Origin of the sequence: Cohnella rhizoplanae (assembly GCF_948329515.1) — a bacterium.
Taxonomy (GTDB): domain Bacteria; phylum Bacillota; class Bacilli; order Paenibacillales; family Paenibacillaceae; genus Cohnella; species Cohnella rhizoplanae.
On sequence record NZ_CAOJCN010000018.1, the window covers coordinates 57,672 to 115,342 of the forward strand.

Sequence of the window (57,671 nt, forward strand, 5' to 3'; positions counted from 1 at the left end):
ACGGCCCGCACTCCATCATTTTCGACGAAGCGGAGAACCGCCTCCACGCGCAGAAGGCCGTCATGGCCGCGATCATGTAAGCTGCCGAATGCCGCAGACCGCGGTTCAGGCGATCCCGGCGCGCTTGCCGCGCCAACATTCATTTTCCAATAGAGGAGCGTTCATCCCTACCATGGCAAAAGAAAAAATCGTGCTCGCCTACTCCGGCGGCCTGGATACCTCCGTCATCCTCACGTGGCTGAAGGAGACGTACGACGCAGAGATCATCGCCTTCACGGCCGACATCGGCCAGAAGGAAGAGCTGGACGGCCTGGAGGAAAAAGCCATCAAGACCGGCGCCTCCAAGGTGTACATCGACGACCTGCAGGACGAGTTCGCCAAGGACTTCATCTACCCGATGTTCCAGGCCGGCGCGCTCTACGAAGGGCAATATCTGCTCGGCACCTCGATCGCGCGCCCGCTCATCGCCAAGCGCATGGTCGAGATCGCCCGCGCCGAAGGCGCCACCGCCATCGCGCACGGCGCGACCGGCAAGGGCAACGACCAGGTCCGCTTCGAGCTGACCGCGGCCGCGCTCGCGCCTGACATCAAGGTCATCGCGCCTTGGCGCGACGAAGTATTCCGCGAAGCGTTCCCGGGCCGCGCCGAGATGATCGCCTACGCCGAGAAGCATGGCATCAACGTGCAGGCATCCGCCGCCAAGCCTTACTCGATGGACCGCAACCTGCTGCACATCAGCTTCGAGAGCGGCATGCTCGAGGACCCGTGGTTCGACTCCAGCGCGGACGACGTGCAGGACATGTACGTGCTGAGCGTTTCGCCGGAGAAGGCGCCCGATCAAGCTGAGTACGTCGAGCTCGACTTCGAAGCGGGCATCGTTGTCGCCGTTAACGGCGAGAAGCTGTCTCCGCTCCAAGTGATGAACAAGCTGAACGAGCTGGGCGGCAAGCACGGCATCGGCCGCGTCGACATGGTCGAGAACCGCTTCGTCGGCATGAAGTCCCGCGGCGTGTACGAGACCCCGGGCGGCAGCATCCTGTTCACCGCGCACCGCAAGATGGAGTCGCTGACGATGGACCGCGACGTCATGCACCTGCGCGACTCGCTCATCTCGAAGTACAGCACGCTCGTGTACAACGGCTTCTGGTTCGCGCCGGAGCGGCTCGCGATTCAGGCGCTCGTGAACGAGAGCCAGAAGAACGTCACCGGTACCGTGCGCCTCAAGCTGTACAAAGGCAACATCCTGGCTGCCGGCCTCAAGAGCCCGGTCAGCCTGTACAACCCGCACATCGCCACGATGGAGGCCGACCCGACCCAGGCGTACGACCAAGGCGACGCGACCGGCTTCATCCGCCTGAACGCGCTGCGTCTGAAGGTATCGTCCGGCGTGAACGGCGCTTCCGGCGTCTAAATCGCGGATCTGGCGCGCAGATAAGGATGCCGCATATCGCTATTTGCGCGGGAACCCGGTACGTGGAGCGAATAAGGATATCGCACATCGCTATTGGCGCGGGAACCCGGTATGGCGAACGAATAAGGATGCGGCATATCGTTATCTCCGCCTAAACTCGGCATGACAAGCGAATAAGGATGCCGCGCATCCTTATTCGCCCGATCAACGAGATCAGTTCTATGTGTTGCAGAGAGGGGCTAACTAGCGTCATGAGCAAGCTGTGGGGCGGCCGGTTTACGAAGAAGACCGACCAGCTGGTAGAGGAATATACGGCGTCGATCACGTTCGACAAGGAGCTGGCCGAGGAGGATATCCAGGGCAGCCTCGCGCACGTGACGATGCTGGGACGCTGCGGCATCCTGCCGCAGGAAGACGTCGAGACGATCAAGGCGGGCCTGCTGAAGGTGCAGCAGCGCATCCGCAGCGGGGAGCAGCAGTTCCTGATCGCGGACGAAGACATTCATATGAATATCGAGAAGGCGCTGATCGAAGAGATCGGTCCTGTCGGCGGGAAGCTGCACACCGGCCGCAGCCGCAACGACCAGGTCGCGACCGACATGCACCTATACCTGCGCAAGCGCGTCGTGGAATTCGTCGGCCTGCTGTCCAAGCTGCAGGAGGCGCTCATCGGCCAGGCCAAGGCCAACCTCGACACGATCGTGCCTGGCTACACCCATCTCCAGCGCGCGCAGCCGATTCTGTTCGCCCATCATCTGATGGCGTACGTGTCCATGTTCGGCCGCGACATCGAGCGCCTCCAGGACAGCTACAAGCGCATCGACGCGCTGCCGCTCGGCGCTGGCGCCCTCGCGGGCACGACGTTCGCGATCGACCGCCTGTACACGGCGGAGCTGCTGAACTTCGGCCGCGTGTACGAGAACAGCCTCGACGCCGTCAGCGACCGCGACTTCATCGTCGAGTTCCTGGCCGGCGCATCGCTGATCATGACGCATCTGTCGCGCCTCAGCGAGGAGCTCATCCTCTGGTCGAGCACGGAGTTCCAGTTCGTGGAGCTGGACGACGCGTTCTGCACCGGGTCGAGCATTATGCCGCAGAAGAAAAACCCCGACGTGCCCGAACTCGTCCGTGGCAAGACGGGCCGCGTGTACGGCAACCTGGTCGGCCTGCTGACCGTGCTGAAGTCGCTGCCGCTGGCGTACAACAAGGACATGCAAGAAGACAAGGAAGGCATGTTCGACACCGTGAAGACGCTGCAGGGCGCGCTTCAGCTGTTCGCGCCGATGATCGCGACGATGAAGGTTCGCAAGGACAAGATGCGCCGCGCCGTAGACCAAGACTTCTCCAATGCGACGGATATCGCCGACTTCCTCGTGAACAAAGGTCTGCCGTTCCGCCAGGCGCACGAGGTCATCGGCAAGACGGTGCTCTATTGCATCCAGCAGGGCAAGTTCCTGCTCGACCTGACGCTCGACGAGTTCAAGCAATTCTCCGAGCTGTTCGACGATCGGATCTACGAGACGCTGAAGCCGGAGACCGTCGTCGCCGCGCGCAACGTCTACGGCGGCACCGCCGGCAACCAGGTGAGCGAAGCGATCGGGCGGGCGGAAGCCGCGCTCGCGCAGACGCAGGCTTGGACGGAGGAATACGACGCGAAGAGCCGCTAGACGGATGAGCGCCCCCATTGCGGATGAGCGCCGCCATCGCGGACGAGAACCGAGCCATTCTTTCGACCGATATGCAACATCGTTCCCCGTCTCGAAGGCGCCGCATGCGGCGCACGGTTGGCGGGGATTTTTTATGCCCGTATAAGCGCCTTCGGCGAACCGCCTTACGTCGGTCATTCTTGCGCGGACTCGTGAATCCGGCCTCAGAACTTGATCGTAAAAGGGTGCGGCGCCTATACTTCGAGATAAGGATTCAAATGTCGGATATGCCGGCGAAGGAGGAGAATGGAGCGATGGAGGACCAGCTGCAGCGCAAGTCGCTAGGGGACTTTCTCAAATCCCGCAGGGCAAGCTTGTCGCCGCAAGCGTTCGGGTTCCGCGACGGGTTCAGCCGGCGGCGCACGCCTGGCCTGCGCCGGGAAGAGGTCGCCCAGCTTGCAGGCGTCAGCCTGACCTGGTATACATGGCTCGAGCAGGGCAGAGAGATGTCGGCTTCGCCCGAGGTGCTCGAGAGCATCGGCAACGCCCTTCAGCTCACGCCGGCCGAGCGGCAATATCTGCATCGGCTGAACGGTCGCCAGGCTCCGCAGACCGCGCTTGCCGCACCGGATTCGTCTCCGCTGACCGAGGCGTTTCTCGAGATGGTTCGGACGATGCCGTACCCGTTTTTCGTGATCGATCCGCGCAACAGGCTCGTCGCGTGGAATGCGCTCGCTTGCGAGCTGGTGATGGATTTCGCTGCGATTCCCGATGATGAGCGGGTCATGCTGAAGCTGATCTTCCTGCACCCTACGTTCCGCGAACGCGTCGTGAACTGGGAGCAGTCGACGAAGCTCGCGCTCGCCTATTATCGCAAGCATTACGATCTGATCGCGGACCAGGGCTGGTATGCGGAGCTTGTCTCCGAGCTGCAGGCGCGGAGCGAGCCGTTCGCGGACTGGTGGGCCAAGCACGAGGTGGGAGAAAAGAACGGCATGCGCGTCGATATCGCTCATCCGGCGCTCGGCCTGCTCCGGTTCGAAGTCGTCACTTTCAGCCAGATCAACGACCTGGAGGCGTACATGTGCTGCATGTACGTCCCGCTCCCCGGCTCGGGTACCGCGGAAAAGCTGGCTGAGCTCGGACTGTAGCCGCTTCTAAGCTGCGGCCTTGCCGTCCTCCTTCCCAAGCTTGAACGAGGCGCTGCAAGGTTTCCTCTATCCAAAGCGCAATGGCGCCTCCCTTCTATCGGCACCTGCCCAAGGCCCCCGCCTTGGGCTTTTTTGCGCGCTTCCTAACGGCGGCGCCCGTCCTATCCTATTAGCGAACATAATAGCTTAACTAAAATCTGGTTGGCCGCCGTAAGCGCGCGTAAGGTAGAGACCAAGGCAAACGCCGTACGAAAGATCAAACGATAATGAAGGAGCGAATGAACCATGCAAGCATTCGTCGTAGAGCAAGCGGGAGACGATCGAATCATGAAACTGCAGGAAGGACCGAACCCGGAGGCGCTGCCGGGACAACTGACGATCGACGTCGTCTATGCCGGCGTCGGCATGATCGACTCGCTGCTCAGCAGAGGGTATCTCGGCCTGCCGACGCCGTTCGTGCCGGGGCTCGAGGTGTCCGGCTACGTCCGGTCGGTGGGCGCAGGCGTCGAGGGCTTCAGGATCGGCCAGCCTGTCGTCGCGATGACGCTGACCGAGCTCGGCGGCTACGCCTCGGTCGTCTCCGCGCGGCCCGAGCTGACGGTGCCGCTGGAAGGAGCGCTAGAGGGTCTAGGCATGGATCGGGCGGCCGCCCTCGCCGTGAACGCAGCCACGGCTTATCTGGCGGTCAAGCGCGTTGCGCAAGTGCAGCCGGGTCAAGACGTGCTTGTGCATGGCGCGCTTGGCGGACTGGGCAGTCTCGTCGGACAGGTCGCGAGAAGGCAAGGCGCGGGGCTTGTTCTCGGCACGGTAGGCAGCGCGGCGAAGCGGGATGCGGCGGGAGCGACCGTATACGATAAGCTGCTGCTGCGAGGCGAGTTCAAGGAGGAGACGCTTCGATTGACCGGCGGCAAAGGCGTGCATCATGTGTTCGACCCCGTCGGAGGCGAGACCAGAACGCGCAGCTTCGAGACCCTTCAGCCGCTTGCGCGTCTCGTCCTGCTCGGCAATGCCAGCGACGAGGCGGACACGGAGCTGCGGCTGAACGAGGCTTGGCTCGGCAATCGGGCCGCGCTGGGCCTGAACATCGGCGCGTACGCGGCATTTGCGCCCGATGCGGTGGGAGAGGCCTTGTCCCGGGCCTTGGCGATGGCCGCTCGGGGGGAAGTTGACGCCGATATCTACGGCGTATATCCGATGGCGGAGGCCGACCGGGCATTCAGGCTGCTGGAGCAAGGGGGCACGACAGGCAAGCTGCTGCTTCGCGTCTGATGGCAAGCGGGCAGATCGCCAAGTGGCGTACAAGGTTCAGCGTTTGAAGCTCACGCTTCATGCTCGCGTTATACGAATGCGATTCAAGCTACACGTTATACCCCCAGCTTCCCCCGCATAAACGCGATAAACGCCGCAGCCTGTCGAACCGGGACATCTTCCTTCCGATAAACGAGGCAGATGCGGCGAACGCTGACCTTGCCTGGCAGATCGCGGAGCGCGAGCTCGCCGGAGATCTCCTCCCGGCGCACGCTGCGGCGCGGCAGGATGCCGATGCCCATGCCGTGCTTGACAGCCTCCTTGATCGTCTCGATGGCGCCGAGTTCCATGCGGATCTGCCAGCGCAGGCCGTTGTCGGCGGCCCAGCGCTCGGACAAGCTGCGCGACGTGGAGCCGGGCTCGTGGACGAGGAACGGCTGCCCCTGCAGGTCTTCGATGCCGATCTCGCCGGCGGCCAGCGGGTGGAAGGGAGCCAGCGCCAACGTCAGCGGGTCCTCGCTCAGTGGGATGACGTCGAGGTCGGCGTAGGGCTCCTCCGCCAGCGAGACGACCGCGACGTCGATCTCATAGCTCTGCAGCAGGGCGATCGCGTCCCCGGCCTGCTTGACGGTCAGCGTAGGCAGCGCCAGCGGATACTGCATCTGGAACTCCGCGAGATACGCGGGCAGGAAGTAGGTGGCCGGCGTATAGCTGGCGCCGATCTTCAGCTTGCCGCGGCCTTGCTCCCTGTAGTCCGACATCAGCTGCTCGGCCTCGTCCAGCAATGCCGATATTTTCGAAGCGTAGGGGAGCAGCGCCTCTCCCGCATCCGTCAGCCGCATCCGCCCCCCTTGCTTGCGGAACAGCGACACGCCCGCCGACTGCTCCAGCTTCTGCATGTGAAACGACACGGTAGGCTGCTTCAGGCCGAGCGCGGAAGCGGTCTCCGTCAAGCTGCGGCCCTCCGCGGCCTGCATAAAAATTCGTAGCTGCTGGGGATTCATGCGACGGCCCTCTTTTGAGAACATAATGTGGAGCTAAAGCAATTCTAACTATAGATTCCAACTATAGATTGTATCTATGATTTAATCAATATACATAGAGTATATTTAACTTCGATTTGTTCCGCGCTTTACGCCGTGCTGACAAACCTCCCTTAAAGTGAAGCTATCACGAAAGAATACGAGGGGGATCTTCCAAAATGAATCTTGTCCAGCACCGCAAGCTCGCCGCACTGGCGCTGATCGGCCTGTCTCTGACCGCTGCGGGATGCGGCAACGCGAACAACAACGCGGGGGGCGAGGCTGCGGCCGCGACGGCTACTGACACGGCTTCGTCCTCGTCCTCGTCCGCCGCGCCGGCCTCGTCCGAGTCGACGGCTTCGCCTTCGGAGAGCGCAGCCGCATCGCCGGCCGCCGGCAACGGCGAGACGCTGACGGTGTACCTCAACGACTTCGACACGATCGTCAAGCCGATGTTCGAAGCGCAGACCGGCTACAAGCTGAATATCGTCAGCGGCAACGGCGCGGAGATCATGTCCCGCATCGAAGCCGAGAAGGGCAACCCGCACTGGGACGTCGTCTGGATGGACGCGATGCCGTCGATCGAGAGCTTGGGCGGCCAAGGGCAACTGCTCGAAGGTTGGGAGCCTGCCGCAGCGGCTGGACTGACGGACTTTGCCAAGGCGTTCGTGCCTGCCAACAAGGCCTACTATCCGACCGGCGCCCATGCCGCGGGCGTCATCGTCTACAACACGAAGTCGTTTAGCGCGGCCGACGCGCCAAAGAGCTGGGCGGATCTCGCGGACGCGAAGTACAAGGGCACAGTCGGCATGGCGGACCCTGCGGTAGCCGCGCCAGCTTACCCGTTCGTGTCCTGGTTCTTCCAGGACAAAGGCGTCGAGGGCGGCCAATCGTACTTCGACGGCGTGCTCAAGAACGGCGCGCATGTGTATCCTAAAAATCCGAATGTCGCCAAGGCGCTCACGGGCGGCGAGATCAAGGTCGCGGCGCTGCAGGAGAGCAATGCCTACACGCTGAAAAACGACGGCGAGCCGATCGAGATCGTCTGGCCGGAGGAAGGTGCGCCGGCGTCCGTACGCGTGGCGGCGATCCAGAAGGACAGCCAGCATCAGGACGCGGCCAAGGCATTCGTCGAGTTCCTGCTCGATCCCAAGACGCAGCAGGCGCTGATCGACCAGGGCGACGAGAGCTACTTCGAGCCGAGCGTCGCGGGCGTGACGGCCAAGGCGGACCGCGAACCGAACGCCAAGCTCGTCGTAGCTGGAGCTTCGTGGGCGGCGGAGCATGAAGCGGAGATCAAGCAGTGGTTCGCCGATCGTTCGGTGAAATAAAGATGCGGCTTTCGCTTTTCTCTTACGGAAGCAGGACGGGCTGGCTGGTGCTGGCCCTTCTTGTTTTGTTGATCATGCTGCCGCTCGCCGCAGTCATTCTTCAGGTCCTGCTGCCCGGCTTTTTCTTCGGCAGCCGCCGGCTCGGCGACCTCTCCCTACTGGGGGAGATGTTCCGCCGTCCGCTCTGGTACCTGTCGCTCAAAAACACGCTGGTGCTCGGCATCGGCACGACATTGCTCGGCACGGCGATCGGGGCGGCGCTGGCCACGGCGCGGTCCCGCTGGGCGTTTCCGGGGGCCAGGCTGCTCGACGGTGCGGTGTGGCTGCTGATCGTGACGCCGTCCTTCATTCTCGCGCAGGGATGGGTCATGTTCGCCTCGTCCGACGGTCTCGCGGCGAATTGGTTCGGCTGGCGGTGGGTCCATGATGCCGTGTTCACGCCCGCCGGGCTGATCGTCGTCATGTCCCTGAGTAAGTTCCCGTTCGCTTATCTGGCCGTGCACGCGGCGCTGGAATGGAAGATGGACCGCCTGGGCGAGGCGGGACGCCTGAACGGAGGCGGTCCCTGGACCGTCTGGCGGACGATCGAAGCGCCGCTGCTGCTGCCCGCCTATTGTTCGGGCGCGCTGCTCGTCTTCATGGACACGGTCGGAGACTTCGGCCTGCCGGCCTCCATCGCAGCCGTTTTCCGCTATCCGACGCTCCCTTACTCGATCTATTCGGCGCTGTACACTTCCCCGATCCGGTTCGATATGGCGGGCGTGCTGTCCTTCTATCTCGTCGTGATCATCGCGATGGCGATGAGCGTGCAGTTCTGGGCGCTGCGGCGGGCGCGCTTCGACTTCCTCGGCGGCCGGGCCACGCGCGCACGGGCAGAGCGGCCAGCCAAAGGAGGCTGGCTGCTGGCGGGCGTCAATCTGCTGCTGCTGGCCTTCGCGGCGGGCGTTCCCCTCGGCGCCAACCTGCTGACCTCCGTGACCCGTCCCGACAAGGCCGGAGGCACGGCGTTCACCCTGGAACACTTCAAGGCGCTGTTCGCCTCAGGCGGGCAGTTGACGGGGGCGCTGCTGCATTCGCTCGAGATCGCGGCGGTCGCGGCCGTCGTCGGCCTGATGGTCGGGCTGCTGGTGGCTTACGTGCTCACGTATTCCCGGTTTAAGCTGAAACGGGCCGTCGACGTCATCTCGCTGATCTCGCTGGCGGTCCCGGGCGTGGTGCTCGGCATCGGCTACATTTTCATCTGGAACCAGGCTTGGCTCGAGCGCATCGGCCTGCTGCTCTACGGCAAACCCGCAATTCTCGTGCTGGCGGGCGTAGCGGGCGCGATCCCCGTCATTACGAGAATCGTAACAGGGGCTATGGCGAAGGTGCCGCAGGGGCTGCTGTCCGCCGCTCAGATGCAGGGCGCGTCGTTTTTCCGCAGGCTGCGGACGATCCTGCTGCCGCTGCTGCGCGGCGCGCTGCTCTCCGCCGCGCTGGCGGCGTTCGGGGCGAGCGTCTTCGATCTGGCGATGACCTCGATCCTGTTCCCGCCGAACTTCATGACGCTGCCCGTCGTGATCAACAAGGCGTTCGAGGATCTGAACTTCGGCTACGCGGCCGCGGCGACCCTGACGGGCGGCGGCGCGGTCGTCGGGCTGATCCTGATCGCGGAGCGTCTGTTCAAACCGAAGGAAGCAAGGAGGCAAGGCCTTTGAATCCCATCCTAGAGATCCGCCAGCTCCACAAATCCTATGCGGGCCAGCCCGCGCTTCGGGGCGTCGACTTCAGCGTCAACCGCGGGCAGATCATCAGCGTGCTCGGCCCGTCCGGCTGCGGCAAGTCGACGCTGCTTCAGCTCATCGCCGGCCTGCAGCAGCCCGACGGCGGCGAGATCCGGCTGCGCGGCGAAGCTGTCTCCACGGCCACGAGACTCGTCCCGCCGGAGAAGCGCGGCATTAACATGGTGTTCCAAGACTATGCCCTGTGGCCGCATATGAGCGTGTACGACAATATTGCGTACGGTCTGAAAAGAAAGCGGTCGTCGTCCTCCGATATCCGCGCCAATGTGGAGGAGCTGCTGCGGCTGCTGCATCTGGAGCCGCTGGCCGGCCGCCTGCCCGCGCAGCTCTCGGGCGGCCAGCAGCAGCGCGTGGCGATCGCCCGCGCACTGGCGACGCAGCCGGACCTGCTGCTGCTCGACGAGCCGATGTCCAATCTCGACATGCGGCTGCGGATCGAGATGCGGACCGAGCTGTCCTACCTGCTGCGCAAGCTGGGGACGACGGTTTTCCACGTAACGCACGATCCGGAGGAGGCGTTCGCGATGGCGGACCGGCTCGTCATCATGCGCAACGGCGGCATCGACCAGATCGACAGCCCGGAGGCGTGCTACCGAGAGCCGGCGACCGCATCCGTCGCGTCGCTGCTCGGCGCGGGCAACCGGCTCGCGGGCCTTGTCGACGGAGAGCAGGCCGGCCCGGCCATCCGGACGGAAGGGGCCGTCGTCCGGGGGCGGACGGCCGCCTGCTGGAGCGGCCGTCAGTCCGCCGGTCCCGCGATCGCATTGTTCCGGCCGGATGCCGCCGCTTGGGAGACGGAGGGCGCGCATGCGGACGGCGCGCTTGCCGCTGCGGAGGTAGCCGCCTCCGCGGAGCCGGATGCCCCGGCAGCGCCGCTGAACGCCGCGGCCTTCAACCGGCTCTCCGCCCGCATCGCGCACAGCGCCTTCGAGGGGAACCGCTGGCGCGTGCTCGCCGAGCTCGCGGGCGGAGAGATGCTCTCCCTGTTCCACCACGAGCCTCTAAGAGCCGGCACGCGCGGCCAACTGCGCGTGCCGGTCGACGAGACCTACTTGTATCCGGCGGCTGCCGTCAGCGAAAGGTAGATTGACCCTCATGACCCGCATCCTTGTCATCTCGGATATTCACGGCCACGCGGCGGCGATGCAGTCCTTGCTGCGCATGGCCGATTATGCGCCGGGCGCGGACCGGCTGTATCTGCTGGGCGACTTCATCAACCGGGAGCGGGAGAGCTGGCCCGCGCTCGGGGAGGCGATGTCGCTCGTCCGGCAGGGCGCGCGTGCCGTGCTCGGCAATATGGAGCGGTGGCTGCTCGACGCCTCTGCCCGCGGCGAAGGCTTGCCGGCGGACGCGGAGGAGCTCCGCTTCCTGGACGATACGCCTTTGTACTGGCAGGAGGGCGGATATCTGTTCGCCCATGCAGGGGTTCGTCCGGGCCTTCCGCCGGCCCAGCAGAGCGCCGCGGATCTGACGGAGATCCGGGGCGAATTCTGGGGGGACAGCAGTCCGCTCCCGTATACGGTCGTGTTCGGCCATACGCCGACGTTCAAGCTCGGCGCCGCGGCGGGCGAGCTGTGGCTGGGGCCGGCCCGGATCGGCATCGATACGGGCGCCAAGCACGGCTGTCGCCTCACGCTCGTCGATCTGACCAACCGGCTGGCCTACTCCTGCCGGACGGAGCCGGGGCGCCCGCATGACGACTGCCGCACCGCGTCTTGGGCGACGACATAAGCTGAATAAAGACGCGATAAGCATGAAGCCGCCGGATCTCATCTCCGGCGGCTTTGCTCTTTCCGAATTTATTTGTCGCCGCCTGCAACGGCCCTACATCGGCTCCGCGGGCGACTGCCCCTGCGGCGACGGCGTCTGCGGGCCGCCCGCGCGCGGATCGGCCGGATGGACGGCGACGATCCCGTCCTGCGCGCGGTAGGCGGACCGGTTCAGCTTCCGGCGGTCGGCCAGCTTGCCGTCCACGTACTTGAGACGGTAGGTGTCGACGACCGCGCCGGCTTTTCCCGGCCGCACGAGCCGCGACATGCCGACCGGAATCCCGGCGTCCTTCACGTAGACGATCCGGGGCGCGGTCTCCCGTTCCCGGACCGTATGGAGCTCGTACCTCACATTGTCCGGCATCGTGCCGAACAGCTTGACGGTCAGCCGCTTGCCCCGCACCGCGGTCTTGATCAGCAGCCGTTTGCCCGTATCGTTGCGGAACCTGAAGTTAATATACCCTTCGGCAAAGGTAGCGTCCGTCCCCTGCGGCAGATAGTTCACGGGCAGCGAGTGATTCCGCCGCTCGACGATCGCGAGATTCGAGGCGCGCACGACGGCGTTGTACAGCGTGCTCGACACCTGGCAGATGCCGCCGCCGATGCCCGGCACGAGCTTGCCCTTCACGATCACGGGGGCTTCGCGGTAGCCGAATCTCCGCCTCGCCTCGGCGACGACCGCTCCGTAATCGAACGTATCGCCGGGCTCCAGCATCGTGTCGTCCAGCGCGTCGGCCGTCGCCGTCACGTTATGCACCCGTCCGGGCCCGCTGGAGGCGAAGGACGTGGAGAACTCCGCGATCTTGCGCACGATGCCTTCCGCCTGAAGCGATGCCGTCGTAATCTCGGCCTTCACCGGAACGACCGGGAGCGGGATGCTGAGTCGCAAAGGAATATCCTTGGCATCCGGCGAGGCGCCCGAATCCTCTGACAACCCGGCGGGCGCGCGCTTCTTGAGCTCGGCCAGCAGCGCGCCGACATCCAGCGCGGCGCCGGGAGATTCGGGCGAATACACCACGCGGTCGCGGGCATCGATCCGGCGGACGGCGTCGACCGGCTTTTTTTCCGCGCGCTCGCCCCATAGCGCCTCCGCCTTCTCCGCGAACGTCTCTTCGTCCCAGGCCGCGGCGAGCGGATAGCTCCGCTCGAGCGCGCGCCGCGCCGCGCGCCTGCCCAGCCAGCCCGCGTCCCGGTAGCGCGCGATCGCTTGGATCGCTTCGTCGGCGTCAAGCATGAGCCCTAGCTCGCGCCAGGCAGGCGCGCTCGCGCGAAGCTTCGCCGGATCGCCGCCATCCTCATCGCCGCCATCCGCGTCCCGCTCGGGGGCGCGCGGATCCGTACCGCCGGCATCCGCGAGCGGGTCCGTCAGCGCCACGCGTCCTGCCAGCGCCCGGTCGATCCGCGCGCGGATCGCGGCGATCGCTTCGTCCGCGCCCATGCCGCCGACGGCGAATCCCCCGACGACCGTGCCGCCCGGCAGCGCGCGGTCTTCTTTGCTCCTGTGATGAGCCGCAGCTTCCCTATTATCGGCACGATGGGTCCGGTGGACCGCTCTTCCGTCGCCGGGCGTCTGCGCATGGCCCGATTCCGCCATCCAGCCGGCGTTCAGGCCCAGCGTGAGCGCGATAGCCATCGCGAGGACGCGGACGACTCGTCTTCCCATAGCACGGATTCCTCCTTCCAGCGCATGCTCCGCCCTTAGGATTCCCTCCGGATTAAAAATTTCTCAAAATAACGGAAATCGACAAAAATCAGAGCCCGAAACGGCCGGAAAGACCGGTCCGCGTCGAGATAAAGCTCGACAAATAAAGGATTTACCGGCAAGATGTCGAAGTACCTTAAGTCTGCGGAACTTAAACTTTTATCGGGTCCACCCCCCGATTTCATACATGCAAGGATGTCCAAATCGAAACAGGATGTGATCGCGTGATCGAAATGCACGACATATGGAAGACCTACCCGGACGGCACGCCCGCCCTGCAAGGCATAAATATCGTGATCGACCGCAACGAATTCGTCTACGTCGTCGGTCCGTCCGGCGCCGGCAAATCGACGTTCATGAAGCTGATCTATCGCGAAGAAGTCCCCACCAAAGGCCAGCTCTCCGTGAACGGATTCAATATCGGCAAGCTCAAGCAGCGCAAGATCCCGTACGTACGCCGCAATATCGGAGTCGTATTCCAGGACTTCCGGCTTCTTCCCAAGTTAACCGTGTACGAGAACGTCGCCTTCGCGATGGAGGTCGTCGAGTCGCCGAGACGCCAGATCCGCCGCCGCACGATGGAGGTGCTCGAGCTCGTGGGTCTCAAGCACAAGGCCGGCAGCTTGCCCGCCCAGCTGTCCGGCGGCGAGCAGCAGCGCGTCGCGATCGCGCGCGCCATCGTCAACAGCCCCTCCGTCATCGTGGCGGACGAGCCTACCGGGAACCTCGATCCCGAGACCTCCTGGGGGATCATGAAGCTGCTCGAAGAGATCAATTTCCGCGGCACCACCATCGTCATGGCCACGCACAACAAAGAGATCGTGAACACGCTGCGCAAGCGGGTCATCGCGATCGAGCGGGGCACCATCGTGCGGGATCAGCAGAGAGGGGATTACGGCTATGAAGCTTAGCACCCTCGTGCGCCATGTCCGCGAAGGTGTCAAGAACGTCTTCCGCAACGGATGGATGTCATTCGCTTCGATCGGCTCGATCGTCGTGTCGCTGTTCGTGCTGGGGGTGTTCATGCTCCTCGCGCTGAACGTCAATCAATGGGCGGACCAGTTCGACAGCCAGGTTCAGGTCAACGTCTACCTGGAATCGGATATCGGCCAGTCCAAGATCGACGAGCTCAAGACGCGCATCGGCAATATCGCCGAGGTCAAGCAGGTCACCTTCGTGTCCAAGGAAGAGGGGCTCGAGAGGCTTCGGCAGGAGCTCGACGAGGACGTGAAGGGCGCGCTTGACGGCTACAAGGACGCCAATCCGCTGCCGGACGCGTTCGAGGTCGAACTGTTCGACGCGCAGCAGGTGTCGTACGTGGCCAAGCAGATCCTCGCATTTAACGAGACGGACGCCGCCAAGCCCATCCTCAGCGTGAAGTACGGACAGGGCTACGTGGAAAAGCTGTTCCGCATCACCAACGCCGTACGCAACATCGGCCTGGTCGTCGTGGCGGGGCTCGCGGTCATGGCGATGTTCCTGATCTCGACGACGATCAAGATGACGATTCTGGCGCGGCGCCGGGAGATCGGCATCATGAAGCTGGTCGGCGCTACCAACAATTTTATCCGATGGCCGTTCTTCATCGAAGGCGTCATCATCGGGCTGGCCGGCTCGGCGATCACGACGGGGCTGCTGCTGTACGGATATTCCAAGCTGATCGAATCGACGCATTACAATGTGGGCCTCATGATGATACAGGTCGTCGATATGAATCAGGTAGGCTGGCTGGTCGGCGGCACGCTGATCGTCCTCGGTACGCTGATCGGCGTATGGGGCAGCGTCGTCTCGGTCCGCAAGCATTTGAAGGTGTAGCTCTTGCCGTTCATGCTTAGATGATGGAGGAGAACATTCGTGAATAGAAGATTTATCGCGGTTCTGGTTATGCTGCTGGGCGTCGTATTTCTGATTCGTCCCTACGAGAGCCATGCCGAGACGCAGATGCAGAAGATCGAGCGGCAGCTCAAGGAGATTCAGGCCCAGATGAATGCCGCCGCGGAAAGCAAAAAAGAGGCCGAGCGGAGAAACGAGGATCTGGCGAACAAAAAGGCGTTGGCCAAGACGGACATGTTCACGCTGATTAAGCAGATCCAGCAGACTTCTCTGCAGCTGGACACGACGCAAGCGAAGGTCGAAGCCGCGGAAACCAAGCTGCTGAAGACCTCGGCGGAGCTCGAATCCGCCGAAGCTTCCAGACAGAACCGTGACGAGCAGCTGCGGGAGCGAATCCGTCTCATTTACATGAACGGCTCCGTCTCGTACTTGGACGTGCTGCTAAGCTCCAAGAGCTTCTCGGACTTCGTGGGCCGGTTCCAATCGCTGCAGTCCATCATGGAGCAGGACAAGGACGTCCTGTCCAAGACCGAGAGCTACAAAGCGCTCGTAGCGGATAAAAAGGCGCAGTATGAAGTCGATCTCGCTTCCGTCAAGCGGCTGTACAGCGACATGGCCGACAAAAAAGCCGAGCTCGAGGATCAGGAGAAAGACAAAGAAGTACTCGTGGCGAGCATCAACCAGAAGATCGAAGAGACCGAGGATATAAGCGAAGAAGCCGAAGCCGCGCTGATGGCGTTCGGCAAGGAGTACTCCAAGCTCCTGGAAAAGAAAAACCAATTAAAAACCTACTACACGGGCGGCAAGCTGGGCCTTCCGCTCAAGCGCGAATACCGCTTGTCCTCACCGTTCGGCTACCGGACCCACCCCGTCAGCGGCCAGAAAAACAAGCTGCATACAGGCTTGGACATGGCGGTCCCGCAGGGCACGCCGGTCTACGCGGCCGAGTCCGGCACCGTCATCGTCGCCCAGTCCTGGAGCGGTTACGGCAACTGCATCATTATCAACCATGGCGGCGGCCTCTGGACGCTTTACGGACACTTGAAGCCGGGCGGCATCCTGGTAGAGAAGGGCGAGACCGTCAAGCGCGGAGAAAAGATCGGCCTCGTCGGCATGACCGGCACGGCGACCGGCTATCACCTCCACTTCGAGGTCCGCAAAGACGGCACGCCGGTGAACCCTGCGCCATACCTGAAGTAAACACTCGCATATTGAACAAGCAGCCGCTCCTCGAGCGTGCGTCCTACCCGTGATCGGGCGGGGCGCCTCGGGAGCGGCTGCAGCTGTTTCGCGCGTTTTAACGATATCCCCTTCGATCAGGTTAAGCATCAGTGTGCGCCTTTTGAACGGTATCCCTTTCAATCAGGCATTGATTGATCCGTTTACATTAAGTGCTTGTAAGAATGATCCGTTTGCGTTAAGGGCCAGCAAATGCGGAACCGTATCAACGAGGGGTGCGTTCGATTGTCCTGCGTGAAGGGGATATCCTTAAAACAGGAAAAAGCGTACCCATCAGCACCGCTTGACCAGTATTTGTAATTTATATAAATAATGACCGGAAGGATTTGAACTTCGGGCCGTCGAATACGTTAGGTCGGCGTACATATCGGAATCCACATTTGAAAGGCGGGGATTCGGCTTGGATCTGACGATGGATTGGTTGCGGCTCACGGGAGAGGGCATCGTTGCGCTGCTCCTGTCGCCTTTTCTCTATATAGCGCTGGCGATGGTATGGTGGCATTCGCGCCAGAGCAACGTTCTGCAGCGCAGATTGTTTCATGTCAGGCTGCGGGGGACGCTGCCGATGACGGCGGCGCGCATCGCAGCCGGCTTCGTATCGGGCATCGCGCTATCCGCGCTGGGACTGGCTGCCGGCGCCCCGCTGACGTCGTCGACGCTGGTTTGCGTCTGGATCGCGACCTTCGTCCTTGCGTTGTTCAAACTGCGCTATGTGTGTCTTGCCTATGCGGCCGGCGCGCTCAGCGTCGTCCAGGTCGTACTGGCCTGGACCGGAGTGCCGAGCGGAGACGATACGATGGAAAGAGCGGGGCGCGCGCTGCAGGATATCGATGCGCCGTCCTTGCTGTTCCTGGCCGGCCTGCTGCATATTGCGGAAGCGCTTCTCGTACGGCTGCAAGGAGCCCGTTATGCCACGCCGCTATTTCTGGAGGGCAAGCGCGGCAAGCCGATCGGCGCCTATTCGCTGTCCGGCCTGTGGCCCGTGCCGCTGCTCTGGCTGGTGCCGGCAACCGGCGGCAGCGGCCTCGAGCTCCCCTGGACGCCGTTATTCGGTCTTGACGGAGGGGCCGGAGCGGCGGTGGCGGGATGGACGCTGGCGGCTTTTCCGGTGCTGATCGGCTTCACGGACCGGACGGAGACGCAATGGCCCGAGGCCAAGGCCCGGGAGATGAGCGGCGGCTTGCTGCTGTACGGCATCGTAATCGCGGGGCTTGCGGCGGGCGCTGCGTTTTGGGAGCCGCTTACGATCGTGGCCGGCTTGGCGGCGTTTCTTTTGCACGAAGGACTCCTGTTGTCGGGCAGACGCCGAGAGCGCGGCCGACACCCGGCATATGTGCAGGATGGGCGGGGCGTCGTGATTCTCGCTGTCATACCGGGAACGCCGGCCGACGAGATGGGCCTGATCGCAGGCGAGACCGTGAGCAAGGCGAACGGCGTGCGCGTGCGCAGCAAAGAGGAACTGCACGCAGCGCTGCAGCTGCAGCCGGCATTCACGAAGCTGGAAGTGCTCAATCGCGAAGGGAACGTCAAGTTCGCGCATAGGGCGCGATATGCCGGGGAGCACCATCAGCTGGGCTTGATCCTGGCGCCGGACGAAGACGCCGAGTACGTCGCCGCGCCTCGTTCTGCGTCTCTGCGTCAAGGGCTGCGGTTAGCGGGGGCCAGGATGCGGGGCCACGGCCGCCGCCGCGGCTCCGGCGGATACGAGGAGGCGGCCGCGCTTGAGAGCGGGCCGCCGCCAGTCGCGGCTCCGGAATTCGGGCACGGCTTATTGGCACTAACGGACGGCGGCGGGGCAGAACGTGAAGCGACGATTGGAAGCGAATCCGCAGGAGAGGGTATCCCGAGTGAACCGGCGGCACCAGCGCCTGTACCACCCGGTCTGCCGCCTCGCAGCGAGCGCCGTAAATAGAACAGCAGGCGCTCCTCCTTCACCGGGCGCCTTGTCAAAACGGACCCTGACCGGATCCGTTTGACAGAAAATCGGTTGTTCGCTAATATGGATGGGATTCGTCCTCTAGGGTTCCGGGGCGGCTGCGGCCGGCTGTCTGGTCCAAGGGAGGGCGCGCCGGCCGCTCGCGCGGCAGGCGTCACGGAGGGACAAAAGCCCGGGAGTATCAGAGCGTACGGCGGCTTGGCGACGATTTTTGTCGCGCGCCGTGCGCGCCGATGCTTCCGGGCTTTTTTGACATGTTGGACCAAGGGGGTATTACGTTATGGCAAAGTATTGGGTGCTGCTTGTTACGGCCGGCATTACGGAGGTCGGTTGGGTGTCCGGACTCAAGCATGCTTCGAGCTGGTGGGAATGGCTGTTGACCGCGATCGCGTTGGCCTTTTCTTTCTGGAGCTTGATGGAGGTGACCCGCGTTCTGCCGGTGGGGACGGCCTATGCGGCCTTTACCGGCATCGGCGCGGCGGGCACGGTCGTCGGAGAGGCGCTATTCTACGGCGGCGAGCTTAGCGCGGCCAAGCTGTCGCTGGTCGGATTGATGATCGTCGGCATCATCGGTCTCAAGGCAACGTCGGGCTCGAAGCCGGCTCAGCCTGCGGCGGGCAAAGAGAGGGGGGCATCCTGATGGCATGGATCTATCTGATCGGCGCGGGACTGTTCGAGGTCGCGGGGACGGTCGGGCTAAACCGCTGGAGCAGCCGCAGGGACGCAGGGGGCCTAGCTATTATCTGCGTCAGCTTTTTGTTCAGCTTTGGCTTGCTGACCGCGGCGATGCAGGACATCTCCATGGGAACCGCCTACGCGGTATGGACGGGGATCGGATCGGTCGGCGCTACCGTGCTCGGCATGGTGCTTTATGGAGAGTCGCGGCAGGCCTCGAGACTCTTTTTCCTTGCGTTAGTCATCGCCGCCGCAGTCGGCCTTAAAATGATCGGCGAATAAATAAACCCCGCATGGCGGGGTTGCAATTATCGTTCCTATTTATTCTAACGGCGGCGCCTGCTGGCTGCTGGCGTACCACAGTACGAGCGCTGCTACGACCGCGAGGCACGCGAGCACGAAAAACGTGATTTTCCATGCGCTGCGCGGCGCTTTGCCGGAGACGAGACCGGTCTGGCCGTTTACCATAAAGCGGTATGGCTTGGACTTGTACGTATAGTTGGCGTTCCAGGCGGGCAGCAGCAGATGCTTATAAGTCTGATCGGAGTAGCCGGTGTCAATTTTAAGCGAGCGGACCTCGTCGCCGCCGATCTCCGAGCGGATGTCGCCGCGCAGGGCGTCGTCGATCCGCGCCTTCGCTTCCTCCCAGCCGCGGCCGCGGCCGATGGAGTAGCGTTCTGCGATATAGCCGCTTAAATATTCCGGCTTATAGCCGAGCAAGCCGTTCAGCTCGAAGTCGCCCAGCCGCTCGAGCAGCTTGGCGTCGTACTGACCGGAGGCCGGGACCAGCACGTCGTTGAAAAAGCGGTCGTATTCGCCGCTGACCCAATGCCAGACCGTGTAGCGCTGCTGCTCGGTGTAGGTCTCGGTCTTGCCGTTCACGACGCGCGTCTTGGTCACCGTCCGGTAGTGATAATCTCCGCGCTCGGCCGAGTACGAGGAAGACGTGCCCGCGTCGTACGTCCAGTAAGGGATGTAGATGCCCGCGAGCCGCGCGCTCGTATTTTCCCGTTTAAAGGAGCTGGGCAGAAACCAGAGCTTCTTTTTCCATGCGCGGAAGGCGGCCGTCGCGTCATCCCTGTCGATCCGGAACGGAATGAGCGACTCCGGCTTGATGTTCGCGGTGTCGGGCTGCGGCAGCACCTTGGCCGAACCGCAGAACGGGCATAACGTAGCGGTCTGCCGGGCGGGAATCAGGCTCTCGCCGCCGCAGCTGCCGCATTTGACCGTCTGCTGCGACATGCCCCAGTCGGTGTCCTCATCCTCTTTGCCGTCATCCAGCTCATGCTCGCGGGGAATGGAGGCATCCGTCGCGATTTCCTGCAGCCTGCCGCAGTATTGGCATTTCATCCGCTGGCTGTCCGCGTCGAACAGCATCGGGCCCCCGCAGCTCTCGCAGGGGAACTGGATGACCTCCTGTGCGGATTGCGTGTCCATGGCCATCCCGGTCTACACCTTCGTTCCGCAGCTGGAGCAGAACTTCGCGCCCGGCGCGAGCGGCTGCCCGCATTCCGAGCAGAACTTTTTCGCCGATGCAGGAGCCGCGTCGCCGCCGCTTGGCGCAACGCCGCCAACCTGCGCGGCCCGTTCGCTAGCTGCTGCGCCGCTGCCGGCGCTAGGAGTCGCCGGCTCGCCGCCCGCGCCCTGCGCGGCGCTTCCTCCGGCGCCCGCGGATGCCTGCTGCTGCGGTTCGCCTGGCCGCATCATCTGGCTCATCGCCTGTCCCATCGCCATGCCGGCGCCCAGCCCGATGCCCGTGCCGGCCGAGCCGTCGGCCGGGTTGTTCGCGGCTTCGCGCAGCGCCTCGGCCGCCTGATACTTCATGTACTGGTCGAGATTGCCCGCGATGTTCATCGACGACCTGCGGTCGATCGTCTTCTCGACTTCCTCCGGTAGCGACAGATTCTCGATCGTAAGGGCGGTCAGCCAGAGCCCCATCGCCATGAAGTGAGCCTGCAGCTTGTCGGCGGCCGCCCGGCCTAATTCATCGTACGAAGCGGCCAGGTCGATGACCGGAATCTTCGATTCGCCGAGCAGATCGCTCACGCCGGAGACGATGACCGACTTGAGGTAGCCGGCCACGTTTTCCGCCGAGAAGTCCTGCTGCGTCCCGAAGATCTCCTTCAGGAACACCGCGGGATCGTTCACCTTAAGCGCATAGTTGCCGAAGCCCCTGAGGCGGACCATCCCGAACTCCGCGTCGCGCATGATGACCGGATTGGTCGTGCCCCACTTGAGCTGCGTGAAGTTGCGCGTGCTGACGAAGAAGACGTCGGCTTTGAACGGAGAGTTGAAGCCGTACTTCCAGGACTTCAGCGCCGTCAGGACCGGCATGTTCTGCGTGCTCAGCGTGTACGTGCCCGGGCCGAATACGTCCGCGATCTGTCCTTCGTTTACGAATATGGCCGATTGCGACTCGCGTACGACGAGCTTCGCGCCCATCTTGATCGCGTTGTCGTAGACGGGGAACCGGTATACCATCGAGCCTGTGTCGTCCAGCCACTCGATTACCTCGATGAATTGGCCTTTGATGAAATCAAAAAGTCCCATGTTCAGCCTCCGTTCGCTTTCGTTTGCAGGTTTGCATTCATTATAAGCTTTACCCCGCTTTTGTTCGATAAAATGTTGTTAAACGATCAGGGGCGTAACCGGTATGTCCGGCATCGGGTTTTGTCTTATAATGGTATCAAAAAGAGGCGCCGGCACGCGAGGCGTGCACAGGGGGCAGCTATGGCAAGGATCGTGGAAGCGGAATTCGAGACGACGGAGCGGGACATCGTCGCCTTGAACATGAGACATTTTTTGGGGAGCCCGGGATTCGTATTCTTTATGCTTGTATGCGGGGCGAATATGCTCTATATGCTGCTGACGCTGCTCGCGGAGGGAGCGGGGGCGGCCGATGGCTTCCACTTCGTCCAGTGGCTGCTGCTGGGCTTCGGCTTGTTCATTCCCGCATCGACCTACTTGCGGGCCGTTCAGGCGGTGAAGCGGCGATTTGCCGGGGAGAGACGGCATTATGCGTTTGACGAGACGGGCTTCAGCTACCGTACGCCGTCCGCGCAGGGGCGGGTCGACTGGCCGGACGTCCGGCGCTTCGCGATCGCGCGCCGCATGGTCGTCCTATACGTCGGCCGGAAGGGCGTCAGCCTGATCCCCGAGCGGAGTCTGGCGAGCCGGGAGGATCTGGCGCAGGTGAAGGACTGGGTCCGGCAAAAGGTCAACCCGGAAACCGCGCGCCGCGCCGCGAGAAACCGAATGCTGCTATACGCAGGCATCGCGGCCGCCGTCATCGTCGCCGTCGTGCTTGCGTTCGTTTAAGGCATCTTCAGCACTATGACAAAAGCCTCCGCAGCGAACGAACGCTGACAGAGGCTTCTTTTTATCGATCGGTTACTCGGTCTCCTCAGGATGTCGGACCACGAGAATCTCGACACGCCGGTTTTTCTGACGATTGGCTTCCGTATCGTTCGCGGCCACGGGACGCGTATCCGCATAGCCGGCGATCTCGAATAAGCTCTCCGGCAGCTTGCGGATGTCGACGAAGTAGCGGAGGACCGACAGCGCGCGGCCCGACGACAATCCCCAATTGTCCTGGAACGCGGACCCCGCCTGAATCGGCAAGTTATCGGTATGGCCCTGGATGGAGATCGTCGTGTCCAGCTTCGTGAACAGGCTGGAGAGCTTGTCCAGGGCCGGCCTGGCATCCGGCTTAAGGTCCGCCCTGCCCAGATCGAACAGGAACCGGTCGGACAGACGAATCGAGATGCCCTGCGGCGTGTCCCCGACGAAGACGTCCTGCTGCAGCTTATTTTCCTTCACGTACGTCTCGATGACCTTCAGCAGGTCCTGCAGCGCCTGTTCGCGCCTTCTCGCGAGCTCGGCGTCGAGCTGCGCGTTCGCGTCGGAGGAGGGGCTGGGCGACGCGGCGGCCGAAGGCGCGGGATCCGGGTGCTTGGATACGTCGGTGCTGCCTTGGATGCCGGTGCCCATCTCGATGATGCTGTCCGCACGGTTGAATTCCAGCTGAAGCGACTTCGCGAGCGAATCGTACTTCTTGATATCGATCTGGCTCATCGCGTACATGATAATGAAGAAAATCAGCAGCAATGTAATAAGATCCGCGTATGTAATCAGCCAGCGATCATGGCTTTCATGCCCGCTTTGGCGGCGTCTGTTCCGTCTCCGGGCCATCTTCGGTCTCCTCCTTTGGCCGCGCGAAGGACAGTTCCTCCGTATGCATGAAGGCAGTCAATTTCTTGCGGATGAGCGCGGGATTCTCGCCGGCCTGGATGGCGAGGATGCCTTCGAGCATCATCTCCGTAAACTGCACGCTCTCGGCCGCGCGGATGCGAATCTTGGACGCGATGGGCAGGTAGATGATGTTCGCGGAGGCGACGCCGTAAAGCGTGGCGGTAAACGCGACCGCGATCGCCGGACCCAACGTGCCCGGATCGGCGAGATTGCTCAGGACGTGGATAAGGCCCATAACGGTGCCGATGATGCCCATCGTCGGCGCGTATCCTCCGGCCGATTCGAAGATTTTCGCCTGGTTTTCCATCCGTTGTTCGACGGCGTCGATCTCGAATTCGAGGATCTGCCTGCTGAGCTCGGGATCGGTGCCGTCGACGACGATTTGGAGGCCGTTTTTGATGAAGGAATCCTGGTGCTCGGCGATCTTGTTCTCTAGCGCGAGCACGCCTTCCCGGCGCGCGGTCGTGGCCAGCTCTACGATCTCGTCGATCCTGGCGCTAATCTCCGGCGTGCTCGGACGGAATGCCGTCTTCAGCGATTCGGGGATCTGCTTGAGCCGGGATGCCGGGAAGCTCACCGCGACGGCTGCGAACGTGCCGCCGAATACGATCAGCAGCGCCGTCTTTTCGACCAGCCCTTCCCAATGTCCGCCTTCCCATAAAAATCCGCCTATTAACGCGGCAAGGGCCGCCAATATGCCCCAGGACGTCGTCTGGTCCATTCGCTGCTTCATGCAGCTTCACTCCTTTGACTGGTTTCCGGGAACCCGATATAATGAATGAGAACACATATTCGGACTCACTGGAAGGGATATCCTGTTTATCGGTCGAATGAAGCAGGGTACGATATAGGACTTTGGTCTACAAGACACGCGGAGGTGGGCTTTTACATGGCAGTGCCGTCCGGATTCAAGCTGCAATCGGAATACGAACCGCAAGGCGACCAACCGGAGGCGATTCGGCAGCTGGTCGAGGGCATCCGCGAGGGGAAGCGGTATCAGACGCTGCTCGGCGCGACGGGGACGGGCAAGACGTTCACGGTCGCCCAGACGATCGCGAAGGTGAACAAGCCCACGCTGGTCATCGCGCATAACAAGACATTGGCGGCGCAGCTGTGCAGCGAGTTCAAGGAATTCTTTCCGGAGAACGCCGTCGAATACTTCGTAAGTTACTACGATTACTACCAGCCGGAGGCGTATCTCCCGTCCTCGGATACTTATATCGAGAAGGATTCCAGCATCAACGACGAGATCGACAAGCTCCGCCACTCCGCGACCTCTTCGCTGTTCGAGCGGCGGGACGTCATTATCGTCGCCAGCGTATCCTGCATATACGGTCTCGGTTCTCCGGAGGAGTACCGGGATCTTCGCCTGAGCCTGCGGGTGGGGATGGAGAAGTCACGCAACGCGATCCTGCATAAGCTGGTCGATATTCAGTATCAGCGCAACGATATGAACTTTACGCGGGGGACGTTCCGCGTGCGGGGCGACGTCGTCGAGATCTTCCCGGTATCGGTCGGCGACCGCGCGATCCGGGTCGAGATGTTCGGCGACGAGATCGAGCGGATCACCGAGATCGACGTCCTGACGGGCGAGATCATCGGCTCGAGAGATCATGTCTCGATCTTCCCGGCGTCTCACTTCGTGACCGCCGAGGAGAAGATGAAGGTCGCGCTGGTCAACATCGAGCGCGAGCTGGAGGAGCGGCTTGCCGAGCTGCGCGAGCAGGGCAAGCTACTCGAGGCGCAACGCCTGGAGCAGCGCACGCGGTACGATCTCGAGATGATGGCCGAGATGGGCTTCTGCTCCGGCATCGAGAACTACTCGGGTCCGCTGACGTTCCGCGAGCGCGGGGCCACGCCGTATACGCTTATGGACTTTTTCCCGGACGACTACTTGATCGTCATCGACGAGTCGCATGTGACGCTGCCCCAGATCCGGGCGATGTACAATGGAGACCAGGCGCGCAAGACGGTGCTCGTCGACCACGGCTTCCGCCTTCCTTCGGCCAAGGACAACCGGCCGCTGCGCTTCGAAGAGTTCGAGGGCAAGGCCAAACAGCTCGTCTACGTATCGGCGACGCCGGGCCCCTACGAGTTGGAGAACTGTCCGACGATGGTCCAGCAGATCATTCGTCCGACGGGCCTGCTCGACCCGATCATCGAGGTGCGCCCGACGAAGGGACAGATCGACGACCTGCTCGGCGAGATCCGCGCGCGCATCGAGCGCGACGAGCGCGTGCTCGTGACGACGCTGACCAAGAAGATGTCGGAGGACTTGACCGATTATATGAAGGAAGTCGGCATCAAGGTCCGCTATCTGCATTCGGACATCAAGACGCTGGAGCGGATGGCGATTCTGCGCGACCTGCGGATCGGCACGTTCGACGTGCTGGTCGGCATCAACCTGCTGCGGGAAGGCCTCGACCTGCCCGAGGTGACCTTGGTCGCGATTTTGGACGCCGACAAGGAAGGCTTTCTCCGCGCCGAGCGGTCGCTCATCCAGACGATTGGCCGGGCCGCGCGCAACAGCGAGGGCCGCGTCATCATGTACGGCGACAAGGTTACGGATTCGATGGCCAAGGCGATTAGCGAGACCGATCGCCGCCGCACCATTCAGATCGCCTACAACGAGAAGCACGGCATTACGCCGCAGACGATCCGCAAGAAGGTGCGCGACGTCATCGAGGCGACGAAGGTCGCCGAGCAGAAGAGCGCTTATCTGACGGGACTGGAGGACGTCGACAAGCTGTCCAAGAAGGACCGTCAGTCCGTAATCAACCGTCTGGAGGCGGAGATGAAGGACGCAGCCAAGAACCTGCAGTTCGAACGCGCGGCCGAGCTTCGCGACGCGCTGCTGGAGCTGAAGGCAAGCATGTGATTTCGCAATCAATCCCCGCCTGGACGCGATCCCGGCCGGGGATTTTTTGTCGATTATCTTATTCGGAGCCGGCAGTCATCTGCGTCGATTTACTCCTTCTCATTTTCTATAGCGACGGTCATGGGCCATACTAGTTCTTTTTTGCGCGTTTTAACGATATCCCCTTCGCACAGGAAGGCGGTCTATAAGGATACAAAGTGAAGCTTTCTAACCTTGGATGATTATGGTATTATAAGAACAAATGTTCCTATTAGAGGGTGCGCGAGATGAATAAACGGAAATCGATCGGGGAGCAGATGCCGGCATTCGAGGAGGATGATTGCAAACAAGCGCTGCTGCGGGCCAAGTGGCCGAATGGGTACCGCTGCCCCCGTTGCGACCATCCCGCCTATTATCCCATTGTCTCGCGCCGCAGAGATATATACGAGTGCCGCGCTTGCGCCCATCAGACGTCTCTTACTGCGGGTACGATCATGGAAGGCACACGTACGCCGCTCGTGAAGTGGTTCAGTGCCTTATACATGATGCAGACGGGCATTTCCGCCAAGCTATTATCCGCGATCCTGCACGTGACCTATAAGACCGCTTGGCTGATGAATCATAAGCTTCGTCATGCGATTCAGATTTGGGATGAAGCGAAGCCGTTGAAGGGCGACGTGCAGCTCTACGGTGATTTTTATGCGCGTCCGGTTATGAGCGGCGTATTCGAACCGCCTGATCAACGGGAGCAGCCGGCAGTAGTAGGGGCTTCCATCAGCCCGGAGACATATGAGATTGAAGAAGCGAAGATGAAGAGAGTGCCGAAGTCGATGTTCAATCGGCGAATTTTTGACGTGGGCTCCTACGGCACCTTCTTGTGGCGTCATGTGTCGGACGACCATGCCGAGGTGCGAAGTATCGAGATCGTGAGGCAAAGCGATAGCGAAGGCGTAACGGAATTAGGCTTGCTCTGGCGCGGTGTCATCGGTTGGCTCGCCAGGACGTTCGGAGGAATCGGACCCAAGCACTTGCAAGCCTACCTAGACGAGTTTTGTTTTCGAATCAACGCCCGGTCGGACGTGTTCGGCAAGCTTCTTTCCTTGTGCGGCCAGACGCCTACAGTTACGTTGCGCGGGCTGGTGAATAGAATTCGGGCCGTGCGGTCGATAAGATGGACGAGCTCTGTCGGAAAAAAGCAGCCACAGAGAGCGGTGTAAGTGTCCTAGGGATACGCGGAATACCCTTACTCTAAGGGAACGTTGATTCTTTAACTCTGGCTAAGCACGGCATTTTCCTGATCGAAGGGGATACCGTTGAAAAGTCTGAAAACAAGTCGCTTCTTGGCAGCGAGAGGCGGCTTTTCCTGACAGGCAATCGATACGAGTTGCGAACGCTCACCGTCTATGGGTCGGATACCGTCCAATCGGTGTAAAGGACCTGAAGAAGCGCTCTCCAAAGAACGCCGCGCCTTGGTGGGATTTCCATTTGCGAACCAGTTCATCCGCAAGTATAATGAGACGAGAACACATATTCTTATGTGATGGAACGTGAACGGAGGCGGCGCGGAGAGCGAGCCAAGCCGTTAACGACAGGAGGCTGTACGTTTTGGGAAGCGATCAGATCGTCATTAAGGGCGCCCGCGCCCATAACCTGAAGAATATCGACGTGACCATACCGCGCGACAAATTCGTCGTGCTGACCGGTCTTAGCGGCTCGGGGAAGTCCTCGCTCGCGTTCGATACGATATACGCCGAGGGACAGCGCCGGTACGTGGAGTCGCTGTCCGCGTACGCGCGCCAGTTCCTCGGGCAGATGGACAAGCCGGACGTCGATTCGATCGAGGGGCTGTCGCCGGCCATCTCGATCGATCAGAAGACGACGAGCCGCAATCCGCGGTCGACCGTCGGCACCGTGACGGAGATCTATGATTATCTGCGGCTGCTGTACGCGCGGATCGGCAAGCCGCATTGCCCCGAGCACGGCATCGAGATTACGTCGCAGACGGTGGAGCAGATGGTCGACCGGATCATGGAGTATCCGGAACGCACTCGCCTTCAGATTCTGGCGCCGGTCGTCTCGGGACGCAAGGGCGAACATACGAAGCTGCTGGCCGACATCCAGAAGCAGGGATTCGTACGCGTTCGCGTGAACGGCGAGATCATGGACCTGTCCGAGCCGATCGAGCTGGAGAAAAACAAGAAGCATTCGATCGAGGTCGTAATCGACCGGATCGTCGTCAAGGAAGATGTCGCGACGCGCCTCGCCGACTCGCTCGAGACGGGCCTTAAGCTGTCCGGCGGCCAGATTATCGTGGACATCATCGACAAGGAAGAGCTGATGTTCAACTCTCATCTGGCCTGTCCGGTGTGCGGATTCTCGATGGGCGAGCTGGAGCCGCGCCTGTTCTCCTTCAACTCGCCGTTCGGCGCTTGCCCGGATTGCGACGGGCTCGGCGTGAAGATGGTCGTCGATCCGGACCTGCTCCTGCACGACAAGAGCAAGAGCATCGAGCAGGGCGCTTTTTCCGCTTGGGCGGGCAGCACCTCGACGTATTACCCGCAATTCCTCGCGGCGGTCTGCAGCCACTACAAGATCCCGACGAAGGTGCCGGTGTCCGAGCTGACGGACAAGCAGATGAAGCTCTTGATGTACGGTACCGGACCGGAGAAGATCCGCTTTAAATATCAAAACGAGTTCGGCTACACACGCGACGCGATGGTTCAATTCGAGGGCGTCGTGCCGAACCTGGAGCGGCGCTACCGGGAGACGGCGTCGGAAGGCATCCGCGAGTTTATCGAGGAATACATGGGTGCCAAGCCCTGCGAGGGCTGCAAAGGGAAGCGGCTGAAGAAGGAAGCGCTCGCCGTCACGGTGGGCAGCCAGAACGTCGCGTACGTTACGGCCCTATCGATCGGCGACGCGATGAATTTCTTCGAGGCGCTCGAGCTGAACGCCAAGGACACGCAGATTTCCAACCTGATTCTGAGGGAAATCAGCAGCCGTCTCGGCTTCCTGGTCAATGTCGGACTCGACTACCTGACGCTCTCCCGCGCAGCGGGCACGCTGTCCGGCGGCGAGGCGCAGCGCATCCGGCTGGCTACGCAGATCGGCTCCAGCCTGATGGGCGTCCTGTATATACTGGACGAGCCGAGCATCGGCCTTCACCAGCGGGACAACGACCGGCTGATCAAAACGCTCGAGCATATGCGCGATCTCGGCAATACGCTCATCGTCGTCGAGCACGACGAAGACACGATGATGGCGGCCGATTATTTGATCGATATAGGTCCTGGCGCCGGAATTCACGGCGGCACGGTGGTGGCGCAGGGCACGCCTGAAGAAGTCATGCGCAGCGATAGTTCGCTGACGGGCGCTTACCTGAGCGGCCGCCAGTTCATTCCGGTCCCGCTCACGAGGCGCAAGCCCGACGGGCGCTGGATCGAAGTGAAAGGCGCGACGGAGAACAACCTCAAGAACCTGAGCGCCAAGTTCCCGCTCGGCGTGTTCACCGCCGTGACGGGGGTATCGGGCTCGGGCAAGTCGACGCTCGTCAACGAGATTCTGTACAAGACGCTGGCACGCGACCTGAACAAGGCGAAGGTACGTCCGGGCCAATACAAGGAGTTCCTGGGCCTGGAACATCTGGAGAAGGTCATCGATATCGACCAATCTCCGATCGGACGGACGCCGCGCTCCAATCCGGCGACGTATACCGGGGTGTTCGACGACATCCGCGACGTGTTCGCGATCACCAACGAAGCCAAGGTCCGCGGCTACAAGAAGGGGCGCTTCAGCTTCAACGTCAAAGGCGGCCGCTGCGAGGCGTGCAAAGGCGACGGCATCATCAAAATCGAGATGCACTTCCTGCCCGACGTCTATGTGCCGTGCGAAGTGTGCAAGGGCAAGCGTTACAACCGCGAGACGCTCGAAGTAAAGTACAAGAGCAAGAACATCGCGGAAGTGCTGGAGATGACGATCGAGCATGCGACGGAGTTCTTCCAGAACATCCCGCGCATTCATCGCAAGCTGCAGACGCTGCTCGACGTCGGTCTCGGTTATATGACGATCGGACAGCCGTCGACGACGATGTCCGGGGGCGAGGCGCAGCGCGTCAAGCTGGCGGCCGAGCTGCATCGCCGCAGCACGGGCAAGACGCTGTACATTCTCGACGAGCCGACGACCGGACTGCACGCCCACGATATCGACCGTCTCCTGCAGGTGCTGCAGCGGCTCGTCGATTCGGGCGAGAGCGTGCTGGTCATCGAGCACAACCTGGACGTCATCAAGACGGCGGACTATCTGGTCGATCTCGGACCCGAGGGCGGCAGCGGAGGCGGCACGATCATCGGCGTCGGCACGCCGGAGCAGCTATCGGCCAATGCGAAGTCCTACACAGGCAAGTATCTCGGCCCCGTGCTGGAGCGGGATCGGGCACGTACCGAGGCGGCGCTGGCGACAGTCGAGGTCTGACTCGACCGTCGTCCGCTAGTGCGAGAAAGGTGAGGCGAATGGCAATCGATCCGAAACGGCGAGCGGGCGAAGAAGCGGTCAAATGGGTTGAGGACGGCATGCTGGTGGGGCTGGGAACGGGCTCTACCGCATACTGGGCGATCATGGACATCGGCAGGCGCGTCAAAGAGGGATTGAAGATCACGGCGGTGCCGACTTCGATCCGGTCCGAGGAGCTGGCGATCTCGCTGGGCATTCGGTTGGTGACGCTGGACAGCATCCAGCCGGACGGCATCGATCTGACGATCGACGGCGCGGACGAGGCGGACGGCGACCTGAACCTGATCAAGGGAGGGGGCGGCGCGCTCCTGCGCGAGAAGATCATCGCCGCGCACAGTAAGCGCCTCGTCATCGTTGCCGATGCCTCCAAGGCCGTTGAGACGCTCGGCAGGTTTCCGCTGCCCGTCGAGATCGTGCCGTTCGGCTCCAAGCTGACGATGGGACGCCTCGAGGCGCTGGGCGGCCATCCGGCGCTTCGCTTGAACGAGAACGGCGAGCCCTACGTGACGGACAACGGCAATTATATCGCGGACTGCCGCTTCGGCGTCATTGACGACGCAGCCGCGCTCGAGACGACGCTGAATCTGGTCCCCGGCGTCGTGGAGAACGGCTTGTTCGTCGGGATGGCGGAGCGCATCGTCATCTGCGACGAGAACGGCGCGGTTAGCGTTCGGGAGCGCGGCGGCCAGGGATGACAGGTGCTGCGCGCGTATCGACGCGGGATTGCGTTAAAAAGGGTTGCACTTCTCCGCCAGACCGGAGAGGAGCAACCCTTTTTCGTTTCCTGCCGGCCGGCCTACTGGCGCGTCAGCATGAGCTTGTCGATCGCGAGCGTATAGGCGTTGCTGCCGGGGTCCTTTCCGGTGATCTGGAACTTGAACGTTTTGTTGCCCGAGGCGCCGATTGTGACGGTGCCAAGGCCGACCGTGTCGTAAAACGCGTTGGCGTCATACCAGTCGAGCGGCTGGCCAACCGCCGCGCCGTCGACGTACAGCTGCGCCGTACCGCGGTCCGGATGCTTTTTCAGCCGCGCGCTGATCGCGTAAGTGCCGGCCGAGGGCACGTTTACGGTATACTGCAGCCAATCGCCTACGGCATTGAAGTTGCTGTAGCTTAGCGAGCCGCCGCTAGCTGCCGCGTCCGTTCCGTTCGTATACGTATCGCCGGAAGTGACGGTCGTCGCGAGGCTCTCCGCCTCGTAGGTAACCGGCTGCGGCGTCAGCGCGATATAATCGGTCGCGAGCGTATAGGAGGAGCTGGCCGCGTTTTTGCCCGTAGACTGGAAGCGGAATGCCTTGGTGCCCGCCGAAGAGAACGTCACGCTGCCGAGATCGACGGAGACGTAGCCTTGGGCGCTCTGATACTCGTCGATCGGGGCGCCCTGCGCGGCGCCGTCGATATACAGCTGCGCGATGCCGCGGTCGGGATGCTTCTTCACCTGCACCTTCACATTGTAGGTGCCGGCCGCAGGCACGTTGACCGCGTATTGGACCCAGCCGCCGGCGGATACGGGATTCCCGTAGCTTAGCGCGCCGTTGCTGGCCGCGGAGTCGTTGCTCACCGTGGTCGAGCCGCCGGCTGACGTCGTGGCCGTCGCGTTCTCGGCCTCGTACTTGACGGCTTCCGGAACCGGCGGAGGCAGTGTCCGGTCGGGCGACTTGTACGTGAGCCGGATCGCGTCCGTCGCGAGCGTATATTGGCCGCTGGCCGCGTTCTTGCCCGTCACCTGGAACTTGAACGCTTTGTCGCCCGCAGACGTAAAGGCGATATTACCCAGGTTCACCTCGACATAGCCCTGCGTCGCGGCATACTCGTCGATCGGCGCGCCTTGGGCCGCGCCGTCGATGTACAGCTGCGCCGTACCCCGGTCCGGATGCTTCTTGACTCGGACCTTAACGGTGTACGTGCCGGCGCTCGGCACGTTCACCGTGTACTGCACCCAGCCGCCGACGCCGCCGGCGTTGGCGTAATTCAACGCGCCTCCGCTGGCAACCGAGTCGGTGCCGTTCTCCTGCGTGCCGCCCGCGGACATCGCTACCGGCAGACTCTCGGCCTCGCTCACGATTCCAGACGAGACGGTCGCGCTGCCCGTGCCGCCAGAGCCGATCGCGACATCGACCGCTATGGTCTTGCCGGCCGTCCGGTCGAACACAATGACCTTGCCCGTCGTATCCGCAGCGCCAGTCGCGTTCACCGTAAGCGCCGAGCCGCCGACAGCGCTCTGCGTGAACGATGCGATCTTCTCGTCCGCATACACGACCTGCATCTCTGCCGCCGCGTTGTCCTCCTGGATCCAGAACGCCTTGCCCTTGGACGTATTCTCCGCCAGATTGACAGGCAGGCCCGGCGACTTCAGTTGAGCGCCGGTATATCGTCCCTTGTACCGGTAACCGATATTACCGCTGTCGTCCATCGTCACATCCTCGACGAGGTACGTCTTGTTGCTGTCCAGCCACCGGAGGTTCAGCGTCAGCTCCGTGGCCGCCGCCGTCTCGCCAGCCGCCGTCGCAATGACGAGCGCTTTGCTCTTGTCGTCCGACGCGTACATCCAGGCGTACGGACCGGACGTGTCGAAGTTCGGCCCGGCGTACAGCGGCCGGGTCATCCCGTCCGTCAGGGCGACGATGCGCGGATTTTTGCGCCATTCGTTGAACTTCTTCAGCGTCGAGATGCCCGCCGCGCTCCAGGTGCTCGGATCCTTCGCGAACTTGATGACGCGCGCCAGCATGTAGGAGTAGTAGTCTTCGGTCTTGCCGGTCGTCAGGCCGCCGTAGTAGACCGAGTTCATCGGCAGATAGCCGAAGCTGTTAAAGCCGATCAGCATGCTCTTGTCGACGTTGCCCTTGGCGGAGACGAAGCCGTTGTCCCCGATGTGCAGCAGCCCGACATTGCGGTCGCCTTGGGTCGGATAATAGTCGACCTCGCTGGTCTCCTTCATGAGGAAGTCCGGATGGCGGGAGACGACGTCGTTCATGTAATTGCGCACGTTCACGTTTTTACGGTAAACGCTGTCGCTGGGATGCGAGGTTGAGGTAGCCGTCGTATTCGGCCAGAACTCGGTCAAGTCGATCATCTGGTGCGAGAGGCGATAATTCGGAATCATGAAGTCCTCGACCTGGCTGCGCTTGAACTCGATGTTCGCAGGATCGGCCAGATCTCGCCCCGCGTTATGATTGTCCCCGGTCATGCTGAACCACAGGCCGAAGCGCATGCCCTGGCCCGCGATCGTGTCCGTCAGCGCGGCCAGGTTCGAGGTGAAGGCGCTCGCGGGCGTCGTCGTGTCGCGCGTCGTATTCCAGAGGTCGTCGAGCATCACCATGTCCATGCCCGCCTGCGCGGCCTTCGGAATAACCGTGTTGCGATAGTAGGATTCCGTACGGTTGTTCAGCCACTCCCAATCGTTGGTCGTGAAGACCGCCGTCGTATGGTGATATTTAAAGCGCTTACGAAAATGTTCTTCCACTGCCATGCGGCCGTCCAGTAGGTCCCCCTTGAACACGGTCATATCCACGGCGATATACTCGTAGGTCTCGCCGGGGAACAGCACGAGCTGAAGGGAGCCCGGATTCGTCGATACCTTCACGTTGTCGATGCCGCTCCAGGCGTTGATGTTGGCAAAGGGCAGATTGTTCGTCCCGCCCTGCGTCTTCCAGTTCATCTCCGGCTGGATCGTCCAGCCGTCGCCCGTGTCGTACCGGGTAATGGCGTTCTTCCCCGTATTCGGGGCCAGCGCGCCCGCGGTGCTGCTCCAGGTCATGTTCGGTACGTAGTAGAGCGTATGGGCATCGTTCGGGAAGTTAAGCGCGATGATGTCCGAAGCCGAGATCGTTTTCTCCGAGCTGCTGTTGTTCTTGAGGACGTTCGAATACTTGAGCCCCGCACGATCGTTGTACAGCTGGAACTTCAGCTGTACGGTCACGTTCTGCGGCGAGGTGCGGCTGAGCGGAATGGTCAGCTCCTTGCCCCAGGTCGTGCCGAACTTGGAGATGTCGGCGATCGTATCCGTGCCGAGCGTCCAACCGCCGTCGTCCGCATACAGATCGCTGCCGCCGTAGTTGTAGTAGAACAAGTGGCTGCTGCCGCTGCCGGTCAGATATTCTCTGCCCGCTTCTTTGTTGTAGAAGCTGGTCATCTCCACGCTGCCGCCGCTGAACGTAATGACCGCCCGCAGGACGTCGTTCTCCAGCGTCCACGTATTGCCGCTCTTCACGATCGTCGAGCCGGCCGCGGCCGCTTTGGGCACATGAGCCTCCTTCACGAACGGGATGCCTGTCAGCAGGAGACTTACGACCATCGCGATACACAATCCAAGACGCATTCCCGCTTTCCAAATCATCATTCAAAACCCCTTTCGGCGCATATTGAAATAGACCCGCTCGCCGCCCGCCTAAGGCACCGCGCGCAAGCTTAGGCGGCTTGCGGGCCCGGTGAATCCTCGATTCTTACAGCCTCTTTACTTGCCGAGCGAATTCATGAAGTCGACGTATTCCTTCTCGGCGTCCGCCGTAGCCGGATACCATTCCTTCTCGAGGAAGTCCTTGAACTGCTGCTCGTCGATGCTGCCCGTGATATAGGCGATCTCCTTGTCGTCCTTCTTCTTGACCAGGTCGGGGATCGTGCCGTTCAGGTTCAGGATCTTCGGCGAGCGGACGGCGGGCACGTTCACCGCGGTCATCTGCGCGAGCGCCTCGTCCAACTGCTTTTTATAGATGGCGAGTCTCTCCGGCGTATCCGCGTTGGCGATCGAGGCGCCGTCGCCGTTAATCGCGTTGGCCGGCGTCATATAAGGGCTCGTGAGCGTCGAGAGCTTCGCCGTCTGATCCGCGGTGCGGACGACCGCCTTGGTGGCCGGATCGTAGCTGTCGTAGGTCAGACCCTTTACACCGAGCTGGAACAGGGTGTTGGCTTCGGCGGTATTGCCCCAGTCGAGGAACTTCAGGACATCGTCGACCTTCTTGGAGCCCTTCGGAATCATCCAGCCGCCCCACATCGCCGGGGTGACCCAGTCAGACGCGACGCCCTTTTCGTCCTTCAGTACGCCGTGGTAGGAGAAGATCTTCTCCGAGTCCGGCAGCTTGCTGATATTGCCCAGCACGGCATATTGGTGGCCGTACACGATGCCGACCTTGTACTGATTCAGCTTCTCGGTGTCGACGTAGATCTTGTTGATCAGAAACTCGGGATCGATCAGCTTCTCGTCGTTCAGCTGCTTCAGATAGGTCAAGTAAGGGATGTAGCCGGACATTTTCTCGCGGATCTTGTACTGGCCGTCCGTGTCCTTGACGCCGTCGACGACCGGGAGGTCGAACGCCGCCGTCAGGAAGTTCGTGGCGTTCCAGATGGTGTTGCGCCCGAGATCCGGGCCGGAGAGCGACAGGCCGTACGTATCCGCTTTGCCGTTGCCGTCGGGATCGTTCTTCGCGAAGGCGCGCGCGACGTTCGTGAACTCCTCGAGATTCGTCGGCGCCTTGAGGCCCAGCTTATCGAGCCATTGCTGGTTGATCATATAGCCCCAGTGGTTGACGACGTTCGTTCTCGGAATGATGTACGTTTTGCCGTCGTTAACAGACTTGACTGCGTCCCACATTTCCGGGGTGATGTTTTTCATCAGGTTCGGGTAATTGGCGATCTTGTCGTCCAGCGGCTCGAGCAGGCCGTTCTGCGCCCACTTCTCCATATTGGCGTCGGCGCCGTTGCCGGCCGTCCCCCAGTTGTAGATCAGATCGGGCAGATCGCCCGACGCCATGACGACCTGGAGCTTGTCCACGTAGTTGTTGATGGGCGGCGCTTCGATCTCGAGCTTCACGTTCGCCAGCTTGCCGGCTTCCTCGACGACCGGATTCTTGTCGATGACCACGTCCGCGTTCACCCGGTTGAACATCTTGATCGTGACCGGGTCCTTCTGGTCCGCCGATGTCGAGGAGGGCGAGGAGGCCGAGGCCGTCGAACCGGAGGGAGCCGCGTCGCTCGAGCCGCCGGCGTCGTTGTTGTTGCCCGAGGCGCAGGCGGCGAGCGCGGAAGACATGAGCAGCACGGATACTAGCAGGCTTGCCCGATTAACGCTATTGTTTCTCATGTTCATATCCCCTTCGAATCATGTTTTTTATAGTTAAGCCGCGGTGGATCGCGGCCTTCACCCGGATGAGCCCTAGCCTTTGATGGAGCCGATGAGCATGCCCTTCAGGAAGTACTTCTGCATGAACGGGAAGATGAGGATAATCGGCAGCGTCGAGAAGATGATGATCGCCATCTTGATCGTGAATTCGGTCACGCCGGAGTTGCCGGCGTCGAGCACGTCCCGGGCCACCCCGCCGCTGTCCACGACCAGATCACGGACAATGAGCATGAGCGGCCACAGGTCCCGTTTGGACGTATAGATAATGGCGTTGAAGAACGTGTTCCACTGGGTGACCGCATGGAAAATGACGAACGTGGCGATGGCGGGCTTGGAGAGCGGCACGATGATGCGGGCCAGGATCGTGAGCTCGTTGGCGCCGTCGAGCGAAGCCGATTCCTCCAGGCTCGGCGGGATGCTCCCGATGAAGCTTTTCATCAAGATGAGATTGTAGGCGCCGAGCGCGCCGGGCAGGATCAGGCTCCACAGCGTGTTGTACATATCGAGCGAGCGGATGAGATAGAAGTTCGGGATGAGCCCGCCGTTGAAGAACATGGTGAAGGTGATCAGCAGCAGGATGACGTTGCGCCCCTTCAGATCGGGCTTGGAGAGCGGATAGGCGGTGATGAGCAATAAAAAGATGTTCAGCGCGACGCCCGCGACCGTGATGACGATCGTATTGCGGTAGCCGGTCCAGAGCACCGACATCTTGAAGATCTGCCGGTAGGCGCCGAACTCGACGTGGGTCGGGATCATCCGGAGCGGATGCGCCAAATAATCCGTATAGGGCGTGACCGAGTAGGCGGCTACGTAGACGAACGGGAACAGGCACAGCAGCGCGAACAGCGTAATTACGGCGTAGTTAACGGTATCGAATGCTTTATCGCTGCGCGATCTGATATTCATGGGGGCAGCCTCCTTTCTTGGCGCGCGGCCTTACCAGATTCCGTCTTCCTTCATCCACTTGGCGATCCGGTTGCTCGCGAGCAGGAAGACGAGCCCGATCGCCGAGGTGAACAGTCCGACCGTGGCGCCGAAGGAGAAGCGGCCGCCGAGGATGCCGACGCGGTACGCGTACGTCTCGAACACTTCGGACACGTGGAGGTTCATCGGATTTTGGAGGACGAAGATCTGCTCGAAGCCGTTGTTCATGATGTGGCCGAGCCGCAGGATGATGAGGACGACGATCGTCGACTTGATCCCGGGGACCGTGATATGCCAGAGCCGCTTCAGCCGGCTCGCGCCGTCGATGCTCGCGGCCTCGTACAGCTCCGTGTTGATCGAAGCCATCGCGGCGAGGTAGATGATGCTCTCCCAGCCGGAGTCCTTCCAGATGCTGCTGAGGATGACGAGCGGCCTGAAGTAGGCGTTGTCCGCCAGGAAGAAGACCGGCTCGATCCCGAGCTGCTGCAGAAAGAGGTTGAACACGCCCCAGGTCGGCGACAGGAAGTTGACCAGAATGCCGCCGATGACGACCCAGGAGATGAAGTGTGGCAGGTAGATCAGCGTCTGGCTGAACTTCTGATAGGTCCGGTTGCGCATCTCGTTCAGGAACAGCGCGAGCAGGATCGGGAACGGGAAGCCGAACAACAGCTTCAGGAAGCTGAGATAGAGCGAGTTCCAGAAGACGGAGTAGAAGTCGTCGAGGCCGAACATGTACCTGAAGTTCTCGAAGCCGATCCAGGGACTGTGAAGGATGCCTCTGGCGAAGTTGAAGTCTTTGAACGCGATGATGACGCCGTACATCGGGACATAGTTAAAAATCAGGAAGTAGGCGACGCCGGGCACGAGCATGAGGTAGAGGTATTTTTTCTTGTTGAGATAACGAAGCGTCGATCTGAGACTGCTCGTCATGGCGAATCACTTCCCCGCGTTATCAGTGTGAGAGGTTGGCGATGCGCTCAACCCTTGAGGCAGAGGCCGATCAGGTCGTTCACGTCCGCGCTGGCCAGGCACTCGTACGTATCTCCCGCGCCGTAGTAGATCTTCACCTCGCCCGTATCCTCCAGGATCATGCCGCCGGGGAAAATGACGTGGTTGCGGAACCCGCCGTCCTTCTCGTAGGCTGCGTCAGGCGCGATTAACGGCTCCTTGTACAAGCCGACGACGCGCTTCGGATCGTCCAGGTCGAGCAGCATGATGCCGGCGGTGTACCGCTTCGTCCAGCTCGGCTCCCAGCCGTTCTTGCCGCGCGACGGATCGATGTCGACGGCGTGGAACGTCGTCAGCCAGCCCTGGGGCGTCTTGATCGGCGGAGCGGCCGGTCCCAGCTTGACGTTGGCGAAAGGAACCTGCTCCACGGCGAGCAGCAGATCGGAGTTGCCCCAGTACTTCAAGTCGGCGGAATCGGAGATCCAGATGTCGAACCGCTCGCCGCCCCGGCTGTAGACGGTGAAGGGGCGCTCGAGCCGGAGGTAGCGGCCGTTTCTTTTCTCGGGGAACAGCACCATGTTCCGGTTGTCCGGCACGCTCAGGCTGATGACCTCGAAGCGCTCGAAGTCGTCCGTCACCGCGATGCCGCCGCGGATGCCGTGTCCGGTGTCGACCGCGAAGCACATGTAACAGCGTCCGTCGATGACGGTCAGCCGGGGATCGTAGGTACGGATGATGTCCTCGCCCTCGAGGCTGAAGCAAGGTTCGGGACGGACCTCCCAATGAACGCCGTCGTCGCTGTACGCGAGCCCGAGGTTGGTCGTGTCGCTAGGTGAGAGCGTTTGCAAATCTTCCTGACCGTAATCGTTGCGGAAGACCATGACATAACGTCCCTGGAACTTCGTCACGCCGGCGTTGAACACCAAGGCGGGGTTGTAGGGAACCTGCTTGCTGGTCAGAATGGGGTTGTCGGGATGGCGGATGATTAACGGACTGGACTGTAGGGCGCCGATCGTCGGCAAACTCATGTGATGAAAACCTCCCTGCGATTTCTAAATTCTTGATGAAGACACCCCAAGTGTATGTTATATTTTTTCTGCGGATGGCCCGGAATTTTATGTAAATATCCCGTTTTTTTATCATTGGGGAGGGTTTTTATGACCGTTTTTCCCGTAAATAAAAACTTGAGCGATTACGAGATGATCGAACGCGACTTCCCGTTTTATGTCTCCATCAACGAGATTCGCCGTGCCTACCCCGTGCACCGGCACGATTTTCTGGAGTGCTCGCTCGTGATCGGAGGGGAAGGCTACGAGAAGATTAACGGCGTGAATCATCCCATGAGCCGGGGCACGTTCACGCTGCTGCTCCCTTTCCAGATCCACGAGATCGTCACCACCTCCCCGGAGCCGCTGCGCCTTTACAACTGCATGTTCGCGATGGAGCTGTTGATCGCCTCGTCCAAGGCGGAGTCGTCGCACCTGCAGTCGCTGCTCATGGAGAACCAGCAGCCGTACATTCATTTCGGTCCCGACGAGCTGGCGCCGCAGGAGCAGCTGTTCGCGGACCTGCTGCGCGAATACGCGGGCGGCCAGCCGTACCGCAAGGAGCTGCTGCCGCTTCGCCTGCACGAGCTGCTGATCCGCTTCCAGCGCAAGCGGCTGCAGCTGGCGAAGGACGCGAGCAGGTCGGAGCAGGCGAGAAGAAGCGGCTTCGTGTGGCCCATCCTGGAATACATCCACTACAACTACCGGGAGGACCTGACGCTCTCCGATCTGTCCTTCCGCTTCGACATCCATCCCACCCGGCTCAGCGTCGAGATCAAGAAGCACGCGGGCATCAACTTCCTGCATCTCCTGCACCACATCCGGATCCGGCACGCTTGCAGCCTGCTCGTGGCGACGGACATGAGCATTCTCGATATCGCGATGGAGGTCGGGTTCCGATCTTACAAGGTGTTCGCCAGAACGTTCAGGGAGAATAAAGGAAAAACCCCCGGCGCTTATCGCCGGGAGCACATGAACGCGTATTGAGGGGAGGGGGAGGGAGAGGGGAGCCCGCGAGCTAACGGGTCATCGCCGTCTCGCCGGTCCGTGCGATCTCCAGGATGCCGTAGTCCTGCAGCAGGGTGAGCAGGGCGTCGTTCTTCTCCCGGTCGCCAACGGACTGGATCATCATGGTCGCGGGTCCGACGTCGACGACGACGCAGCGGAACGTCTCGATCACGGCGCGGACGGCAGCCCGCGATGCCGGCGGCACGGACAGCCGGACCAGCATCAGCTCCCGCACGACGGAAGGCCTGACGCTCAGATGGGAGACGGAGACGACGTCGATCAGCTTGCGCAGCTGGCTGGCGATCTGCCCGAGCTCCCGCTCGCTCCCCCTGGCCGCGGCGATCAGCCTCGAATGCCCATCCAGTTCCGAAGCCCCGACGGTCACGCTGTCGATATTGTAGCCCCTGCGCGAAAAAAGGCCGCTGACCCGCTGCAGCACGCCCGGACGATCCCGCACGAGCACGCTCAAGTAATGCCGGTCGTTCATCGGGCTCCCTCCTTTTTGTCCTCGTCTGCGTTATTTTCCGAGTCTGTGTCCGTGTCCTTGTCCGTGTCCGAATCCCCCAGGAGCATGTCCTGCAGCCGCTTGCCCTGCGGCACCATCGGGTAGACCAGCTCGTCTTTGTCGACGACGAAGTCGATCAAGACCGGTCCGTCCGTCGCCAGCGCCTCCGCCCATACGGCCTCGGCCTCGCGCTTGCTCTCGGCCCTGAGCCCCTTGACGCCGTAAGCCTCGGCCAACAGCACGAAGTCCGGGCTGCCGCCGAGATCGATATGGCTGAACCGCCCCTCGTAGACGAGCTCCTGCCACTGCTTGATCATGCCGAGCGTCCGGTTATTGATGACGACGATCTTCACCGGTATCTTGTGAATCGCGCAGACGGCCAGCTCCTGGGCGCACATCTGCATGCCGCCGTCCCCGTTGACGGAGACGACGACGCGGTCGGGGTTGCCGATCTGCGCGCCGATCGCGGACGGGAAGCCGAAGCCCATCGTGCCGAGCCCGCCTGAAGTGAGCAGCGAGCGCGGGCGGTCGAACCGCCCGTATTGGGCCGCCCACATCTGGTGCTGGCCGACGTCCGTCGTGACGATCGCGTCTCCGCCGGTCGTGCGGGCGATCATCTCGATGACGTACTGCGGCTTGAGCACGTCGTCCGAGTCGCGATAGCGAAGCGGGTAGGCCGACTTCCAGGCCGAGACGCGGGCGAGCCAGGCGGATCGTGCGGCCTCGGGGATGCGGGTGCCGGCTTGGGCGACGTCGGCTTGGGCGGTGACGGCGGCAATCTCCAGCTCGCGGTTCAGCGCTTCGAGGGAGAGCCGCGCATCCCCCTGTACGGGATAGTCGACCTGCACCAGCTTGCCGATCTCCGCCGCGTCGATGTCGACGTGGGCGATGGCCGCTCCCTGCGCGAAGCCGTCGAGCCGCATCGTCACGCGATCGTCGAAGCGCGCGCCGACCGCGACGAGCAGATCGCATTGAAGGATCGCCTGGTTGGCGGCGTACGTACCGTGCATGCCCGGCATGCCCAGCCACAGCGGGTCGCCGGCGGGGAGCGCGCCCATCCCCATCAACGTCGTCGTCACCGGGATGCCGGCGCCGCGCGCCAGGCGGGCAAGCGCCTCCGCGGCGCCGCTCTGGATGACGCCCCCCCCCGACAGCAGCAGCGGGCGCTCGGCCAGGCGGATCGCGGCGGCGAGCGCGCGGATGGCCTCTCCGTCGGGGTTCGCGGCCGGCTGCGCGGACGGCGGCAGCTCGATCCGCTCGGGGTAGACGAACTCGACGACCGCGGCGGACACGTCCTTCGGAATGTCCACGATCACGGGTCCGGGTCTGCCCGCGTTCGCGATCGCGAACGCTTCCCGGATCGTACCGGCCAAGTCTTCCGCGTGCCGGACGAACAGTCCGTGCTTCGCGACCGGCTGCGTAATGCCGATGATGTCGGCCTCCTGGAAGGCGTCGGTGCCGATGAGCGTCGTGGCGACGTTGCCGGTGATCACGACGAGGGGCACCGAGTCCATATGCGCCGTGGCGATGCCGGTAACCAGATTCGTCGCGCCGGGACCCGACGTCGCCAGGCAGACCCCGGTCTTGCCGGTCGACCGCGCATAGCCGTCCGCCGCATGGACCGCGCCTTGCTCGTGGCGCGTCAGCACGTGCTTGAAGGCCGGATTGCCGTGCATCGCGTCGTAAATATAGAGCACCGCGCCGCCGGGATAGCCGAAGACGCATTCCACGCCTTCGAGCAGCAGCGTTCGGAGCAGAATCTCGGAGCCGCTCAGCCGTTCTCTGCGGAGCAGTCGCTCGCGCATGCTCTCTTTCGTTTCGATCGTTTCCATCGCTCGTGCGCCTCCTTGGACCTGATTGCTCCCAACGTACCATGGTCCGCTATGCGGAGGCGCTATCCTTTCGGATACATTGATAGTATACTTTTCGATAAAAAAGGAAGGGGGCTTGCGCATGTCGGGAACGATCGGGGAACGCCTCGCGCGGTTGATGGAAGATCACTTCGTCGGCCGGGCGTTCGAGCTGGGCGTGTTCGCGGACCGGCTCGGCGGGGCGGGAGCGGAGCGTCTGCTGAACGTCTACGGCTCGGCCGGCATGGGCAAGACCTACCTGCTCCGGCAGTACGCGATCATGGCGAGGGCGGCAGGCTGCGCTGTCGCCGAAGTCGATGCGCCGGATGCGCTGCGGGGAAAGGACGAGTTCTTGCGCCGGCTGCTGGCCGCGCTGGGCGAACGGCCGACGGGGGACGGGGCGGGGGCGGATGCGTCGGGCGAATCCGCGCCGGAGCGGGAGCCGGAGCTGTATCCGCATCCGCCTAGCATGGCGTCCGCGGCATCCGTTCCCCTTGAGGAGCGCTGCTTCGAGGCGATCCGGTCGCGGGAGCGGGAAGGCGGCTTCGCGCTGCTGATCGACGGCTGCGACTCGCTCGGCAGCCTGGACCACTGGCTGCGCGAGGCGTTCCTCCCGGGCCTGCCGGGGGGCTGCCTCATCGTGATGGCGGGCCGGCGGCCGCTCGAGGGCGTCTGGGCGTCGAATCCCGCCTGGCGCAGGCTCATCGTCCGGCTGCCGCTGCGCGAGCTGTCCTACGAGGAGATCGGCGCCTATCTCGCAGCCTGGGGCATGGCGGACGAGGCCGCGATCGACGCGATATGGCTGCGGACGCTCGGCCACCCGCTCGCGCTGTCCTTGCTCGCGCCGGACGGACCGACCGGCGCGCTGGCCGGCCGGCTTGGCGCGGATACGCCGGACGCTCCCGCGCCGGCGGAGGAGAGAATGGCAGGTACCACCGCGCTGGAGCGCGTATGGGAGTCATGGCTGTCGGAGATCGCGGACGAAGGGCTGCTGCAGGCGCTGTACGCGGCGTCGGCGGTGCGCACGTTTAACCTGGAGACGCTCGGCGAATTGACGGACCGGGCGCTCCCGCCATCTTTGTTCGCCGCGATCTGCCGGCTCTCGTTCGTCAGCCGGAGCAGCGGCGGATGGCAGCTGCAGGAGTTCGTATGGGAGCATCTGCGCGGCCGGCTGCGGGAGACGATGCCGGAGACGTACGCCCGGTACGAAGCGCGCGCGGCCGCCCATTATCGCAGGCAGATCGAGGAGGAGTGGCGGACAGGACGCAGGCTCGGTCCCGCTTGGGGCGAGCTGCTGCGGCATGCCGGCAATCCGGTGCTGCGCGCCCACTTCCGCCATGCCGCGGACGCCGGCAGCCTGTGGGAGCCGATGCACGCCGGCACGCTCGACGAAGCGCTCGGCTATATCGCGCGCCGCAGGCGGGACGAGCGGGACTGGAAGGTCGTCTGCGGCGACCCGGATTCGGGCGCGATGTACCGCTTCGCGCTGCCGCAGGCGACGACGCAGAGCCGCCTCCGGCATCTCGATCCGGCGCGCCTGCTCGCGCTCGCGCCCGGCGCGGTCCGGCTGCTGCGCGACCGGGAAGGCCATGTCGCCGGCATCGCGGCGATCGTGCCCATCGACGGCCGCACGCTCGGCGAGCTGTCGGCCCTGCCGGTCTCGCGCGCTTACTTCGCAGCCTGGCCGGCAGCCAAGAGACGCGCGCTCGCGGCGGACCCGTCGCGGGTCGAAGGCTGGTACGTCTATGCGATGGACGCCGAGAGCCTGGAGCGCGAGGAGCTGCGGAGCGCCATGCTGCAGCCGCTGTTCGAGCTGATCGCCGAGGGGAGCCTGCTGGTCGAGTCGCCGCCGCCTCACGATTATTACCGGCTGAGCAAGCGGAGCCTCGGCTTCGTCGAGGTGCCGGAGGCCGCTCATGCGGACTATGGGGACGGAGAGACGGCTGCGACCTACGAGCTCGATACGCGCGGCGGCGGGATGCGTGAGTTCCTGCGGCGCACGGGCGCCTGGCCGGACGATGCCGGGACAGAGTCGCTGTCGTCCGCTTCCGCCTTCGTACCCGAGACGAGCTCGCCCGATCCCGCCGTAACCGCCTTCCGCCCGGCGCGAGGCACGGCGGCGAGCCTCACGCCTCGCGAGCGCGAGGTCGCCGGCAGGCTGGTGCTCGGCGAGACGAACGCGCAGATCGGCGCGGCCTTGTACGTCAGCGAGGCCGCCGTCAAGAAGCACGTCAACGCCATGCTGTCCAAGTACGGCCTGCGGAACCGGACGCAGCTGGCCGCGCGGCTGTTGGAGGAAGGCGAGAACCCGCCCGATTAACCGCCCGATTAACCCGCCCGTGAACCCGCCCGATTAACCAGCCCGGCCATTATGAAGAAGGAGGACCTCGGATGCTGTTCGTATGGCCGGTCTTGTGGGCGGTGGCGCTCTTTCTGCTGGCTGCCGGCTCGGGCTCCTCCGCGTCCCGGCGCCTCGCCGCGGTGTCCTTCTTCGCCGGGACGGGCGCGCTGGCTGCCGTCCTCGATCTGAACCTCATTCCCGCTCTGGCGGAGGGGGCGGTCCGCGACCGGTGGGAGCCGCCGCTCTACCGGCTCCAAGCCGCGGCTTCGGTCAGCTCCTATTACGGCGTACCATACGCTTTTCTGCTGTTCGCGCTGGCGTTCCGGCCCGTGCGCATGCCGCCTGCGCTGCGGCGGGCGCTGCCGGTCGTCCTTTTGCTGCCGATCGCGCTCTGCCTGCTCCTGACGCCGGGCTATACCGAGCGCTATCCGGTTTCCTTCGACATCGTCGTCTGGTGGGCGGCCCCGTATATCCTGTACGGCTCGGCGCACATCCTGGCGCTGCACCCCCGGCGCTCGCCTCTCTCCCCGACCTATTGGATCGTTTGCCTGGCCGTGGTACCGCCCGTCCTGTTTCTGATGGTCATGAGCTACGTGCTGCCCAGCCTCGGCATGCTGCGGATGTGGGTATACAATGCATGGGTCGCGTCGCTCGCGGTCGCGGTATTCCTCGTCGGCCTGTTCAGCTACGGGTTCATGGGCGTCCGTCTGCTCGTCGACCGCCGCCGGCTGGATACGACGTGGAGGGCGGTCGGCGCCGGTACCGCGATCCTGAACCACGCCATGAAGAACGACGCGGGAAAGCTGCGGCTGTTCGGGGAAAAAACGAAGCGCTACGCGGAGCGGACCGGGCAGCCCGAGCTGCTGCAGGATATCGAGACCATGCTGTCCGCGTCGCTGCACATGCAGGAGATGATCGCCCGCGTCCACCGGCGCACCGGCGATCTGGAGCTGCGCCGGACGGGCGTCCGCCTGGGCGGGCTCGTCCGCGCTACGCTCGCCGCGCTCGAGCCGCAGCTCGAGGGCGTGCGGCTGCGGCTCGAGCTGCCGGCGCGGGAGTGGCAGGCGGAGGTGGACGCGGCGCAGCTCGGCGAGGCGCTGAGCAACGTCGTCTCCAACGCGGCGGATGCGATGCGGGGGCGCGGCGGGACGCTGACGGTGAAGCTGTCGGAGGGTCGGCGGGAGCTTGTCGTCGAGGTGGCCGACACCGGGCCGGGCATGACCCGGAGCCAGCGCGCGCATGCGCTGGAGCCCTTTTATACGACCAAGGGCGGCGGGACGAACTTCGGTCTCGGCTTGCCCTATGCGTATCAAGTGATGCGCAAACACGGCGGAACGCTCACGGTGCGCAGCAGGATCGGGCAGGGGACGACCGTCTACATGGCGCTGCCCAAGCGGAGCGTGCGCGCGGAGCCGGTCGCGTCTTCGCGTGCGGCGGACAAAAGGGAGGCAGGTCTGGATGCAGGACATTAAGATATGGATCGTCGAGGACGACGAGGACTGGCGCAGGGGGCTTGTCTCCTACCTGGGCGAAGAGCCGGGCTTGCAGGTAACGCTGGCCAGCGGTGAACCGGACCGGGTGCGCGGGGCGCTTCGGGACGCGCAGCGCGACCCGCTGCCCGACGTCGTCCTCATGGATATCATGCTGCACGGCGTGCCGGAGGGCATCGCGCTGGCCGAGGAGACTGCGGCCGCCGGCGCGCGGGTCATCATGCTGACCTCGATGGAGGAGAAGGACCTCATCCTGGGTTCTTTCCAGGCGGGCGCCATCGACTACCAGCTCAAGACGGACTTCGAAGGCTTGCCCGCCGCGATCCGCGCCGCCGCCCGGCGCGAGGCGCCGATCAGCCCGGCGGCCGCCGAGCGGATGCGGGAGGAATTCAGGCGGCTCAAGGCGCTCGAGCGGGAGTTCGAGACCAAGAAGCTGCAGGATCTCATCACCCCCGCCGAGCTGCAGCTGCTGGAGATGGTCGACCGCGGCTATTCCCAGTCGCAGATCGCGGACAGGCAGTTCATCTCGATCCGCACGGTAAAGAACCACATCAATCACATCCTCCGCAAATTAGGCGTTCCCGGCTCCAAGGAAGCGGCCAGGCGGGCCAGGGAGATGGGGCTTTTCCGGCCGGGGGACGGCGGGCGGGAGCCGCCGGAATAAACGACATCGCTTAGCGCCAAGATGGTACCACATAAAGATGGTACTATTTTTTTTGCCCCGATTTTCTAAAATGAGGGAGAAGAGAGGGGGCGCGAGCCATGAGGTTCGAACCATACACGGCGCCGCATTGGGCGGCGCTCGGGCTGCTGGCGCTGCTCGTCGCCGGCCTGTGCCTGCAGCGTCGCCAGCTGCGGGGCTCGAAGCGGATGCGTGTCGGACTGGCCGCCTCGGCCGTCGTTGTCGAGACGGCCATGCTGGCCGAGCGCGCCGTCACGCGGGACTGGGACGTCTACGCGCTGCCGCTGGAGCTGTGCAGCCTGATGATCTGGCTGACCGCGCTCATGGTGCTGACAGGCAGCCGGAGACTGTACGAGATCACCTTTTTCCTAGGCATCCTCGGCGCGGTCCAGGCGCTGGCGACGCCCGACCTGACGGCCCCGTTTCCGACATTCGGCTTCGCGCACTTCTTCCTCGGCCATATCCTGATCGTCTTCTCCAATCTGTACATGACGATCGTCGAAGGCTACCGCCCGACGCTGCGGTCCGCCCTGCGCGCCTTCGGTTGGCTGCAATTGCTGGCGGTGCCCGCCGCGATAGCCGACGCGCTGGCCGGGACCAACTTCATGTTCCTCGCCCGCAAGCCGCCGTCCGCGTCGCTGCTCGACCTGCTCGGCCCTTGGCCCTGGTACCTGCTCCAGCTCGAGGCCGTGGCGCTGGCGCTCTGCCTGCTCCTGCTCGGCATCGTCAAGCTTGCGGACCGATTGCTCCCTGGCGACACCCATTCCCCGAAGGAGGCCTCACCGTCATGACCGACCATTTGCGGAAGCATTGGACATCCCTGCTCGGCGTCGCGCTCGTACTGACCGCCTTTATCACCTTGTTCCGGTATACGATCGACCGCGGCTGGATCACCGATCCGATGAAGATCGGCTTCGGGCTGCTGGCCGGCGTCGGATTCGCCCTGGTCGGCGCGCGGATCGCGACCAAGCCCAGGGGGGCGGTAGCGGGCGAGATCGGCCTCGGCCTCGGCGCCTGCGTTCTCTATGCCACGGTCGCCTTCGCCGGCATCGCCTATGCGCTATGGGCACCCATGACCGTGCTGCTCGGCATGATCGCCGTCACCGCGCTGGCCGTCGCCTACGCCTGGCGGTTCGGCTCCCGTCTGCTCATGCATATCGCGCTTGCCGGCGGCCTGCTGTCGCCGATGCTGATGCTGCCCGAGACCGACCAGGTATTCGCGCTGTTCCTGTATTTGCTCGTGCTCAACGCCGCCTTTTTCTCGATCAGCATCGCCAAGGGATGGAGCGAGCTGAGGCCCGTCGCTTTTGCCGGCACCTGGGCGCTCTACGCCATCTACTTCTTCTGGTTCGACCCGGCGCTGGACGGCTGGGGGAACATGCCGATCCGGTACGCGCTGGCCGCCTTCCTGTTCTACCATGCCGGATGCCTGATCGCCAGCATGCGTCTCGGCCGCTGCTTCGACGGCATGAATATGTATCTGAGCCTCGCGAACGGCATATTATTCGGCGTATGGGCACTGATTATATTGCAGCGCGAGCTGCATAACGGCTATACGCTGGCTTTCATCGGCCTGCTGTTCCTCGCTGCGGCCGCCTTCGTGCTGCGGCAGTCCGGCCGCACGCTCGCTTACGCGCTGAGCCACGGCCTTAGCGGAGCGCTGCTCGTGCTGATCGCGCTGAGCCAGCTCGGCAGCGGCCTGGCCGTGAAGCCCATGCTGAACGTCTACCTTTGGGCCGGCGTCGCGATCGCCCTCGCGGCGGCGAGCCGAGTCCGCAAGCATTGGCTGCCGGAGGCGCTCTCCATGACGATCTGGTTCATCGTGGGCGTCTACTGGTTCTCCGCGACGTGGACGACGCCCCGGGGCGACTGGTTCGGCGCTTACGTCCCCTTCCTGAACTGGGGCGCCTTGTCCTGGATGCTGCTGGCCGCGCTCGGCTTCTACTATGCGATCGGCCGGCAGGTCTTCGGGGTCGAAGGCGCGGACCGCCAGCTCGTGTCCAACATCTTCGCGCTGGGCGCCCATCTCGTCATCGGCGGCTTGCTGACCGTGCAGATTATCGGCTTATTCGAGGCGTACGACTGGGGGAGCGGGGAAGGGACGCTGCTGCGGCTTGGTTTGTCGTTGGCTTGGGGCGTATACGCGCTGCTGCTGTTCCTCTGGGGCGCGTACCGCCGCGAAACTTTCTTCCGCTGGTTCGGCTCCGCCGTGCTGGTCGCGGTCGCGCTTAAGGCGATGATCCTCGATCTGCAAGGCGAGGAGACGCTGCTGAAGGTGCTCGTCCTGCTGGGGCTCGGGGGCATCTCCTTCCTGATCACTTGGGTGAACGGCAGATGGTCGCCGCGCGCGGAAAAGGCTGCAAATGGTAGATAAACGGGCGGAATCGCTTTATAATGCGGGAGTACGAAGATGACTGAGCGGTGCGCGGGGGCAAACCCCGCGCGCCGAGCCTTCGTCGGCCGTACGAATCGGACGGCAACCCGCCGGGGGAGGTACCCGCCATCGAAGTCAGCGCGCTGGCCATCGTTCTCGTATCGTTAATCTCCGTCGCCTGCGTCTGGAGTATGCTCGCGCTGATCGTCCGTCAAGCTATTCAAGCCTCGGGCACGTCGCACAAGCTCGACCTGCTGACGAAGGAGGTGCGGGCGCTCCGGCGCGAGCTGCGCGAGCGGGATTCCGGACCGCGGGACAGCGAGGTGAGAGGGCATCAAGTCGATCATAGCGTATAGGCCGCCCGTTCTGCAGGGGCTGCGCAGGTTTTGGCTGTTCGGCTGGAACCAGGCGCTGAGCTGCGTTTTTCCAGTCGTTATCTTTTCCGCGCTCGGACTGACCAAGATCGTCCACGTGCCCGGACTTGCGAGATACGATCTGATCCTGATCGTCTGCATCGCCGCGCAGGCTGCCATGCTGCTGGCGAAGCTCGAGACCGTCGACGAGCTGAAGGTCGTCACGATGTTCCATGTCATCGGCCTCGGACTGGAGCTGTTCAAGGTACAGATGGGCTCGTGGGCCTATCCCGAGGATGCCTGGTTCAAGATCGGCGGCGTGCCGCTGTACAGCGGCTTCATGTACGCGAGCGTCGCGAGTTATATATGCCAGGCGTGGCGTAGGCTTGATCTGAGACTGACCGGCTGGCCGCATGCCTGGGCTTCGACGGCGCTGGCGGTGCTCATTTACGCCAACTTCTTCACGCATCACTGGCTGCCGGATCTCCGTTGGGCGCTGATGGCGTTGCTGGCGGTGTTGTTTCTGAAGACGAAGGTCTATTACACGGTCGGCGGCAAGACCTTTGCCATGCCCATGCTGGCCGCGTACGTACTCATCGCGTTTTTTATCTGGCTGGCGGAAAATATATCGACGTTCCTCGGCGCCTGGCGCTATCCGAACCAGGAGGCGGGCTGGGCGCTCGTGCATTGGGGCAAGCTTAGTTCTTGGTTCATGCTCGTCATCATCAGCATCATCATCGTCGTGCAGCTCAAGGACCTCAAAACCTATCTGCGCAAAACGTAAAAAGCGGGCGCCTCCGATCGAAGGAGGTCCCGCTTTTCGCGTGCATGACGCCATATGGCTTGGATTATTTCAAATACTTTTCCTCGATTATGCGCAAGTGGTGCAGCTCATGGCCGCTATTAATGCAGGCCAGCGCCCGCACGCTGACCGGGCTGCCGTTCGCGTTGCCGATCCGCTTCCAGTCATCGTCCCGCAGTCCGCGGAGCAGCGTCAGCGTCGATTCGCGCACCGTCCGGTAGTCCTCGGCCAGCTGCGCCGGCGTCCAGCCCTCGAACGGACCGTTCGGCACGAGCTCGTCCTGCTCGTAGCCCGGTAGGCTCGTCTGGTCGCCGCGGGCGATGCGGAGCAGCCGGTAACTCTGGATGCGCTCATTGTCGCTGATATGGCCGATGACCTGCTTGAGCGACCATTTGCCCGGCGCGTAGCGATAATTCGCCTGCGCCTCCGTAAGTCCGGCGATCAGGCCGAGCGTGCGCGCCTTCTGCGCCTCCAGAATCTCGATGATGTCGCCCTCCGGGGCGAGCGAGACGTACTGGCCTTGGTAAGGCGTGTATTCGCGGGAATCGGGACGTTCGCGCATAGCTTGATTGCCTCCTCCGTAAAGTTTGTACTGAGCGTATAGCCGGCCGGCGAGCGTTGTCAACCTTTCGTTCAAGATAAGTGAAGCCGCCGGCGGCGCGGTTATAAATAATGGCGGAGATGGACAAGGTATTTTCCAAGGCATGAATGTGACAAAGTTGTTACGGCGAAACATTCGGACTTGCAACGGCGGCGTCTAATGGCTAACATAGAGGATACTGGGAAAGTTATGAGATGAGGGAGGACAACCCATGTTTCTCGCGGAAAATGCGGCTGAATCCGCAAGCACGTTCGCGGTATTCGACATTTTCATGGTTATCATCACGGTTCTGATCGTAGTCGGGCTCGTTCGCCTCTTGAGGCAGCGTCCCAATAAGAACGTTTTCGCCATCGGATTCACGGCGGTATCCCTGATCATCTTTTTGATCGCGGACGTCAAGATGGTCAGCGGCTGGTAACCGCACCGGCCACCCACAACTCTATTTAATAACAAGAGAGCCGACCTTAGCGTCGGTTCTCTTTTTTAGATTCGACACGTTTCGACAGGATCTCCGATATCGCCTCGGCTAGGATTCTGATATTGTGAGTAGGTGATTATTTACAAACGAGGGGAAGCTGGGGAGCGGATTGTTTAAAAAGTTAAAGGGCAAAGCGGCGATCGGTGCCGCGTTTTTTTCGTTCGGGCTGCTGATGGCCGGTTCGGCGACGGCGGCGGCGCCTGCCGCGGGCGCCGTCAGTCTGCCGGTCAAGGTCATTAACGGCGAAGCCTATGTCAAAGCCACGGCCTTGACTGCCGCGCTGGGCGGCACCGGCACTTACGACAAGGCGAGCCAGACATACAAGTACGCGCCCGCGGACGTGCCGTCCGTCATCAAGCAGGTGGCGCCGAGCGTCGTCGCCATTATCGGCAAGCCGGACGCGGAGGGCGGCCGGTTCGCGCTGGCGCACGGTACGGGCGTCATCATCAAGCCGGACGGGTTGATCGTCACCAACGCCCACGTCGTGCAGGACATGTCCCGGATCGTCGTCGTGACGGCGGACGGCAAGGAGTACGAGGGCGTGCGCAAGCAGATGGACGTCACCAGCGACCTGGCGCTCGTGCAGATCAAGGCGAGCGGACTGAAGCCCGCGAAGTTCGCGGCTTCGCCGCTTAAGGTGACGGTCGGCGAGACGGCGATCGCCATCGGCACGCCGGTGTCCTTCTCGCTGCGCAACACGGCCACGGTCGGCGTCATCAGCGGGCTCAACCGGTCCGTATCCGACGACTACAACCTGCTGCAGACGGACGCGGCGATCAATCCGGGCAACAGCGGCGGTCCGCTCGTGAACATGAAGGGCGAGGTCGTCGGCATCAACTCCATGAAGTTCGTCGACGTCGACATCGACAGCATGGGCTTCGCCATTCCGGCGGATACGGTGCAATACGTGCTCAATCAGTTTGCCAAATACGGCAAGGTCATGCGCCCGTCGCTGGGTCTGGAGCTCGAGGAGAGCTGGTCCGCCGTCGTCGGCCTGCCGACCGAGGAGCCGATGACCGTCACTGCGGTCGTATCCGCGGAGTCGCAGGCCGCAGGATTTAAGGTTGGCGACCAGATTTACGCGGTCGGCGGCAAGCAGATCGCCACGCTCGTAGAGCTGAGCGAGCTGCTCAAGTCCTACCTTCCCGGCGGGAAGATCGGCGTCACGGTATTGGCCGACGGCGATCTCGTGACCCGGCAAATCGTTCTGTCCAAGAGCTTGTCTCAATAAAAAGGAGCCTAATCAAACTTATGTCTAATATGAGGATCATCTTCAATTCTAAAACGTTCTTGTCCTTCCTGCTCGTCATGGCGCTCGCCATCGCCTCGGCTACGGCGGCCTTCGCCGCCACGGGCACGGCCGCCGCGACTGCGCAAGTCGTGATCAAGCTCAAGCTGGGCAGTGGACAAATGACGGTAGACGGCGTCGCCTCGGCCGTACAGCCTCCGTTCCAGAAAGGCGGCGTCACCTTCATCCCGCTGAGCGTGTTGACCAAAGGGATCGGCGCGCAGCTGCAGCTCGCGGGCAACAAGAAAATGACGCTGACGCACAGCGCGAGCCTGAAGGTCGTGATCGCGACGGGCAGTAAGACAGCATACGTGAACGGCGTGCAGAAGTCGCTGCCGGCGGCGCCCGTCGCCGTCAAGGGCTTCATGATGGTGCCGCTGCGCGTAGCCGAGCTGTTCGGCGCCAAGATCGCGTTCACCGCTTCGACCAAGGAGATCGTCATCAAGGGCCCGAAGGCCGCGGCCGCCGGCGGCAAAGCCGGCATCGACGCCGACGCCGGCAAGTCCAAGATCGGCGACAGCTACTTCCAGTGGTCGATGAACTATCCGACGGGACTCGCGCAGAACTATCAGTCCGGTACCGGCGACTTCATTTCTTTCCAGGACGTGAAGAAGGATTATTACCTGTCGGTATCGGTCGAAGACGCGGAAGAACCGCTGGATGCCAAGGCACAGTTGGATGAACTTAAAAGCTACATGGAGGATGAGACCGTAATTAACGTCAAGGAAGTGACGCTTCCTTCGGGCAAGTTACAGACGATGGTCACCAAGGCGTCCGACGGCTTCTACTACGAGTACCGCGGCATTCAGGCCAACGACCGTTTTTATATCCTGATGTTCGGCAAGAAGGCGAAGGCGGCTTCCGAGCTGGCTGCCAACGCGGCGCTCCTCAACAGCTTCGCGCCGCAGTTCGACGCCAAGAACGGCGCGCTGAAGGATCTGAGCAAGGTCAAGGACGGCGTCGTCACTTACACGGAAGAAGACTACGGCCTCGCGATCCAGCTTCCGCCGGAGTGGGATAACGGATACGACGATGACGGAGAGATCAGCTATTACAACGACGATGCTTCGATAACGTTCGATATCACCTCGCTTAAGTCCGGGGATACGCTCGATGCGTGGGTAGAACGCCAAAAAGCGGCCATCGACGAAGTGATCGCCGACAAATACAAGGAACCGTTCGTCACGACGGACATCGTGTGGAACGGCATTCCCGCCAAGATGGTGAAGCTCTCCTTTACGCAAGACGGGAAGTCCTGGATCGAGGATTATCGCATCTTTGCGATCAAGGGAGCTTATAAATACGATACGGATTTGAACTTTGAACGAGGAGAGTCCGAGCTGAATGCTGCGGATATTCTGGATAAGCTGCAGAACAACATGAAGGTGGACTTCGCCAGAGTCGAGAAAACGTTCGGTCAAGTGCCGGACCCGGAGGATGACATCGACCAGCACAAGACAGTCGTCAAGACGAGCAAAAAGAACGGATACAGCATAACCGTTCCCGAAGATTGGACGTACAACGGAATGAACATGGACCAAGAAGTCGTGACGTTCAACGGGGTTGGCCTGAATTTGCTCGTCGGCTTCGAAAAGGGCACTGCCATGCAAGGGTACCCGGAAATGATGGAAAAGAGCTATACTTCCGGCGGGCTCTGGAAGCTGGAGAGTCGTACGAACGAAACCTTGGCGGGCGAGGCGGCCGTCAAGATGGTACTTGTGCCGAATCTAACGTCGTCCGGGGGCGGCAGAATTACGCTCTACTTGATCGAGAAAAACGACAGCATCTACATGATCCAAGCCGCAATGAGCGACTCGAACGCAACCGAGTTCAATCTAAAGCAGATCGACGATGCGTTCAAGTCGTTCAAATTTAACAGCGGAATAAGAGTTTAAGCGTCGTGCTTAGTGGCGGCCTCTCCTTATCGGGAGCTGGCCGCTTTTTTACGCACCCACCGCGATTTTCCTTTGGTCCACGCGGCGGGCTTTGCTATACTAATAGAGAGAACGCCGCCTCGAGGCGGCATGGAGGTTAAGCATACATGAGCGATCAAGCCGCGGTGCGGCGTGAAGATATAGAACTGTTGGCTCCCGCCGGAGACTGGGAATGCATGCGGGCGGCCGTCGCGAACGGGGCGGACGCGGTCTTTTTCGGCGTGGAAAAATTCAATGCGCGGGCGCGCGCGAACAACTTCAAGATGGACGAGCTGCCCGAGATCATGGCATTTCTCCACCGGTACGGCGTCAAGGGCTTTCTCACCTTCAACATCCTGGTATTCGAGGACGAACTGAAGAATGCGCAGGAGCTCGTCGAAGCGTGCATCGACGCCGGCGTGGACGCGGTCATCGTGCAGGACCTCGGCCTCGTCAAGCTGATCCGCGAGATCTCGCCGGACTTCCCCATCCACGGCTCGACGCAGATGACGATCACCTCGCCGGAGGCGGTCGAGTTCACCAAGCCGTTCGGCATGGAGCGGGTCGTGCTCGGCCGCGAGAACAACCTCAAGCAGATCGCCAAGATCGGCGAGCAGGCGAAGCTCCCGATGGAGGTATTCGTGCACGGCGCGCTGTGCGTGTCCTACTCGGGTCAGTGCCTGACGAGCGAGATGTGGGGCGGGCGTTCCGCGAACCGCGGCGAGTGCGCGCAGGCCTGTCGACTGCCGTACGACCTGATGGTCGACGGCGAGCACAAGCCGATGGGCAACATCGCCTACCTGCTGTCGCCCAAGGACCTGGCGGCGATCGACATCATGCCGGAGCTGATCGAGGCCGGCGTCACGTCGTTCAAGATCGAGGGCCGGCTGAAGAGCCCGGAGTACGTGGCCAACGTCGTGAGCAAGTACCGCAGCGCCATCGACAAATACTTTGCGGGCCAGGACGCGAGGCCGTCTACCGAAGAAGTCCGCGAGCTTCAGCAGAGCTTCTCGCGCGGCTTCACGCACGGCTTCCTCGACGGTACGAACAACAAGCAGCTCGTCGAGGGCACCTTCCCCAAGAGCCGGGGCGTATACCTCGGACGCGTGGAGCGGCTGACGCGCGACAGCGTCGTCTGTCTGCTCGAGGCGCCGCTCAAGCGCGGCGACGGTCTCGTCTTCGACGCCGGCGATCCGACCAAGAAGGAAGAGGGCGGCCGCGTCTACGATCTGCGCCGAGGCAAGGCTAAGATTGAAGGCGAGATCGCGCAGGGCGGGGAGATCGAGATCGTCATGGGCAGGAACGACGTCGACCTGACCAAGCTCCATGTCGGCGACCGCATATGGAAGACGAGCGATCCCGCGCTCGACCGCCGCCTGCGCACGACGTTCGAGACGGACAAGCCGTACCGCACGTTCCCGGTGTCCGTCACCGTGTCCGGGCGCGAAGGCGAGCCGCTGCGCACGATCTGGACCGACGCGCAGAAGAATACGACCGTCGTCGTCCAGTCCGACATGCCGCTCGAGCGCGCCATGAATCGCCCGCTCGGACGCGAAGTGCTCGAGGAGCAGCTGGGCCGCCTCGGCGGCTCGCTGTATCATCTCGGCGAGCTGACCGTCGCGCTCGAGGGCGACGTCATCGTGCCGAAGAGCGAGCTCAACCGCATCCGCCGCGATGCGGTGCTGCAGCTCGAGCCGCTGCGCGACCGTCCGCCGGTCTACGCCAAGCGCGAGGTCGACGCCTACGGCGATGCGCCGCATCCGGCACCGTCCGTGCTCGAGGCGGGCGGCGGACGGCTGACCGTCCTGTGTCGCACCCTCGAACAGGTGCAAGCCGCCGTCCCGACCGACGCCGCGATGATATACGCGGATTTCGAGTTCATCAAGCAATTTCCCGACGCGATCGCGGTCTGCCGCGCGGCGGGCAAGCCGATCGCCCTGGCGACGCCGCGCATCCATATGCCCGGCGAGAACGGCTACCACCGCAACATCCTGAAGCTCGCGCCGGACGCGGTGCTCGTGCGCAATACGGGCGCGCTGTACTTTTACCTGAAGGAACGCATGGAGAATCCGGGCGCCAATCACCCGACGCTCATCGGAGACTTCTCCCTCAATGTGGCGAACCACAAGACGGTCCAGCTGTTCCGCGAGGCGGGGCTCGATTGGGTGACGCCCTCGTACGATCTGAACATTCAGCAGATGGTGGATATGCTGCGCCTGTCGGACACGTCGAGGCTGGAGCTCGTCATCCATCAGCATATGCCGATGTTCCATACGGAACACTGCGTCTACTGCACGTTCATGAGCGAGGGCACGAACTTCACCAACTGCGGACGTCCCTGCGAGGAGTCCCGCGCGTCGCTGCGCGACCGGATCGGATTCTCGCATCCGGTGCGGGTCGACGAAGGCTGCCGCAATACGGTGTACAACGCGATCGAGCAGTCCGGCGCGGAGTATCTGACGACGTTCCAGGAGCTGGGCGTGCCGTCCTACCGGGTCGAATTTCTCGAGGAAGACGCGGAAAAGGTGCGCGAGGTGCTGTCCCTGTACCGCGCGGCCATGCAGGGCCGGATCGGCGGCACCGAGGTATGGA

Annotated in this window: 46 protein-coding genes and 1 riboswitch (2 of these 47 cut by a window edge); of the genes, 32 read left to right on the top strand and 14 right to left on the bottom strand. The window is 62.6% G+C overall.

Features of this window, described 5'->3' with window-relative positions:
- The 5 genes from argF to PQG80_RS21720 form a co-directional block, all read left to right on the top strand.
- A protein-coding gene (gene argF, locus PQG80_RS21700; protein ID WP_271753704.1) for an ornithine carbamoyltransferase crosses the window boundary here: on the top strand, nucleotides 1-80 show its end. The gene continues 883 nt to the left of window position 1, outside the view; 80 of the gene's 963 nt are visible here — the last part of the coding sequence; its start codon lies off the left edge, out of view; it ends in the stop codon at nucleotides 78-80.
- A gap of 92 nt (nucleotides 81-172) precedes the next feature.
- Complete coding sequence (locus PQG80_RS21705; RefSeq protein ID WP_271753706.1) at nucleotides 173-1,411, top strand: argininosuccinate synthase; 1,239 nt, start codon at nucleotides 173-175, stop codon at nucleotides 1,409-1,411.
- Nucleotides 1,412-1,662: 251 nt separating this feature from the next.
- Nucleotides 1,663-3,078 (top strand): argininosuccinate lyase, encoded by a 1,416-nt coding sequence (gene argH, locus PQG80_RS21710; RefSeq protein WP_271753708.1) that lies wholly within the window; start codon nucleotides 1,663-1,665, stop codon nucleotides 3,076-3,078.
- Nucleotides 3,079-3,371: 293 nt separating this feature from the next.
- Nucleotides 3,372-4,208, top strand: a complete 837-nt coding sequence (locus PQG80_RS21715; protein ID WP_271753710.1) for a helix-turn-helix transcriptional regulator — start codon at nucleotides 3,372-3,374, stop codon at nucleotides 4,206-4,208.
- A gap of 285 nt (nucleotides 4,209-4,493) precedes the next feature.
- A complete protein-coding gene (locus tag PQG80_RS21720) occupies nucleotides 4,494-5,477 on the top strand; it encodes a quinone oxidoreductase family protein (protein ID WP_271753711.1) in 984 nt (327 codons plus the stop codon).
- Nucleotides 5,478-5,572: 95 nt separating this feature from the next.
- Here the strand turns inward: PQG80_RS21720 and PQG80_RS21725 are convergent, their stop codons facing one another.
- Entirely contained in the window at nucleotides 5,573-6,460 is an 888-nt protein-coding gene (locus tag PQG80_RS21725; RefSeq protein ID WP_271753713.1) for a LysR family transcriptional regulator, read from the bottom strand.
- A gap of 197 nt (nucleotides 6,461-6,657) precedes the next feature.
- Here PQG80_RS21725 and PQG80_RS21730 point away from each other — a divergent pair, with 197 nt between their 5' ends.
- The 4 genes from PQG80_RS21730 to PQG80_RS21745 are packed head-to-tail and all read left to right on the top strand — an operon-like array spanning nucleotide 6,658 to nucleotide 11,321.
- Nucleotides 6,658-7,809 carry an ABC transporter substrate-binding protein gene (locus tag PQG80_RS21730; protein WP_271753714.1) on the top strand — a complete coding sequence of 384 codons (1,152 nt, stop codon included), beginning with the start codon at nucleotides 6,658-6,660 and terminating at the stop codon, nucleotides 7,807-7,809.
- A gap of 2 nt (nucleotides 7,810-7,811) precedes the next feature.
- Complete coding sequence (locus tag PQG80_RS21735; RefSeq protein WP_271753715.1) at nucleotides 7,812-9,506, top strand: ABC transporter permease; 1,695 nt, start codon at nucleotides 7,812-7,814, stop codon at nucleotides 9,504-9,506.
- Entirely contained in the window at nucleotides 9,503-10,675 is a 1,173-nt protein-coding gene (locus PQG80_RS21740) for an ABC transporter ATP-binding protein (protein WP_271753716.1), read from the top strand. The genes PQG80_RS21735 and PQG80_RS21740 overlap by 4 nt, the downstream gene beginning before the upstream one ends.
- Nucleotides 10,676-10,685: 10 nt before the next feature.
- Entirely contained in the window at nucleotides 10,686-11,321 is a 636-nt protein-coding gene (locus PQG80_RS21745; protein WP_271753717.1) for a metallophosphoesterase family protein, read from the top strand.
- 93 nt (nucleotides 11,322-11,414) lie between these two features.
- On the opposite strand, the gene PQG80_RS21750 is transcribed toward PQG80_RS21745, so the two are convergent.
- On the bottom strand, nucleotides 11,415-13,022 hold the full coding sequence (locus PQG80_RS21750; RefSeq protein ID WP_271753718.1) for a VanW family protein: 1,608 nt from the start codon (nucleotides 13,020-13,022) through the stop codon (nucleotides 11,415-11,417).
- Nucleotides 13,023-13,285: 263 nt separating this feature from the next.
- Here PQG80_RS21750 and ftsE point away from each other — a divergent pair, with 263 nt between their 5' ends.
- The 6 genes from ftsE to PQG80_RS21780 all read left to right on the top strand — a co-directional run bounded on the left by ftsE (nucleotide 13,286) and on the right by PQG80_RS21780 (nucleotide 19,026).
- Nucleotides 13,286-13,972, top strand: coding sequence for a cell division ATP-binding protein FtsE (ftsE, locus tag PQG80_RS21755; RefSeq protein ID WP_271753719.1), 687 nt, complete (start codon nucleotides 13,286-13,288; stop codon nucleotides 13,970-13,972).
- A complete protein-coding gene (gene ftsX, locus PQG80_RS21760) occupies nucleotides 13,962-14,876 on the top strand; it encodes a permease-like cell division protein FtsX (protein ID WP_271753720.1) in 915 nt (304 codons plus the stop codon). The genes ftsE and ftsX overlap by 11 nt, the downstream gene beginning before the upstream one ends.
- Nucleotides 14,877-14,915: 39 nt before the next feature.
- Entirely contained in the window at nucleotides 14,916-16,094 is a 1,179-nt protein-coding gene (locus PQG80_RS21765) for a murein hydrolase activator EnvC family protein (RefSeq protein WP_271753722.1), read from the top strand.
- Between the two features lie 439 nt (nucleotides 16,095-16,533).
- The gene (locus tag PQG80_RS21770) at nucleotides 16,534-18,045 is read left to right on the top strand and encodes a PDZ domain-containing protein (protein ID WP_271753723.1); all 1,512 of its coding nucleotides are present in this window, start codon (nucleotides 16,534-16,536) and stop codon (nucleotides 18,043-18,045) included.
- Between the two features lie 94 nt (nucleotides 18,046-18,139).
- A riboswitch (guanidine-I (ykkC/yxkD leader) is annotated at nucleotides 18,140-18,250 on the top strand.
- Nucleotides 18,251-18,349: 99 nt separating this feature from the next.
- A complete protein-coding gene (locus PQG80_RS21775) occupies nucleotides 18,350-18,709 on the top strand; it encodes a DMT family transporter (protein WP_271753724.1) in 360 nt (119 codons plus the stop codon).
- Nucleotides 18,709-19,026, top strand: coding sequence for a DMT family transporter (locus tag PQG80_RS21780; protein WP_271753725.1), 318 nt, complete (start codon nucleotides 18,709-18,711; stop codon nucleotides 19,024-19,026). The genes PQG80_RS21775 and PQG80_RS21780 overlap by 1 nt, the downstream gene beginning before the upstream one ends.
- 39 nt (nucleotides 19,027-19,065) lie before the next feature.
- On the opposite strand, the gene PQG80_RS21785 is transcribed toward PQG80_RS21780, so the two are convergent.
- Together PQG80_RS21785 and PQG80_RS21790 are read right to left on the bottom strand one after the other, a co-directional pair.
- The gene (locus PQG80_RS21785) at nucleotides 19,066-20,187 is read right to left on the bottom strand and encodes a TFIIB-type zinc ribbon-containing protein (protein ID WP_271753726.1); all 1,122 of its coding nucleotides are present in this window, start codon (nucleotides 20,185-20,187) and stop codon (nucleotides 19,066-19,068) included.
- A 6-nt stretch (nucleotides 20,188-20,193) separates the two neighbouring features.
- On the bottom strand, nucleotides 20,194-21,294 hold the full coding sequence (locus tag PQG80_RS21790) for an SPFH domain-containing protein (RefSeq protein WP_271753727.1): 1,101 nt from the start codon (nucleotides 21,292-21,294) through the stop codon (nucleotides 20,194-20,196).
- 180 nt (nucleotides 21,295-21,474) lie between these two features.
- Between PQG80_RS21790 and PQG80_RS21795 the strand changes: the two genes are divergently transcribed.
- Nucleotides 21,475-22,062 (top strand): YcxB family protein, encoded by a 588-nt coding sequence (locus PQG80_RS21795; protein WP_271753728.1) that lies wholly within the window; start codon nucleotides 21,475-21,477, stop codon nucleotides 22,060-22,062.
- A 72-nt stretch (nucleotides 22,063-22,134) separates the two neighbouring features.
- On the opposite strand, the gene PQG80_RS21800 is transcribed toward PQG80_RS21795, so the two are convergent.
- A complete protein-coding gene (locus tag PQG80_RS21800) occupies nucleotides 22,135-22,935 on the bottom strand; it encodes an OmpA/MotB family protein (protein WP_271753729.1) in 801 nt (266 codons plus the stop codon).
- Complete coding sequence (locus PQG80_RS21805) at nucleotides 22,895-23,716, bottom strand: flagellar motor protein (protein WP_271753773.1); 822 nt, start codon at nucleotides 23,714-23,716, stop codon at nucleotides 22,895-22,897. Before PQG80_RS21805 ends, PQG80_RS21800 begins: the two co-directional genes overlap by 41 nt.
- A 168-nt stretch (nucleotides 23,717-23,884) precedes the next feature.
- On the opposite strand from PQG80_RS21805, the gene uvrB reads away from it, so the two are divergent.
- The 4 genes from uvrB to rpiA all read left to right on the top strand — a co-directional run bounded on the left by uvrB (nucleotide 23,885) and on the right by rpiA (nucleotide 31,056).
- Nucleotides 23,885-25,873, top strand: coding sequence for an excinuclease ABC subunit UvrB (gene uvrB, locus PQG80_RS21810; protein ID WP_271753731.1), 1,989 nt, complete (start codon nucleotides 23,885-23,887; stop codon nucleotides 25,871-25,873).
- A gap of 266 nt (nucleotides 25,874-26,139) precedes the next feature.
- Nucleotides 26,140-27,069 (top strand): IS1595 family transposase, encoded by a 930-nt coding sequence (locus PQG80_RS21815; RefSeq protein WP_271753732.1) that lies wholly within the window; start codon nucleotides 26,140-26,142, stop codon nucleotides 27,067-27,069.
- Between the two features lie 388 nt (nucleotides 27,070-27,457).
- Nucleotides 27,458-30,322, top strand: a complete 2,865-nt coding sequence (gene uvrA, locus PQG80_RS21820; protein ID WP_271753733.1) for an excinuclease ABC subunit UvrA — start codon at nucleotides 27,458-27,460, stop codon at nucleotides 30,320-30,322.
- Nucleotides 30,323-30,366: 44 nt separating this feature from the next.
- A complete protein-coding gene (rpiA, locus tag PQG80_RS21825; protein WP_334219838.1) occupies nucleotides 30,367-31,056 on the top strand; it encodes a ribose-5-phosphate isomerase RpiA in 690 nt (229 codons plus the stop codon).
- A gap of 101 nt (nucleotides 31,057-31,157) precedes the next feature.
- On the opposite strand, the gene PQG80_RS21830 is transcribed toward rpiA, so the two are convergent.
- The 5 genes from PQG80_RS21830 to PQG80_RS21850 all read right to left on the bottom strand — a co-directional run bounded on the left by PQG80_RS21830 (nucleotide 31,158) and on the right by PQG80_RS21850 (nucleotide 39,376).
- Nucleotides 31,158-34,700, bottom strand: coding sequence for a carbohydrate-binding protein (locus PQG80_RS21830; RefSeq protein ID WP_271753735.1), 3,543 nt, complete (start codon nucleotides 34,698-34,700; stop codon nucleotides 31,158-31,160).
- Nucleotides 34,701-34,814: 114 nt separating this feature from the next.
- Nucleotides 34,815-36,437: an extracellular solute-binding protein gene (locus PQG80_RS21835; RefSeq protein WP_271753736.1), complete on the bottom strand. Its 1,623-nt coding sequence runs from the start codon at nucleotides 36,435-36,437 to the stop codon at nucleotides 34,815-34,817.
- 72 nt (nucleotides 36,438-36,509) lie between these two features.
- Nucleotides 36,510-37,382 carry a carbohydrate ABC transporter permease gene (locus PQG80_RS21840; RefSeq protein WP_271753737.1) on the bottom strand — a complete coding sequence of 291 codons (873 nt, stop codon included), beginning with the start codon at nucleotides 37,380-37,382 and terminating at the stop codon, nucleotides 36,510-36,512.
- Between the two features lie 30 nt (nucleotides 37,383-37,412).
- Nucleotides 37,413-38,330, bottom strand: coding sequence for an ABC transporter permease (locus PQG80_RS21845; protein WP_271753738.1), 918 nt, complete (start codon nucleotides 38,328-38,330; stop codon nucleotides 37,413-37,415).
- Between the two features lie 47 nt (nucleotides 38,331-38,377).
- Nucleotides 38,378-39,376 (bottom strand): glycoside hydrolase family 130 protein, encoded by a 999-nt coding sequence (locus PQG80_RS21850; protein WP_271753739.1) that lies wholly within the window; start codon nucleotides 39,374-39,376, stop codon nucleotides 38,378-38,380.
- A gap of 129 nt (nucleotides 39,377-39,505) precedes the next feature.
- On the opposite strand from PQG80_RS21850, the gene PQG80_RS21855 reads away from it, so the two are divergent.
- Entirely contained in the window at nucleotides 39,506-40,381 is an 876-nt protein-coding gene (locus PQG80_RS21855) for a helix-turn-helix domain-containing protein (protein ID WP_271753740.1), read from the top strand.
- A gap of 31 nt (nucleotides 40,382-40,412) precedes the next feature.
- On the opposite strand, the gene ilvN is transcribed toward PQG80_RS21855, so the two are convergent.
- Nucleotides 40,413-40,889 carry an acetolactate synthase small subunit gene (ilvN, locus tag PQG80_RS21860; protein WP_271753741.1) on the bottom strand — a complete coding sequence of 159 codons (477 nt, stop codon included), beginning with the start codon at nucleotides 40,887-40,889 and terminating at the stop codon, nucleotides 40,413-40,415.
- Nucleotides 40,886-42,739, bottom strand: a complete 1,854-nt coding sequence (gene ilvB / locus PQG80_RS21865; RefSeq protein WP_271753743.1) for a biosynthetic-type acetolactate synthase large subunit — start codon at nucleotides 42,737-42,739, stop codon at nucleotides 40,886-40,888. Before ilvB ends, ilvN begins: the two co-directional genes overlap by 4 nt.
- Before the next feature lie 121 nt (nucleotides 42,740-42,860).
- Between ilvB and PQG80_RS21870 the strand changes: the two genes are divergently transcribed.
- From PQG80_RS21870 to PQG80_RS21900, 7 genes are all read left to right on the top strand, one after another.
- On the top strand, nucleotides 42,861-45,077 hold the full coding sequence (locus PQG80_RS21870; RefSeq protein ID WP_271753744.1) for a helix-turn-helix transcriptional regulator: 2,217 nt from the start codon (nucleotides 42,861-42,863) through the stop codon (nucleotides 45,075-45,077).
- 932 nt (nucleotides 45,078-46,009) lie between these two features.
- Nucleotides 46,010-46,570: a sensor histidine kinase gene (locus PQG80_RS28900; protein WP_432432791.1), complete on the top strand. Its 561-nt coding sequence runs from the start codon at nucleotides 46,010-46,012 to the stop codon at nucleotides 46,568-46,570.
- Nucleotides 46,557-47,252: a response regulator transcription factor gene (locus PQG80_RS21880; protein WP_271753746.1), complete on the top strand. Its 696-nt coding sequence runs from the start codon at nucleotides 46,557-46,559 to the stop codon at nucleotides 47,250-47,252. Before PQG80_RS28900 ends, PQG80_RS21880 begins: the two co-directional genes overlap by 14 nt.
- Before the next feature lie 98 nt (nucleotides 47,253-47,350).
- Nucleotides 47,351-48,061 carry a YwaF family protein gene (locus tag PQG80_RS21885; RefSeq protein WP_271753747.1) on the top strand — a complete coding sequence of 237 codons (711 nt, stop codon included), beginning with the start codon at nucleotides 47,351-47,353 and terminating at the stop codon, nucleotides 48,059-48,061.
- A complete protein-coding gene (locus PQG80_RS21890; protein WP_271753748.1) occupies nucleotides 48,058-49,644 on the top strand; it encodes a DUF2339 domain-containing protein in 1,587 nt (528 codons plus the stop codon). Before PQG80_RS21885 ends, PQG80_RS21890 begins: the two co-directional genes overlap by 4 nt.
- A gap of 47 nt (nucleotides 49,645-49,691) precedes the next feature.
- The gene (locus tag PQG80_RS21895) at nucleotides 49,692-50,000 is read left to right on the top strand and encodes a hypothetical protein (RefSeq protein ID WP_271753750.1); all 309 of its coding nucleotides are present in this window, start codon (nucleotides 49,692-49,694) and stop codon (nucleotides 49,998-50,000) included.
- A gap of 10 nt (nucleotides 50,001-50,010) precedes the next feature.
- The gene (locus PQG80_RS21900) at nucleotides 50,011-50,781 is read left to right on the top strand and encodes a DUF817 domain-containing protein (protein WP_271753774.1); all 771 of its coding nucleotides are present in this window, start codon (nucleotides 50,011-50,013) and stop codon (nucleotides 50,779-50,781) included.
- A 64-nt stretch (nucleotides 50,782-50,845) separates the two neighbouring features.
- Here PQG80_RS21900 and PQG80_RS21905 read toward each other — a convergent pair whose 3' ends face one another.
- Complete coding sequence (locus PQG80_RS21905; protein WP_271753751.1) at nucleotides 50,846-51,361, bottom strand: DinB family protein; 516 nt, start codon at nucleotides 51,359-51,361, stop codon at nucleotides 50,846-50,848.
- A gap of 250 nt (nucleotides 51,362-51,611) precedes the next feature.
- On the opposite strand from PQG80_RS21905, the gene PQG80_RS21910 reads away from it, so the two are divergent.
- The 4 genes from PQG80_RS21910 to PQG80_RS21925 form a co-directional block, all read left to right on the top strand.
- Complete coding sequence (locus tag PQG80_RS21910; protein WP_271753753.1) at nucleotides 51,612-51,818, top strand: DUF2759 family protein; 207 nt, start codon at nucleotides 51,612-51,614, stop codon at nucleotides 51,816-51,818.
- A gap of 169 nt (nucleotides 51,819-51,987) precedes the next feature.
- The gene (locus PQG80_RS21915) at nucleotides 51,988-53,109 is read left to right on the top strand and encodes a S1C family serine protease (protein WP_271753754.1); all 1,122 of its coding nucleotides are present in this window, start codon (nucleotides 51,988-51,990) and stop codon (nucleotides 53,107-53,109) included.
- A 20-nt stretch (nucleotides 53,110-53,129) separates the two neighbouring features.
- On the top strand, nucleotides 53,130-55,061 hold the full coding sequence (locus PQG80_RS21920) for a stalk domain-containing protein (protein ID WP_271753756.1): 1,932 nt from the start codon (nucleotides 53,130-53,132) through the stop codon (nucleotides 55,059-55,061).
- Nucleotides 55,062-55,207: 146 nt separating this feature from the next.
- Nucleotides 55,208-57,671: the 5' portion of a U32 family peptidase gene (locus PQG80_RS21925; protein WP_271753757.1), read on the top strand. 56 nt of this gene lie beyond the right edge of the window; only the first 2,464 of its 2,520 coding nucleotides appear in the window; it begins with the start codon at nucleotides 55,208-55,210; the stop codon falls past the right edge of the window.

Excerpts from the sequence above, each read along its gene's own strand:
- PQG80_RS21705 (WP_271753706.1), top strand. The coding sequence starts at position 173 with ATGGCAAAAGAAAAAATCGTGCTCGCCTACTCCGGCGGCCTGGATACC.
- argH (WP_271753708.1), top strand. The coding sequence starts at position 1,663 with ATGAGCAAGCTGTGGGGCGGCCGGTTTACGAAGAAGACCGACCAGCTG.
- PQG80_RS21715 (WP_271753710.1), top strand. The coding sequence starts at position 3,372 with ATGGAGGACCAGCTGCAGCGCAAGTCGCTAGGGGACTTTCTCAAATCC.
- PQG80_RS21720 (WP_271753711.1), top strand. The coding sequence starts at position 4,494 with ATGCAAGCATTCGTCGTAGAGCAAGCGGGAGACGATCGAATCATGAAA.
- PQG80_RS21725 (WP_271753713.1), bottom strand. The coding sequence starts at position 6,460 with ATGAATCCCCAGCAGCTACGAATTTTTATGCAGGCCGCGGAGGGCCGC.
- PQG80_RS21730 (WP_271753714.1), top strand. The coding sequence starts at position 6,658 with ATGAATCTTGTCCAGCACCGCAAGCTCGCCGCACTGGCGCTGATCGGC.
- PQG80_RS21735 (WP_271753715.1), top strand. The coding sequence starts at position 7,812 with ATGCGGCTTTCGCTTTTCTCTTACGGAAGCAGGACGGGCTGGCTGGTG.
- PQG80_RS21745 (WP_271753717.1), top strand. The coding sequence starts at position 10,686 with ATGACCCGCATCCTTGTCATCTCGGATATTCACGGCCACGCGGCGGCG.
- PQG80_RS21750 (WP_271753718.1), bottom strand. The coding sequence starts at position 13,022 with ATGGGAAGACGAGTCGTCCGCGTCCTCGCGATGGCTATCGCGCTCACG.
- ftsX (WP_271753720.1), top strand. The coding sequence starts at position 13,962 with ATGAAGCTTAGCACCCTCGTGCGCCATGTCCGCGAAGGTGTCAAGAAC.
- PQG80_RS21775 (WP_271753724.1), top strand. The coding sequence starts at position 18,350 with ATGGCAAAGTATTGGGTGCTGCTTGTTACGGCCGGCATTACGGAGGTC.
- PQG80_RS21780 (WP_271753725.1), top strand. The coding sequence starts at position 18,709 with ATGGCATGGATCTATCTGATCGGCGCGGGACTGTTCGAGGTCGCGGGG.
- PQG80_RS21785 (WP_271753726.1), bottom strand. The coding sequence starts at position 20,187 with ATGGCCATGGACACGCAATCCGCACAGGAGGTCATCCAGTTCCCCTGC.
- PQG80_RS21790 (WP_271753727.1), bottom strand. The coding sequence starts at position 21,294 with ATGGGACTTTTTGATTTCATCAAAGGCCAATTCATCGAGGTAATCGAG.
- PQG80_RS21795 (WP_271753728.1), top strand. The coding sequence starts at position 21,475 with ATGGCAAGGATCGTGGAAGCGGAATTCGAGACGACGGAGCGGGACATC.
- PQG80_RS21800 (WP_271753729.1), bottom strand. The coding sequence starts at position 22,935 with ATGGCCCGGAGACGGAACAGACGCCGCCAAAGCGGGCATGAAAGCCAT.
- PQG80_RS21805 (WP_271753773.1), bottom strand. The coding sequence starts at position 23,716 with ATGGACCAGACGACGTCCTGGGGCATATTGGCGGCCCTTGCCGCGTTA.
- uvrB (WP_271753731.1), top strand. The coding sequence starts at position 23,885 with ATGGCAGTGCCGTCCGGATTCAAGCTGCAATCGGAATACGAACCGCAA.
- PQG80_RS21815 (WP_271753732.1), top strand. The coding sequence starts at position 26,140 with ATGAATAAACGGAAATCGATCGGGGAGCAGATGCCGGCATTCGAGGAG.
- PQG80_RS21830 (WP_271753735.1), bottom strand. The coding sequence starts at position 34,700 with ATGATGATTTGGAAAGCGGGAATGCGTCTTGGATTGTGTATCGCGATG.
- PQG80_RS21835 (WP_271753736.1), bottom strand. The coding sequence starts at position 36,437 with ATGAGAAACAATAGCGTTAATCGGGCAAGCCTGCTAGTATCCGTGCTG.
- PQG80_RS21840 (WP_271753737.1), bottom strand. The coding sequence starts at position 37,382 with ATGAATATCAGATCGCGCAGCGATAAAGCATTCGATACCGTTAACTAC.
- PQG80_RS21845 (WP_271753738.1), bottom strand. The coding sequence starts at position 38,330 with ATGACGAGCAGTCTCAGATCGACGCTTCGTTATCTCAACAAGAAAAAA.
- PQG80_RS21850 (WP_271753739.1), bottom strand. The coding sequence starts at position 39,376 with ATGAGTTTGCCGACGATCGGCGCCCTACAGTCCAGTCCGTTAATCATC.
- PQG80_RS21855 (WP_271753740.1), top strand. The coding sequence starts at position 39,506 with ATGACCGTTTTTCCCGTAAATAAAAACTTGAGCGATTACGAGATGATC.
- ilvN (WP_271753741.1), bottom strand. The coding sequence starts at position 40,889 with ATGAACGACCGGCATTACTTGAGCGTGCTCGTGCGGGATCGTCCGGGC.
- ilvB (WP_271753743.1), bottom strand. The coding sequence starts at position 42,739 with ATGGAAACGATCGAAACGAAAGAGAGCATGCGCGAGCGACTGCTCCGC.
- PQG80_RS21870 (WP_271753744.1), top strand. The coding sequence starts at position 42,861 with ATGTCGGGAACGATCGGGGAACGCCTCGCGCGGTTGATGGAAGATCAC.
- PQG80_RS28900 (WP_432432791.1), top strand. The coding sequence starts at position 46,010 with ATGATCGCCCGCGTCCACCGGCGCACCGGCGATCTGGAGCTGCGCCGG.
- PQG80_RS21880 (WP_271753746.1), top strand. The coding sequence starts at position 46,557 with ATGCAGGACATTAAGATATGGATCGTCGAGGACGACGAGGACTGGCGC.
- PQG80_RS21885 (WP_271753747.1), top strand. The coding sequence starts at position 47,351 with ATGAGGTTCGAACCATACACGGCGCCGCATTGGGCGGCGCTCGGGCTG.
- PQG80_RS21890 (WP_271753748.1), top strand. The coding sequence starts at position 48,058 with ATGACCGACCATTTGCGGAAGCATTGGACATCCCTGCTCGGCGTCGCG.
- PQG80_RS21905 (WP_271753751.1), bottom strand. The coding sequence starts at position 51,361 with ATGCGCGAACGTCCCGATTCCCGCGAATACACGCCTTACCAAGGCCAG.
- PQG80_RS21910 (WP_271753753.1), top strand. The coding sequence starts at position 51,612 with ATGTTTCTCGCGGAAAATGCGGCTGAATCCGCAAGCACGTTCGCGGTA.
- PQG80_RS21920 (WP_271753756.1), top strand. The coding sequence starts at position 53,130 with ATGTCTAATATGAGGATCATCTTCAATTCTAAAACGTTCTTGTCCTTC.